General features: G+C 68.8%; 59 protein-coding genes and 1 riboswitch (2 of these 60 only partly in view). Of the genes, 36 read left to right on the forward strand and 23 right to left on the reverse strand.

From position 1 onward, the window contains the following. The 8 genes from ACX80I_RS11825 to ACX80I_RS11860 all read left to right on the forward strand — a co-directional run. A protein-coding gene (locus ACX80I_RS11825) for an SDR family NAD(P)-dependent oxidoreductase (protein ID WP_459345319.1) crosses the window boundary here: on the forward strand, positions 1–83 show its final stretch. 691 nt of this gene lie to the left of the window's left edge; only the last 83 of its 774 coding nucleotides appear in the window; its start codon lies beyond the left edge, outside the window; the stop codon is at positions 81–83. Between the two features lie 161 nt (positions 84–244). After that, the gene (locus ACX80I_RS11830) at positions 245–1,582 is read left to right on the forward strand and encodes an MFS transporter (RefSeq protein ID WP_459345320.1); all 1,338 of its coding nucleotides are present in this window, start codon (positions 245–247) and stop codon (positions 1,580–1,582) included. A gap of 35 nt (positions 1,583–1,617) precedes the next feature. Next, on the forward strand, positions 1,618–2,526 hold the full coding sequence (locus ACX80I_RS11835) for a transketolase (protein ID WP_459345321.1): 909 nt from the start codon (positions 1,618–1,620) through the stop codon (positions 2,524–2,526). Then, complete coding sequence (locus ACX80I_RS11840; protein ID WP_459345322.1) at positions 2,523–3,560, forward strand: transketolase family protein; 1,038 nt, start codon at positions 2,523–2,525, stop codon at positions 3,558–3,560. The genes ACX80I_RS11835 and ACX80I_RS11840 overlap by 4 nt, the downstream gene beginning before the upstream one ends. Before the next feature lie 113 nt (positions 3,561–3,673). Continuing rightward, positions 3,674–4,339 (forward strand): GntR family transcriptional regulator, encoded by a 666-nt coding sequence (locus ACX80I_RS11845; protein ID WP_459345323.1) that lies wholly within the window; start codon positions 3,674–3,676, stop codon positions 4,337–4,339. Between the two features lie 219 nt (positions 4,340–4,558). Further along, positions 4,559–5,068: a hypothetical protein gene (locus ACX80I_RS11850; RefSeq protein WP_459345324.1), complete on the forward strand. Its 510-nt coding sequence runs from the start codon at positions 4,559–4,561 to the stop codon at positions 5,066–5,068. A 59-nt stretch (positions 5,069–5,127) separates the two neighbouring features. After that, positions 5,128–6,249 (forward strand): alcohol dehydrogenase catalytic domain-containing protein, encoded by a 1,122-nt coding sequence (locus ACX80I_RS11855; protein WP_459345432.1) that lies wholly within the window; start codon positions 5,128–5,130, stop codon positions 6,247–6,249. 74 nt (positions 6,250–6,323) lie between these two features. Then, entirely contained in the window at positions 6,324–7,187 is an 864-nt protein-coding gene (locus tag ACX80I_RS11860; protein ID WP_459345325.1) for an aldo/keto reductase, read from the forward strand. Between the two features lie 164 nt (positions 7,188–7,351). Here ACX80I_RS11860 and ACX80I_RS11865 read toward each other — a convergent pair whose 3' ends face one another. Next, positions 7,352–7,762, reverse strand: a complete 411-nt coding sequence (locus ACX80I_RS11865) for a YybH family protein (protein WP_459345326.1) — start codon at positions 7,760–7,762, stop codon at positions 7,352–7,354. Between the two features lie 151 nt (positions 7,763–7,913). On the opposite strand from ACX80I_RS11865, the gene ACX80I_RS11870 reads away from it, so the two are divergent. Beyond that, positions 7,914–8,612, forward strand: coding sequence for an SDR family oxidoreductase (locus tag ACX80I_RS11870; RefSeq protein ID WP_459345327.1), 699 nt, complete (start codon positions 7,914–7,916; stop codon positions 8,610–8,612). Between the two features lie 22 nt (positions 8,613–8,634). Here ACX80I_RS11870 and ACX80I_RS11875 read toward each other — a convergent pair whose 3' ends face one another. The 4 genes from ACX80I_RS11875 to ACX80I_RS11890 form a co-directional block, all read right to left on the reverse strand. Beyond that, positions 8,635–8,991 (reverse strand): VOC family protein, encoded by a 357-nt coding sequence (locus tag ACX80I_RS11875; RefSeq protein WP_459345328.1) that lies wholly within the window; start codon positions 8,989–8,991, stop codon positions 8,635–8,637. A 157-nt stretch (positions 8,992–9,148) separates the two neighbouring features. Further along, on the reverse strand, positions 9,149–9,832 hold the full coding sequence (locus tag ACX80I_RS11880; RefSeq protein ID WP_459345433.1) for a YqjF family protein: 684 nt from the start codon (positions 9,830–9,832) through the stop codon (positions 9,149–9,151). A 78-nt stretch (positions 9,833–9,910) separates the two neighbouring features. Beyond that, positions 9,911–10,978 carry a spore photoproduct lyase family protein gene (locus ACX80I_RS11885; protein ID WP_459345329.1) on the reverse strand — a complete coding sequence of 356 codons (1,068 nt, stop codon included), beginning with the start codon at positions 10,976–10,978 and terminating at the stop codon, positions 9,911–9,913. An 81-nt stretch (positions 10,979–11,059) separates the two neighbouring features. Further along, on the reverse strand, positions 11,060–12,316 hold the full coding sequence (locus ACX80I_RS11890; RefSeq protein ID WP_459345330.1) for an MFS transporter: 1,257 nt from the start codon (positions 12,314–12,316) through the stop codon (positions 11,060–11,062). 149 nt (positions 12,317–12,465) lie between these two features. Between ACX80I_RS11890 and ACX80I_RS11895 the strand changes: the two genes are divergently transcribed. From ACX80I_RS11895 to ACX80I_RS11905, 3 genes are all read left to right on the forward strand, one after another. Next, positions 12,466–12,984 carry a MarR family winged helix-turn-helix transcriptional regulator gene (locus ACX80I_RS11895; RefSeq protein WP_459345331.1) on the forward strand — a complete coding sequence of 173 codons (519 nt, stop codon included), beginning with the start codon at positions 12,466–12,468 and terminating at the stop codon, positions 12,982–12,984. Next, on the forward strand, positions 12,981–13,190 hold the full coding sequence (locus ACX80I_RS11900) for a hypothetical protein (RefSeq protein ID WP_301225212.1): 210 nt from the start codon (positions 12,981–12,983) through the stop codon (positions 13,188–13,190). Before ACX80I_RS11895 ends, ACX80I_RS11900 begins: the two co-directional genes overlap by 4 nt. Positions 13,191–13,413: 223 nt before the next feature. Further along, on the forward strand, positions 13,414–13,776 hold the full coding sequence (locus ACX80I_RS11905) for a hypothetical protein (protein WP_459345332.1): 363 nt from the start codon (positions 13,414–13,416) through the stop codon (positions 13,774–13,776). 145 nt (positions 13,777–13,921) lie between these two features. Here the strand turns inward: ACX80I_RS11905 and ACX80I_RS11910 are convergent, their stop codons facing one another. The 4 genes from ACX80I_RS11910 to ACX80I_RS11925 all read right to left on the reverse strand — a co-directional run bounded on the left by ACX80I_RS11910 (position 13,922) and on the right by ACX80I_RS11925 (position 17,128). Further along, positions 13,922–14,554, reverse strand: a complete 633-nt coding sequence (locus tag ACX80I_RS11910; protein WP_087074068.1) for a uracil-DNA glycosylase family protein — start codon at positions 14,552–14,554, stop codon at positions 13,922–13,924. Between the two features lie 140 nt (positions 14,555–14,694). Then, positions 14,695–15,135, reverse strand: coding sequence for a pyridoxamine 5'-phosphate oxidase family protein (locus ACX80I_RS11915; RefSeq protein ID WP_459345333.1), 441 nt, complete (start codon positions 15,133–15,135; stop codon positions 14,695–14,697). 134 nt (positions 15,136–15,269) lie between these two features. Next, positions 15,270–16,397: a Gfo/Idh/MocA family protein gene (locus tag ACX80I_RS11920; protein ID WP_459345334.1), complete on the reverse strand. Its 1,128-nt coding sequence runs from the start codon at positions 16,395–16,397 to the stop codon at positions 15,270–15,272. Further along, positions 16,394–17,128 (reverse strand): sugar phosphate isomerase/epimerase family protein, encoded by a 735-nt coding sequence (locus ACX80I_RS11925; protein WP_459345335.1) that lies wholly within the window; start codon positions 17,126–17,128, stop codon positions 16,394–16,396. The genes ACX80I_RS11920 and ACX80I_RS11925 overlap by 4 nt, the downstream gene beginning before the upstream one ends. Before the next feature lie 112 nt (positions 17,129–17,240). Between ACX80I_RS11925 and ACX80I_RS11930 the strand changes: the two genes are divergently transcribed. Then, on the forward strand, positions 17,241–18,260 hold the full coding sequence (locus tag ACX80I_RS11930; protein ID WP_459345336.1) for a LacI family DNA-binding transcriptional regulator: 1,020 nt from the start codon (positions 17,241–17,243) through the stop codon (positions 18,258–18,260). 74 nt (positions 18,261–18,334) lie between these two features. Then, positions 18,335–18,811, forward strand: a complete 477-nt coding sequence (locus ACX80I_RS11935; RefSeq protein WP_459345434.1) for an aminoacyl-tRNA deacylase — start codon at positions 18,335–18,337, stop codon at positions 18,809–18,811. On the opposite strand, the gene ACX80I_RS11940 is transcribed toward ACX80I_RS11935, so the two are convergent. Next, positions 18,786–19,457 carry a peroxiredoxin-like family protein gene (locus tag ACX80I_RS11940; protein ID WP_459345337.1) on the reverse strand — a complete coding sequence of 224 codons (672 nt, stop codon included), beginning with the start codon at positions 19,455–19,457 and terminating at the stop codon, positions 18,786–18,788. The genes ACX80I_RS11935 and ACX80I_RS11940 overlap by 26 nt on opposite strands. A 283-nt stretch (positions 19,458–19,740) precedes the next feature. Next, a riboswitch (cyclic di-GMP riboswitch) is annotated at positions 19,741–19,815 on the forward strand. A gap of 16 nt (positions 19,816–19,831) precedes the next feature. Here ACX80I_RS11940 and ACX80I_RS11945 point away from each other — a divergent pair. Then, the gene (locus ACX80I_RS11945) at positions 19,832–21,067 is read left to right on the forward strand and encodes a glycoside hydrolase family 26 protein (RefSeq protein WP_459345338.1); all 1,236 of its coding nucleotides are present in this window, start codon (positions 19,832–19,834) and stop codon (positions 21,065–21,067) included. 18 nt (positions 21,068–21,085) lie between these two features. Here the strand turns inward: ACX80I_RS11945 and ACX80I_RS11950 are convergent, their stop codons facing one another. Continuing rightward, the gene (locus ACX80I_RS11950; RefSeq protein WP_459345339.1) at positions 21,086–21,892 is read right to left on the reverse strand and encodes a DNA-formamidopyrimidine glycosylase family protein; all 807 of its coding nucleotides are present in this window, start codon (positions 21,890–21,892) and stop codon (positions 21,086–21,088) included. A 158-nt stretch (positions 21,893–22,050) separates the two neighbouring features. Here ACX80I_RS11950 and ACX80I_RS11955 point away from each other — a divergent pair, with 158 nt between their 5' ends. Both ACX80I_RS11955 and ACX80I_RS11960 read left to right on the forward strand, forming a co-directional pair. Then, positions 22,051–22,440 carry a hypothetical protein gene (locus ACX80I_RS11955; protein ID WP_459345340.1) on the forward strand — a complete coding sequence of 130 codons (390 nt, stop codon included), beginning with the start codon at positions 22,051–22,053 and terminating at the stop codon, positions 22,438–22,440. Positions 22,441–22,617: 177 nt separating this feature from the next. Next, positions 22,618–23,043 (forward strand): hypothetical protein, encoded by a 426-nt coding sequence (locus tag ACX80I_RS11960; protein WP_459345341.1) that lies wholly within the window; start codon positions 22,618–22,620, stop codon positions 23,041–23,043. Positions 23,044–23,149: 106 nt separating this feature from the next. Here ACX80I_RS11960 and ACX80I_RS11965 read toward each other — a convergent pair whose 3' ends face one another. Next, positions 23,150–24,118 (reverse strand): NAD(P)/FAD-dependent oxidoreductase, encoded by a 969-nt coding sequence (locus ACX80I_RS11965; RefSeq protein WP_459345342.1) that lies wholly within the window; start codon positions 24,116–24,118, stop codon positions 23,150–23,152. A 55-nt stretch (positions 24,119–24,173) separates the two neighbouring features. Then, positions 24,174–26,342, reverse strand: a complete 2,169-nt coding sequence (gene malQ, locus ACX80I_RS11970) for a 4-alpha-glucanotransferase (RefSeq protein ID WP_459345343.1) — start codon at positions 26,340–26,342, stop codon at positions 24,174–24,176. Between the two features lie 172 nt (positions 26,343–26,514). Between malQ and ACX80I_RS11975 the strand changes: the two genes are divergently transcribed. Next, a complete protein-coding gene (locus ACX80I_RS11975) occupies positions 26,515–26,826 on the forward strand; it encodes a hypothetical protein (RefSeq protein WP_459345344.1) in 312 nt (103 codons plus the stop codon). A 4-nt stretch (positions 26,827–26,830) separates the two neighbouring features. Here the strand turns inward: ACX80I_RS11975 and ACX80I_RS11980 are convergent, their stop codons facing one another. Both ACX80I_RS11980 and ACX80I_RS11985 read right to left on the reverse strand, forming a co-directional pair. After that, positions 26,831–27,304, reverse strand: coding sequence for a MarR family winged helix-turn-helix transcriptional regulator (locus ACX80I_RS11980; RefSeq protein WP_459345345.1), 474 nt, complete (start codon positions 27,302–27,304; stop codon positions 26,831–26,833). Between the two features lie 146 nt (positions 27,305–27,450). Beyond that, the gene (locus ACX80I_RS11985; protein ID WP_459345346.1) at positions 27,451–28,470 is read right to left on the reverse strand and encodes a LacI family DNA-binding transcriptional regulator; all 1,020 of its coding nucleotides are present in this window, start codon (positions 28,468–28,470) and stop codon (positions 27,451–27,453) included. Between the two features lie 219 nt (positions 28,471–28,689). Here ACX80I_RS11985 and ACX80I_RS11990 point away from each other — a divergent pair, with 219 nt between their 5' ends. The 4 genes from ACX80I_RS11990 to yjfF all read left to right on the forward strand — a co-directional run bounded on the left by ACX80I_RS11990 (position 28,690) and on the right by yjfF (position 33,336). Next, positions 28,690–29,670, forward strand: coding sequence for an ABC transporter substrate-binding protein (locus ACX80I_RS11990; RefSeq protein ID WP_459345347.1), 981 nt, complete (start codon positions 28,690–28,692; stop codon positions 29,668–29,670). A gap of 101 nt (positions 29,671–29,771) precedes the next feature. Then, complete coding sequence (locus tag ACX80I_RS11995) at positions 29,772–31,295, forward strand: sugar ABC transporter ATP-binding protein (protein ID WP_459345348.1); 1,524 nt, start codon at positions 29,772–29,774, stop codon at positions 31,293–31,295. Beyond that, positions 31,292–32,323, forward strand: a complete 1,032-nt coding sequence (locus ACX80I_RS12000) for an ABC transporter permease (protein ID WP_459345349.1) — start codon at positions 31,292–31,294, stop codon at positions 32,321–32,323. The genes ACX80I_RS11995 and ACX80I_RS12000 overlap by 4 nt, the downstream gene beginning before the upstream one ends. Further along, entirely contained in the window at positions 32,323–33,336 is a 1,014-nt protein-coding gene (gene yjfF / locus ACX80I_RS12005; protein WP_459345350.1) for a galactofuranose ABC transporter, permease protein YjfF, read from the forward strand. Before ACX80I_RS12000 ends, yjfF begins: the two co-directional genes overlap by 1 nt. 24 nt (positions 33,337–33,360) lie before the next feature. Here the strand turns inward: yjfF and ACX80I_RS12010 are convergent, their stop codons facing one another. From ACX80I_RS12010 to ACX80I_RS12020, 3 genes are all read right to left on the reverse strand, one after another. After that, positions 33,361–34,365, reverse strand: a complete 1,005-nt coding sequence (locus ACX80I_RS12010; RefSeq protein WP_459345351.1) for an MBL fold metallo-hydrolase — start codon at positions 34,363–34,365, stop codon at positions 33,361–33,363. A gap of 117 nt (positions 34,366–34,482) precedes the next feature. Then, positions 34,483–34,587, reverse strand: coding sequence for an MFS transporter small subunit (locus tag ACX80I_RS12015; RefSeq protein WP_459345352.1), 105 nt, complete (start codon positions 34,585–34,587; stop codon positions 34,483–34,485). 1 nt (position 34,588) lies between these two features. Further along, entirely contained in the window at positions 34,589–35,977 is a 1,389-nt protein-coding gene (locus tag ACX80I_RS12020; protein WP_459345353.1) for an OFA family MFS transporter, read from the reverse strand. A gap of 176 nt (positions 35,978–36,153) precedes the next feature. Between ACX80I_RS12020 and ACX80I_RS12025 the strand changes: the two genes are divergently transcribed. From ACX80I_RS12025 to ACX80I_RS12035, 3 genes are all read left to right on the forward strand, one after another. Further along, positions 36,154–37,476 (forward strand): APC family permease, encoded by a 1,323-nt coding sequence (locus tag ACX80I_RS12025; protein ID WP_459345354.1) that lies wholly within the window; start codon positions 36,154–36,156, stop codon positions 37,474–37,476. Between the two features lie 506 nt (positions 37,477–37,982). Then, positions 37,983–38,987: an NADP-dependent oxidoreductase gene (locus ACX80I_RS12030; protein WP_459345355.1), complete on the forward strand. Its 1,005-nt coding sequence runs from the start codon at positions 37,983–37,985 to the stop codon at positions 38,985–38,987. 65 nt (positions 38,988–39,052) lie between these two features. Further along, positions 39,053–39,586, forward strand: a complete 534-nt coding sequence (locus ACX80I_RS12035; protein WP_459345356.1) for an SRPBCC family protein — start codon at positions 39,053–39,055, stop codon at positions 39,584–39,586. Here the strand turns inward: ACX80I_RS12035 and ACX80I_RS12040 are convergent. Continuing rightward, positions 39,498–40,130, reverse strand: coding sequence for a GNAT family N-acetyltransferase (locus ACX80I_RS12040; RefSeq protein ID WP_459345357.1), 633 nt, complete (start codon positions 40,128–40,130; stop codon positions 39,498–39,500). The genes ACX80I_RS12035 and ACX80I_RS12040 overlap by 89 nt on opposite strands. 244 nt (positions 40,131–40,374) lie before the next feature. On the opposite strand from ACX80I_RS12040, the gene ACX80I_RS12045 reads away from it, so the two are divergent. The 5 genes from ACX80I_RS12045 to ACX80I_RS12065 all read left to right on the forward strand — a co-directional run bounded on the left by ACX80I_RS12045 (position 40,375) and on the right by ACX80I_RS12065 (position 43,916). Then, positions 40,375–40,677 carry a hypothetical protein gene (locus ACX80I_RS12045; RefSeq protein WP_459345358.1) on the forward strand — a complete coding sequence of 101 codons (303 nt, stop codon included), beginning with the start codon at positions 40,375–40,377 and terminating at the stop codon, positions 40,675–40,677. Positions 40,678–40,806: 129 nt separating this feature from the next. Further along, positions 40,807–41,634 (forward strand): aldo/keto reductase, encoded by an 828-nt coding sequence (locus ACX80I_RS12050; protein ID WP_459345359.1) that lies wholly within the window; start codon positions 40,807–40,809, stop codon positions 41,632–41,634. Positions 41,635–41,742: 108 nt separating this feature from the next. Continuing rightward, complete coding sequence (locus ACX80I_RS12055; protein ID WP_459345360.1) at positions 41,743–41,949, forward strand: hypothetical protein; 207 nt, start codon at positions 41,743–41,745, stop codon at positions 41,947–41,949. Positions 41,950–42,089: 140 nt separating this feature from the next. After that, positions 42,090–42,866 carry a sulfite exporter TauE/SafE family protein gene (locus ACX80I_RS12060; protein WP_459345361.1) on the forward strand — a complete coding sequence of 259 codons (777 nt, stop codon included), beginning with the start codon at positions 42,090–42,092 and terminating at the stop codon, positions 42,864–42,866. 27 nt (positions 42,867–42,893) lie between these two features. Beyond that, positions 42,894–43,916 carry a zinc-binding metallopeptidase family protein gene (locus ACX80I_RS12065; protein WP_459345362.1) on the forward strand — a complete coding sequence of 341 codons (1,023 nt, stop codon included), beginning with the start codon at positions 42,894–42,896 and terminating at the stop codon, positions 43,914–43,916. A gap of 32 nt (positions 43,917–43,948) precedes the next feature. Here the strand turns inward: ACX80I_RS12065 and ACX80I_RS12070 are convergent, their stop codons facing one another. Next, entirely contained in the window at positions 43,949–44,611 is a 663-nt protein-coding gene (locus ACX80I_RS12070; RefSeq protein WP_459345363.1) for a pyridoxine/pyridoxamine 5'-phosphate oxidase, read from the reverse strand. Positions 44,612–44,733: 122 nt separating this feature from the next. Here ACX80I_RS12070 and ACX80I_RS12075 point away from each other — a divergent pair, with 122 nt between their 5' ends. The 5 genes from ACX80I_RS12075 (at position 44,734) to ACX80I_RS12095 (ending at position 49,854) form a co-directional block, all read left to right on the forward strand. Beyond that, a complete protein-coding gene (locus ACX80I_RS12075) occupies positions 44,734–45,528 on the forward strand; it encodes a phosphatase PAP2 family protein (protein WP_459345364.1) in 795 nt (264 codons plus the stop codon). Positions 45,529–45,550: 22 nt separating this feature from the next. Next, entirely contained in the window at positions 45,551–46,135 is a 585-nt protein-coding gene (locus tag ACX80I_RS12080) for a TetR/AcrR family transcriptional regulator (RefSeq protein ID WP_459345365.1), read from the forward strand. A 106-nt stretch (positions 46,136–46,241) separates the two neighbouring features. Further along, on the forward strand, positions 46,242–47,702 hold the full coding sequence (locus ACX80I_RS12085; protein WP_459345366.1) for an amino acid permease: 1,461 nt from the start codon (positions 46,242–46,244) through the stop codon (positions 47,700–47,702). Positions 47,703–47,847: 145 nt separating this feature from the next. Then, on the forward strand, positions 47,848–49,329 hold the full coding sequence (locus ACX80I_RS12090; protein WP_459345367.1) for an APC family permease: 1,482 nt from the start codon (positions 47,848–47,850) through the stop codon (positions 49,327–49,329). Positions 49,330–49,449: 120 nt separating this feature from the next. Continuing rightward, on the forward strand, positions 49,450–49,854 hold the full coding sequence (locus tag ACX80I_RS12095; protein ID WP_459345368.1) for a DUF4190 domain-containing protein: 405 nt from the start codon (positions 49,450–49,452) through the stop codon (positions 49,852–49,854). A gap of 32 nt (positions 49,855–49,886) precedes the next feature. On the opposite strand, the gene ppk2 is transcribed toward ACX80I_RS12095, so the two are convergent. Further along, positions 49,887–50,963, reverse strand: coding sequence for a polyphosphate kinase 2 (ppk2, locus tag ACX80I_RS12100; RefSeq protein WP_459345369.1), 1,077 nt, complete (start codon positions 50,961–50,963; stop codon positions 49,887–49,889). 305 nt (positions 50,964–51,268) lie between these two features. Between ppk2 and ACX80I_RS12105 the strand changes: the two genes are divergently transcribed. After that, the gene (locus ACX80I_RS12105; RefSeq protein ID WP_459345370.1) at positions 51,269–52,096 is read left to right on the forward strand and encodes a DUF1684 domain-containing protein; all 828 of its coding nucleotides are present in this window, start codon (positions 51,269–51,271) and stop codon (positions 52,094–52,096) included. Positions 52,097–52,133: 37 nt separating this feature from the next. Here the strand turns inward: ACX80I_RS12105 and ACX80I_RS12110 are convergent, their stop codons facing one another. Together ACX80I_RS12110 and ACX80I_RS12115 are read right to left on the reverse strand one after the other, a co-directional pair. Then, the gene (locus ACX80I_RS12110) at positions 52,134–52,364 is read right to left on the reverse strand and encodes a hypothetical protein (RefSeq protein WP_459345371.1); all 231 of its coding nucleotides are present in this window, start codon (positions 52,362–52,364) and stop codon (positions 52,134–52,136) included. Between the two features lie 3 nt (positions 52,365–52,367). After that, positions 52,368–53,844, reverse strand: partial view of a glycosyltransferase family 2 protein gene (locus tag ACX80I_RS12115; protein ID WP_459345372.1) — the 3' portion only. It continues 32 nt past the right edge of the window; the window shows 1,477 of its 1,509 coding nt (coding positions 33–1,509); its start codon lies beyond the right edge, outside the window — the gene reads right to left on this strand; its stop codon occupies positions 52,368–52,370.

A 53,844-nucleotide genomic window follows, 5' to 3' on the forward strand; every position in this document is an offset into this window, starting at 1 on the left:
TCATCGCCTTCCTGTCCTCCGACGACTCCTCGTACCTCACCGGCACCACCATCGACATCAACGGCGGCAGCCACATCCACTGACGGCGCGCTGGACCGCAGCCGGCGGGCGCCCGTCCTGCACCACCGGCTCCCTCCTGCGAGATACCCCTTCGTCGACTGTTGACAGTGGATGTGCTTCGCGTCACACTTGAACCAGTCCACTGTTAACAGTCGACAAACCCACTCCCAGCAAAGGATCCATCATGAGCAACGAAGCTCTGCAGATGCGAGGCCACGTCCACGGGACGAAGGACGCCCGCAAGGTCGCCATCGGTTCCGGTGTCGGCGCCGTCATTGAGACGTATGACTTCATCGGCTTCGGCACGGCCGCCGCCCTCTACTTCGGCCCCGCGTTCTTCCCCGGCGCCGATCCCGTCACCGCGACCCTGGCCTCGTTCGCCACCCTCGGAGTCGGCTTCGCGGCCCGCCCCCTGGGCGGCATCATCGGCGGCCACCTGGGAGACAAGGTAGGACGCAAGCCCGTCCTGGTGGCCTCCCTGATCATCATGGGCCTGGCGACCTTCGCCATCGGCCTGCTGCCCACGTACGCCACCGTGGGAATCCTCGCCCCGATTCTGCTGGTCATCGTCCGGATCATCCAGGGCCTCGCGTTCGGCGCCGAATGGGGAGGAGCGATCCTCATGAGCTACGAGCACGCACCATGGAAGTCCAAGGGCAAGTACACCGGCATCGTCCAGGCCGGCTTCCCGGTCGGGCTGCTCCTGGCGAACCTCGTCTTCCTCTCCAGCGCAGGACTCATCGGTGACTGGGCGTGGCGGATCCCCTTCCTGGCGAGCATCCTCCTGGTCATCGTCGGCCTGATCATCCGGTCCAAGGTCCCGGAGTCACCGGTCTTCGAGGACGTCAAGGACCACGGCGATATCGTCAAGAACCCGATCCTGCAGGTCATCCGCCAGGACTGGCGCAGCATCGTGCGGGGCATCTGCCTCCGTGTCGCCGAGACCGCCGGCTACGCCGTGGCCGTGACCTACATGATCTCGTACCTCAAGAGCTCGGAACTGGCGACGCCGACCGAGACACTCACCGCACTGTGCATCGCCTCGGCCATCGGCATCTTCGCCACCATGGGCTGGGCACGGCTGACCGACCGGATCGGCCGCCGGCCGGTCTACATCTGGTCCTGCGCCTTCGCCGTCCTCTTCGGCATCCCCATGTTCCTGCTGGCGAACACGGGCCTGTTCATCTGCGTCATCATCACCATCGTCATCTCCTACGCAGTCTGCCAGAACTCGCTCGCCGGCGCCCAGGGCGCATGGTTCCCGGAACTCTTCCAGGCCAAGACCCGGGCCTCCGGGGCGTCCCTGTCCTATCAGATCTCCGCGATGGTGTCCGGCTTCACCCCGTTCATCACCACGCTCCTGTTCGTCCGTTTCGGCTGGATGGGACCGGCGTTGCTGTTCTGCACCTACGCCCTCATCGGCCTCATTGCGGCACTCGTGACCCGCGAGACCTGGGGCCCCCGGGAACGCCGGCTCGCCGAGGAAGCGGCCAAGTCGACTCCCGTAGCCCAGCACGCCTGACCGACACCTCCCCGGGAACCAGAAAGAGCACCCCCATGACTCCGACATCAACACCCACGACTACGCAGGACCGCGACGCAGAACCGACTGATTTCAGTGCCCGGGTCGAGAAGGTCGCAGCAGCTGCCTATCGAGCCCGCCATTACGCCCTGAACATGGGCGAGGTCCAAGGACAGGGCTACGTCGGCCAGGCACTGGGGTCCGCCGACATGTTCGCGGCCGTCTACGCGGACCAGCTCCGCTACCGGCCCGAGGACCCGCATTGGAACGGCCGTGACAGGTTCCTGCTCTCCACGGGCCATTACGCCATCGGGCACTACGCCGCCCTCGCGGAAGCCGGCATCATCCCCGTCGACGAGCTCGACACCTACGGATCCGACGACTCCCGGCTGCCGATGTCGGGCATGGCGTCCTACACGCCCGGCATGGAGATCTCCGGAGGCTCCCTGGGGCACGGCCTGGGCGTGGCCGTCGGCATGGCCCTGGGGCTCCGCTTGCAGCAGTCCCCGTCCCGGGTCTTCAACTTCCTCTCCGACGGGGAACTCGATGAGGGCTCCACATGGGAAGCGGCCATGGGCGCCCACCATCACCAGCTCGGTACCCTGACCGCCCTGGTGGACATGAACGCACTCCAGGCCGACGGAGCGACCAAGACAGTGCTGGGCATCGAGCCCGCCGCGGACAAGTGGGCGTCGTTCGGCTGGTACACCCAGCGCGTGAATGGAAACGACGCCGCCGCCCTCCTGGAAGCGCTCGACAACATCACCCGCGAGGCCGCCACAACCGGGCGCCCCTCTGTGATCCTGTGCGACACGAAGGTCGGCAAGGGGGTACCCCTGCTCGAAGAGCGGGAAAAGGCCCACTTCATGCGCATCGAGGAACACGAATGGCAGATCTGCAGGGACCAACTGACCGAAGGACACGCGAAAGGCGCCCAGGCATGAGCACCAACACCAGCACCAGCACCACCGCCGAGGCTCCCGACACTGCAACAGCCGTAAAGCCGAAGCTCAAGACGTCGGCGATGATCGCGTCCTTCGCCGATCCCGGGCAGAAGACCTCTCCCGCGCCTTTCGGCCATGCACTGGTCGCAGCAGCGGAACAGGACCCGCGCATCGTGGGCCTGACGGCAGATCTCGGCAAGTACACCGACATGCACATCTTCGCCAAGGCTTTCCCTGAGCGGTTCTTCCAGATGGGGATGGCCGAGCAACTCCTGGTCGGCGCCGCTGCGGGAATGGCCGAAGCCGGACTTGTCCCGTTCGCCTCCACCTACGCCGTGTTTGCAGCCCGACGTGCGTACGACTTCCTCTGCCTGGACATCGCCGAACCCAACCTCAACGTCAATATCGTCGGCGGACTCCCCGGCTTGACGACCGGGTACGGTCCGAGCCACCAGGCGACGGAGGACATCGCCATCTTCCGCGGGATGCCGAACCTCACGATCGTGGATCCGTGCGATTCGGTCGACATCGAGCAGGCCGTGCCCCAGCTGGCCGCGTCGGAGGGACCGACCTACCTCCGGCTCCTCAGGGGCAACGTGCCGACCGTCCTCGACGAGTACGACTACACGTTCGAGCTCGGCAAGGCCAAGGAGCTGCGCCCGGGCCGCGACGTCCTCTTCATCTCCAGCGGCCTGATGACCATGAGGGCGCTCCAGGCGGCCGAAGAACTCGCACGCCACCATGTCGACGTCGCCGTCATCCACTCCCCCACCATCAAGCCCTTCGACAGCGAGACCGTCCTCCGCGAGCTGGGCAAGGACCGCCTGGTCGTCACCCTCGAGAACCACACCGAGGTGGGTGGCCTGTTCGAGACCGTCGCCGGAGTGGCGGTCCGTCACGGTGCCGGCGCCAGGATCGTGCCGATCGCCCTGCCCGACCTGTTCCTCGACGCCGGCGCCCTGCCCACCCTCCACGAGAAGTACGGGCTCTCCCGCGAGCGGATCGTGCAGAAGGTCCTCAGCGAGCTGTCATGACGGACAGCGGGCCGGTCACCACCGGCGCGGGTGACCGGCCCCGCATCCCCTAGGGTTTGTAGCATCATTGTTGACATCGAAATGTCGACACTCGCGATCGGCGGAGGATTCCCATGACGGCAGCACCAGCATCACTTCTCGGCGGGCTGGCCAGGAGCAACCTCCGCGAGCAGGCCCTCACCGCCCTTCGCCGGGCCATCACGACCGGGGAGCTCGCACCCGGCACGCACCTGGTGGAGACGGAGTTGTCCGACAAGCTGCAGATCAGTCGCGGGACGCTGCGGGAAGCCATGCGGCAGCTGCAGCAGGAGGGACTGATCTCGGCGGGGGTGCGGGGGCGGCTCGCCGTTCGCCACCTGGGCGCCAGCGACGTGCGGGACATCTTCCAGGTGCGTGCCGCGCTGGAAGGACTCGCCGCGCGCATGCTGTCGGAGCAGGACGACCGGGACGCGGTGGTGCAGAAGCTCGAGGACGCGATCCAGCGCATGGAGAGCTCGTCCGACGGTGACCTCGATGAGCGCATCGAAGCGGACCTCGACTTCCACCAGGCGCTCTGCTTCCTGACCGGGAACCCGACACTCCTCCACTCCTGGAAGTCCCTCGAAGGATCCATCCGGATGAGCGTCATGTACGCGGGAGTGGAACGGGCGCTCAGCAACATGAGCCCCCACCGCCATGCGGGCATCGTCGAGGCCATCAAGACCGGCGACTCCGTCGGCGCGGCCCGGGCGGTCGAAGAGCACATGCTCGATACCGCGCAGTTCCTCACCGGCAGCTGACACCGGCGCCCGCGGCCTCCCCGCTGAACCTCTTCGTCACTGCTCCCCGGGGACCTGCTGACCGATCCGGTGCGCCCGATCCTATGCATTTCCCGGGGAGGCCTTGAGGCGGAACCCCGCCCTTGCGCCAAAACAGAATCTGATCGACATGTTCAGTTGAAGTGCTTGCGGGAGTATCGGAGAGGCTCAGCAGCGGGCCGCGACGAGGAGTTGAGCGCGATGCAGAACGAGGACACCCTGACGGCGATGGAGTTCGCAGGACTCTCCCCCTACGGAATGTGGATGCACTACTGCAACATGGGTGGCTCCACCGACTACTTCGAGCTCACCGCCTACCTGCACGGCCTGTACGAGCTCGACCCGGACGACGCCGACCTCGTCTCCCAGGCGGTCAACGAACTCATCGACGACACCTGCCCGCCAGAGGATGCACGCATCTGCCGCGCGCCCTACTCCTGGACGTCCACCACTGAATCGCGTTTCGCCGATGTCTGGCAGGACAGCGCGGACAGCGACCGGTTCGCCGGCCCGGTCCGGGTTCCCGTGGACGACCTCGTCGGTCCCCATTCCATCGACACCTTCGGCTCATGCTTCCTTGCAGGAGTGAATGTGAGCGCACTGACCGGCCGTCCCGGGGTTCCCCTCCCGCCCGGTGCCCCGGTGGAACTGCTCGGCGACGTCCTCGACAGCCGCGTGATCGGCAGAATCTTCTCCGCGGGACGCCAGTAGGCCCACCGCCTAGACTGGCGCAGTCCGTACTTCTCCGAGGGGATGCCATGAGCCCGATGATGCGCGCCGCGGTGCTTCGCGCCGCCGAACTGCCCGTTCCCTATGCGGGGAGCAAGCCGCTCTCCCTCGAGCTGGTTCCCGTGCCCGAGCCGAGGCCGGGCGAGGTGCTGGTCCGGATCGCGCGCGCAAGCCTCTGCCACTCCGACCTCTCGGTCATCAACGGTTCGCGTATCCGGCCACTGCCGATGGCCCTCGGGCACGAAGCGACCGGCGTCGTCGAGCGCGTGGGCGAGGGCGTCGCCGACGTCCGCACGGGTGACCATGTGGTCCTGGTGTTCGTCCCGGCGTGCGGATCGTGCCGGGCCTGCTCGGCCGGGCGCCCGGCGCTCTGCTACCGGGGCGCGGAGTCGAACGGAAGCGGCGATCTCCTGCATGGGCCCGCCGTGCTGCACACTCCCGACGGGAACCGTATCAACCACCACCTCGGCGTCTCCGCGTTCGCGGACTACGCCGTCGTCGCCCGCGAGTCCGTGGTGGTGATCGACGACGACGTCCCGTTCGACGTCGCCGCGATGTTCGGCTGCGCGGCGCTGACCGGCATCGGCGCCGTCCTGAACACCGCCGCACTCCGCGAGGGGCAGTCCGTCGTCGTCTTCGGCCTGGGAGCTGTGGGACTGATGGCCGTGATGGCGGCGGCGCAGGTGCCGGGGACCACGGTGATCGCCATCGATCCCCTTCCTGCCAAGCAGGACCTGGGGCGGCGCTGCGGGGCTCAGCACGCCGGAACGCCCGACGACGCCGCCCGCCTGGTGGCCGAGGTGACCGATGGTGGCGCCGACGTCGTCCTCGAGGCCGTGGGCAGTGCCCGGGTTCTGGAAGCGGGCCTGCAACTGCTGGCGCGCGGCGGGGCCCTGGTGTCCGTCGGACTGCCGCACCCCGAGCAGGACCTCACCACGCAGGCCCTGCAGTTCGCGGGCATGGGACGGCGGCTGCTCGGTAGCTATATGGGCGATGCCGTCCCCGAGCGGGACATCCCCGCCTATCTGGACCTGTGGCGGAAGGGCCTTCTCCCCGTGGAACTCCTCCATACGGACACGCGTCCGATCGAAGACCTCAACGAGAGCCTGGACGCTCTCGCCGAGGGACGGGTTGTACGGCGGATCTTTACGCTTGGCCAGTGATTTGTTGTTGATGGCACCAAATCCGGATCCGTGCTTACCATGGCGACTGCACGTCTATTCAGAGGAGAACGACAATGCAGCAACGCCTACTCGGCGGTACTCCGGTCAGCGCACTCGGACTGGGCGGCATGCCCATGTCCATCGAGGGACGCCCCGATGAGGACCGGTCCATCCGCACCATCCACGCAGCGCTGGACGCCGGCGTCACCCTGATCGACACCGCGGACTCGTACCACCGCGACGCCGACGAGGTGGGCCACAACGAGTTGCTCATCGCGAAGGCCCTGGCGACCTACGGCTCGGACAGCTCGTCCGTGCTGGTCGCGACGAAGGGTGGCCACCTGCGTCCGGGCGACGGGTCGTGGACGCTGAACGGCCGTCCCGACTACCTCAAGGAGGCCGCGAAGGCCTCGCTCAAGCGGCTCGGTGTCGACGCGATCGGCCTGTACCAGTTCCACCGACCGGACCCGGAGGTCCCCTACGAGGACTCCGTGGGCGCAGTGAAGGACCTGCTCGACGAGGGCGTGATCCGCATGGCGGGCATCTCGAACGCCACGGTGGACCAGATCAAGCTCTCCAACGAGATCCTCGGCGGACGGCTGGTGTCGGTGCAGAACCAGTTCTCGCCCGCCTTCCGCTCCAGCGAGGACGAGCTCAGGTACTGCGGCGAGAACGGCATCGCCTTCCTGCCGTGGAGTCCGCTCGGAGGCATCAAGAAGGCCGGCGGACTCGGCGAGCAGTTCACGCCGTTCCAGGAGATCGCCGACAGGCACGGGGTCAGCCCCCAGCAGGTGTGCCTGGCCTGGGAACTCTCCCTGGCGCCGACGGTCATCCCCATCCCCGGGGCTTCCCGCCCCGAGAGCATCCGCGACTCGGTCCGGGCCGCGGAGCTCGAACTCTCGGCCGACGAGCTCGCGACGCTGTCCGGCACCCGCTAGCCCGCCCGCTCGAGACACCGGACGCCCGCCCTTCCCCGGAAGGGCGGGCGTCCGCGCTCGAACCTCACGATGTACCGGGCACGGGGGCCGCAGGCGCCGGTGATTCCGCTCCGGAAGGGACCGACAGGCGCCCCGTCATCGGCGGACAGGACGGCGCCCCGCGCTCACTCCCGGCCGTTCCCGGGAACAGGGCTGAGGTGTTCGTGGACCGCCCGGACGGCACCGCCGGAGCGGTGGAAGACGATGGTCTCGCGCTCGTGCGTGGTCTCCGGCACGCCCGCGGTCGAGGTGGTCGTGCGGACGTCGTGGGTGAAGATCGCGACGTCCCCGAGGAGCTGCACCCTGGGGTTGCTGCTCGAGCATGCGGTCACGCGCCAGCCTGCGGCGAGCCACTCGGCCCACAACTGCTCGTAGGCGCCCCGCGAGTCGAGCCTGCGGTCCTCGGTGGAGAAGACGAAGGTGGCATCCTCGGCGAAGCAGTCGAAATACGCGCGGGTGTCGGTGGCCCGGAAGGCATCGACGAGGACGGCTGCCGCCCGCGTCACGTCCTCCTCGGTCAGGTGTGTACCGGTCATGATCGGGCCTTTCGTCGAGACGGGAAGTTTTCCCATAGTGAACATTTGTTGTTCAGAGTGTCCGCGAGCATTTCTGCCGTGTCAACGGCAGCGACCCAAGGGCGGCCTTCCCTGCGCCCGCATGACAGCGGCCCATTGCTAGGGTGAAGCCATGTCTCCGAACCCTGTCGCCCTCATCACCGGCGCATCCCGCGGCATCGGCCGCGCCATCGCCGACGAGCTGGGCTCGACACACCATCTGCTGCTCGGCGGCCGTGACCTGACGGCCCTGGCGCACCTCTCGTCGTCGTTCCCGTCCGCGGAGCCGTTCGCCGCCGAACTGCGCGACGCCGGCCAGGTCGCCGCGGCGGTCGCGGGCATCCCCCGCCTGGACGTCCTGATCCACTCGGCCGGCGTGCTGCGGATGGGCGCGATCGCGGAGCTGTCCGACGACGCGTGGCGCGAGAGCTTCGAGGTCAACGTCTTCGCCGTCGCATCCCTCACACGCGCCCTGCTGCCTGCACTGCGCGCGGCGGGTGGCCAGGTCATCGCCATCAACAGCGGTTCGGGCTACACCTCCGGGGCCGGATCGGCGGTGTACAGCGGCACCAAGTTCGCGCTGCGGGCCTTCACCGACGCGCTGCGGGAGGAGGAGCGGCCGAACGGCGTGAGGGTCAGCTCCATCCACCCCGGCAGGGTGGCCACGGACATGCAGGAGGAACTGCATGCCTGGGAGGGCAGGGACTACCGGCCCGAGGCCTGGATCCGCCCCGACCAGGTGGCGAAGGGCGTGCGGCTCGCCGTCGACGCGACGCGGGAAGCGGCGGTCGAGTCGCTCAGCATCCGCCCTTCGGGCATCGCCTTAGGGTGATACCCCGCGCAGGTTTGCTGCGTCAGTCCGCGCAGAGGCAGAACGGGTGGCCCGCCGGGTCGAGGAACACGCGGAAGGTAGTCCCCGGCTGGAATCCGTGCCGAACCGCGCCGAGGGCGACCACCGCGGCTTCGGCCTCGTCGAGGTCGTCGACCACCACGTCGAGGTGCGCCTGCTGGGGCTTGTCCGTCGACGGCCACTCCGGCGGCGTATAGGGCTCGACCTTCTGAAAGCAGATCGATTGGCCGTAGTCGGCCCGGATCTCGGCCCAGTCCTCCGACACGTCGGCGGTCCAGTCCAGCAGCGCGCCGTAGAACGCTGCGAGGACGGCGGGATCGGGGCAGTCGAGGACGGTGCTGGGGTAACGTGCGATAGCCATGGCACCGACGATAGACCCGCACGAGGACGAGCCGTGTCCGCATCGGCGACGGTTTCCTCGCGTCCGGAGAGGCGCTACCGAACGCCGCGGGGCCGGCGCGCGGTGCGGCCTGACGCCGGACCTCGCGCCGGGACTGAGCGCCGCCCCGGCGCTGCCCTCACGCCCGGTGGACCACGCCCGGCCGCCCGAACTGCGTCTGCACGCCCGGTGAGAACAGGACCGACTCCGGCGGCCCCTCGACCAGGAATCCGGCCGCACCCAGCAACCCGTCGTCGAACTCCGTCAGCGCCGCCGGATGCAAGGGCCAGGGCATGTGGGTGTTGGGAATGTAGAGGGTCCTGCCGGCCAGGGTGCTGTGCAGCCCGAAGCGCGCGGTCAGTTCCAGCGACAGGGCGTCCTCCGCTGTCCGGTCCGTGTCCGGCCGGACGGCGAAGCGGGACGTGGCCTGCTTGCGGTACCGGACGACGTCGTACCCGTACTCCCGCCGCGCACCCTCCCCGCGCTGGATCGGGGAGCACTTCGACCACACGTACGGGATCCCGCCCGCGCGCGCAGCGAGGACGACGGCGAGGCGCGACGCGTCGAGGGTCACGAAGACGACGCCGCGCGTGCCGTCGGGCCCTCGCGAGTAGAGCCGGACGTTGATCTCCGGAAAGGACCCGAAGTAGGGGACGGGCAGGCCCCGGCCCAGCCCGGCTCCGACCATGCGGAACCCGATCAGCCCCACCCAGGACGAACCGTCCACCTCATCGGGCACCACTCCCGGGGGCAGGTAGGGTGCTGCCACCTCGGGGGCGATCCGCCAGTGCAGGAACACCGCGTCCGCCCAGCACTGGTCCATGATCACGGGACGCGGCAGCGCGGGTGCGAGGTACCGGGCGGGGTCCTGCTGGTGGCCGGTCGTCACGCGGACTGCGCCCTAGAACGCATAGCGGATCCGGCAGTAGGGCAGTTCTGCCCCGGCCAGGCGGAGGAACTCATCGAGGTAGCCCCGCTTCTCGTAGGCGATGTACCGCACGTTGGTGAAACCATTCTGCGACCGTTTCGTCTCCTGGAGGTCCGGCCGCCACAGAATCTCCTCGGCTTGCGGGTGCCAGCCCATGTTGACCTCGTGCAACTGCTGGTTGTGCGTCAGGAAGATGACCTCCGCCGCGAGCTGGTGCTTGGCCGCCGGCGAGAGCGAGGCATCCAGGTGCCGGAAGAGCTCGCGCCAGTCCTCCTGCCAGCCGGGCGTGATGATCACCGGCGAGAAGTTGACGTGCACCTCGTAGCCCGCGTCCACGAAGTCGTTGATGGCGGCGATCCGCTCGGCGACGGGAGCAGTGCGCACGTCCACCGTGCGGGCGAGCCTCTCGGGCATGAGCGAGAACCGGATGCGCGTGCGTTCCTGCGGGTCCCACGACAGCATGTCGCGGTTCACGTACTTGGTGGCGAAGGAGAGCTTTGCGGTGGGGAGGTCCCGGTAGAGGTCGACGAGGTCCCGCACGTTGTCGCTGACGAGCGCATCGACGGAGCAGTCGCTGTTCTCTCCGATGTCGTAGACCCACGCGGAGTCGTCGCACTGGTTGGGTTCCAGCTTCATGCCCTGCCGGGCGACGTGCCGTTCGAGGTAGCCGCTGATCTGGTCGATGTTCGCGAAGACCGTGATCGGGTTGCTGTACCCCTTGTGGCGCGGGACGTAGCAGTAGGCACAGGCCATCGCGCAGCCGTTCGCCGTCGAGGGCGCGATGAAGTCGGCCGACCTGCCGTTGGGCTTGGCCGTCAGGGTCTTCTTGACGCCGACGACGAGGGCCTCGGTCTTGATCCGCGCCCATCGGCGGACGTTCGCCTCATCGCCGCTGAGTTCGGGGATCCGCCAGTGGCTCGCGACCTCCACGATGTCGGCCTCCGGCCAGCGCGCGAGAATCTCCTTGCCCCTGGGCAGCTCGGCCGCGGCCGGCTCGACGTAGATACGACTGATCTGGAGCAGCTTGCTGGGCTGGAGCATGCGACCTTCCGAGTGGCGGCTTTGCATCCAAGGTATCGGCCCGCACCGACATTTCCGGGCCCCTGCGCACTCGCCCTCGGGTCAGCTCTCTGTGGGAGATCCCGTCGAGCCGTCCGTGCCGCGTTCCGCGGCATCGATGGTCGTATCGGTCAGGACCAGGAGCCCCACCAGGAGGAACATCGTCAGCACACCCATGAGAACGAAGACCGCCTCGATGCCGAGGACATCCGCCAGCAGGCCCCCGGTTCCTGCACCCAGCGGCATGGTGCCCCAGGCCATCAGCCGGAAGCCACTGTTCACCCGGCCCAGCAGCCGGTCCGAGGTGATGCGCTGGCGCAGGGACACCGAGATGACGTTCCACACCGCGATTGCGAGGCCGCCGAGCACATAGGTGGCCCCGATCAGCACGAGGCTGTCGGTGAGGGCAGGAACCAGGACCAGCACGGCCGAGGCCGGAATGGTCAGGGCGAGGGACCGTGACCGGCCGAGGATCCCCTGGATCCGTTCGGCGACCAGGGCACCGGCCACGCTGCCCACGGCCAGCATGGCGAGCAGGACGGCGTAGCCGACCTCCGACAGCTTCAGGGCCGACGACGGCCCCACGGCGTGGAGGACGAAGATCGCGAACGCCGCGCTGAAGGCGAAGTTGAACACGCCGACCATGAGGGCGAGAACCCGGAGCACCGGGGAGGCCCAGAGGAACCGCAGCCCCTCGGCGACCTCTGCCCGCATGCTCGTGGTGCCGGTTCGGGGCATGCGGTAGGACCCCGGCAGCAGCAGCAGCAGGCCGCCCGCGGCCAGCCAGAGTGCCGCCGCACCCCCTGCGGCGAGCGCCGCTCCTCCGGCGACGAGTGCTCCGCCGAGCGGAGGCCCAATGAACTGGCCGGCCGTCAGTTCGACCGCGAACAGGCGACCGTTGGCCCGCGGAAGCTGGTCCCGATGGATGAGCTGCGGAAGGATCGACTGCGCGGAGGTGTCGTACAGCGTCTCCGCCGTGCCGATGACGAACCCGACCGCGTACAGCAGCCAGATGGACACGCCGCCGCCCAGCGCTGCTCCGGCCAGCAGCAGGAGGGCGCAGGCTCGGACGGCGTTGGCCGAGCCCATCACGCGGCGTCGGTCCAGCCGGTCGGACAGGGCGCCGGAGGGCAGGGCGAACAGGAGCCACGGCAGGCTGAGTGCCACGCCCAGTCCACTGACGAGGACAGGCGACGTGGTCAGGGCGACCGCCATGAGGGGAAGAGCCACCTTGAGGGCACCATCGGCGAGGTTGGACAGCGCGGAGGACCCGAGGAGCGTCCAGAACGGACCCCCGAGGGGCGGCGCAGGCGAAGGCATGACTCAGGATGCCAGACGAATCTCGCCTGCGGGCAGCACCACCTGCGGGGTAGCACCCGTGCCGTGATGACCGGTGGGCCAGGTGCAGGCTCGCGGTGGTAGCCTACTAATAATTAGTACACGAACCTTTCAGCCGCAGAAGGGGCCCCATGGACACCAGGACCGACGACGACCTCCTGCTCGAGCGCCAACTATGCTTCGCACTGTCCGTGGCATCCCGCAGCGTGGTCGGCGCCTACCGGCCGGTCCTCGAGAAACTCAATCTGACCCATCCGCAGTACCTCGTGATGCTCGCCCTGTGGGAGGAGAGCCCGCGCACGGTGCGGAACATCAGCCGGGCGCTCGCCATGGAGTCCGCGACCCTCTCACCGATGCTCAAGCGACTGGAGACGCTGGGACTGGTGACGCGCACCCGGGTCGCCGGCAACGAGCGCGCCCTTGCCGTCGAACTCACCGCAGCGGGCCGGGAGCTGCGCACCGAGGCGCGCCAGGTCCCGGTGACCATGATGGAACGGCTGGGACTGACCCGCGAGGAGGTCGAGACCCTCAACGACGCCATGCACGCCATCATCCGGGCGACGGGAACCGAGCTTCCGTCCTCGAGGTACGCATCAGAACTCCCCCTACCCCGGGGGTACGAACGACACCAGGAGAAGGATTACCCATGAGCAAGAAGGATCCGCTGTCCGCGCGTTTCATGACGGCCACCGGAAAGCTGCGCATGTTCTTCGGCCCCGCCCAGCGGGGCACCACGTCGGGGCCGATCGTCTACCGCGACGACGAGGCACAGCGCCTCCGGCAGGAGGAACTGCAGCAGTGGACGGTGGTGCGCAACCCCGACGGGTCCACCTACCTCAGGCGGAACGGGGAGTAGCGGCCGGCGGGAACCGCGCCGGCCGAAGGGCGTGGCCACGGGCCCGCGGGGGTGCAGCCGGACCTCTCGGGGGCCGCGTCGGTCTACCGAGCGGTAACTTGCGGAATTCTTGCGCCTGGAGCGCCGGAAACAGGCGAAATCAGTGGCAGACTATTGCAGTCAATGTTTTCTGCCCATGGGGACTTTCAGGGCGCCCTTTTGACTTAGAAAAGGTCTCACCTATATGAGCACGCAGCGCCCGTCCGTCAGCACGCCTTCCGCCGCCTCCCGGTCGCCGAGGACCACGCTCCTCGTCATGCCCGGGGGGCGCGATGCGCCGGGCGCCGGAGTGCTGGCCGACCACCTGGCTGCCGAGACGGAGGGATTGCTCGACTCACTCGAGGGAACCGTCGCCCGCCTGGCGCTGGCGCACCGCTCGTGCATCCCCGACCCCTGCGAGCGCGCCCTGGACGACGAGGCTTTCGCCTGGGTACAGCAGTCCCTCGAGGACATCTCGGCGACCCTGCGGGGCCTCACGCTCGGGCGCGCTGCTGATGATGCCGCCCCCGCCGGGGCCTCCTTGCGCACGGTGACCGGCTCGGCCTGAGGCCTCACCGGGCGACATGCAGAACAATGCGCTGAATTCCGCCCGGGCGGAGTTCAGCGCATTGCTGTAAGGGTCGACTTGCCGACTCCTTGACGACCCGTACGTCCGGATCCATCCGGCCGCCGGGTCCAGACGGACTGCGGATCTAGATGGACTGCCGGACCCGGATCCCGGCCCTGCCCATGGCGTCGGTGTAGGCCGACTGGATCTCCTTGAGCCACAGCTCCTGGTTGGCGGGAGTGCCCTTGAAGGCGCGCTCCCCTGGTGAACGGACCTCGTAGATCTTGAACCCGCGCTTGGCGATGGCACGGTTCTCGAGCTTCATGAGCCGGCGCGCGGCCTTGTGGGCATCGGCGCCGTGCGCCACGAGTGCCGAGGCGCGGGGAACCTGCTGCAGGAAGGTCAGGAGGGGCTTCACCCCATCGGTGATCTGCTCCATAGTCAGGGCGCGCTCCTTGCCCTCCGGGAGGTACCAGGGGTGGGCGTTCCACGGCATGAAAGCGTCGGGGCGAAGGCCGATCGCTTCGTAGATCCCGGCCATGCGGATGGAACTGGGGTCGTCGTTTTCGAACGAGACGAACCCCGACGGCAGCGATGCTCCCGGATTCGAGAAGAGGCTGACGATCTTGCAGCCGTCGACGTCGTGGATGGGATCGATGTACGGCACGCCCGACCCCGGCTTGGACTCGGCCAGCGCGTCGCAGAGCCGGTTCACGTCCTCGATCTGTGGATCGTACCGCTGTTCCCATTGCTGGGCCCGATACGTGGGGTCTGCCATGCGCTGTACCAATTCCGCCTCCTCGCGGACGGCGCCTGGGGTGGCGCGAACGTGTCCGCAGACTTCCAGCCTACGCCAGTCGTTCGCGGGCTCCGCTGCAGCGGTGTCAGCAGCGGTATCAGCAGCGGTATGAGGCCGTGCTACCGGGCCGTACCGACGCGGCGCCCGGAAACCGACGTGGGCACCACCTGCACGAGCTGCCGGCGATCCCCGCCGGCCCACGGTTCACTGACCATGCGGCCCCATACCGCCGACAGAAGTGCCTCGTCCGTCACGACGGCGGTCGATCCCTGCACCAGGACGGACCAGCCGGACATCTGCTCCGCGACCACGTGATCGACCTGAAAGGCCACCCGGTCGAGGGACGTGCGGCCCAGGTCACCTGTCGACGAGGTGCGGAAGTAGACACCGCGGTCGTGGACCACGTAGTTCACGGGGAAGATGAAGATGCGCCCATCCCTGAGGAACCCGAGGCGGCCCGTGAGGCCGGTACTGAGGAGGGCCCAGCATTCGTCCGGCTCGATGGCCTCAGAGGAATGCCCTGCCCCCGGCATGTCCCAGACGTCGTGATCGGTGGTCATTGCGCGGTCCTTCCATCGATGAATCCGGACCCCTCCACCCTAGGGGAGCAACGCCCTGGACAGGAGTCCGGCCGGCGACTTCTGTCCAGGGCCCGTGCGGACGTCAGCAGATGCCGGTCTCCGCGCCTCCGGCGTCAGGCGAGAGTCGACACGTAGGGATCCCAGTCCTCGGGCAGCGGCTCGGCCGCGGTTGCCGTGCTCAGCAGCGGGACGAACTCGCCCGTCGCGATGCTTTCGGAGATCGAGACCATGGCATCGAGCACGTGGTACGCCATCTCGCCCTGCGCGCGGTGCGGACGCCCCTCACGGAGTGCGCGCGCCATCTCGAGCACACCGCTGCTGCGCGTCGACGTCGCCCCGACTGCCGCGATCACCTCCGGTTTATCCGCTCCGGGGCGGGTGAGCAGCAGGTCGCCCGTGAAGGTGTTCGGGTCGGGGAAGGCGAGCGTCCCCTCGGTTCCGGCGACCTCGATGAAACCCGCGCGCTTGAGCGGCGAATCGAAGCTGAAGATGCTCTGGGACGACCCGCCGCCGGCGAACTGGGCGATCGCGCTGACATGGGAGGGGACGGTGACGTCGAAGACCTCGCCGGCCTTCGGACCCGATCCGATGGTGCGCTTCTCCCTGGATTTCGAGCCGATGCCGGCTACCTTCGTGATGGCTCCGAAGGTCTGGACGAGGGCCGTCAGGTAGTAGGGACCCATGTCGAACAGCGGCCCTGCGCCCTCCTGGAAGAGGAATGCGGGGTTCGGGTGCCAGGACTCCGGTCCTGGCGACTGCATGAGTGTCAGCGCCGTGAGGGGGACGCCGATGTCTCCCCGCGCCACCAGGCGCAGGGCGGTCTGCAGGCCTGCACCGAGGAAGGTGTCCGGGGCGCACCCGAGCCGGACCCCTGCGGCGTCGGCGGTCTTCAAGAGGCCGATCCCGCTCTCCCGGTCCAGCGAGAAGGGCTTCTCGCTCCACACGTGCTTGCTGGCACCCACGGCGGCAGTCGCGACCTCCACGTGCGCGGCGGGAATGGTCAGGTTCACCACGATCTCCACGTCGGGATGGTCCAGGGCGTCCTGCACACTCCCGGATGCCGGGACGCCGAACTCGGCGGCCCGCGCGGCAGCGAACTCCTCGAACATGTCGGCGACGATGTGCACCGTCACGTCGGGGAAGCTCGTGAGGTTGGTCAGGTACTCCCTGCTGATGACCCCGGCGCCGATGACGGCGACGCCGACCGGGCCCGTGCGGCGGGCCCCCGCATGGATGCTCATTTCTTCCCCTCGTTCAGGTACGCCAGGCTGTCCGCGACGGCGGTGAAGATGTCGCCGTCGAAATCGTCGAGTTCCACGACGGCGGCTTCGAGGCCGGGAGCGGCGCCCAGCACGTCCCAGACGCGCATCCGCCCGGAACCGACGGCCACCTGCTCCTTGTCGTTCTTCGTGAGCGGACCATCCTTGATGTGGATGAAGCGCACGCGGTCACCGAGGCGGCGGAGCAGTTCCACGGGGTCCTCGCCGCCCACGGCCGCCCAGTACGTGTCCACCTCGAGGACCACCCGGGGGTCGAGGTGGCCGGCGAGGACCTCGAGTCCGGAGACACCGTCGATGCGCTCTTCCAGTTCGAATTCGTGGTTGTGGTAGCCGACGGTGATCCCGTACCCGGCGCCCTTCTGCGCTGCCGCGTTGAGCGCCTCGGCCGTGGCCTTGATGTCGGCCTCCGACGTCCAGTGGGACCGCTCCACGTGCGGGTCGATCACGGTGCCGATGCCCAGCGTGCGTGCTGCCTCGAAGATCTCGTCCTGGTCGGCACGGAGGAGCGGCGCGTGGCCGGACGGCGCGGTCAGCCCGTTGGCCGACAGTGCCTCGGCCAGCTCCTCCGCGGTGGCGACGAAGTTGTAGGGCTCGACGGCGGTGTAACCCAACTCGGCGACGCGCTTGATGGTGCCGGGAAGATCCTCGCCTATCGCTGTCCGCAGTGTGTAGAGCTGCAGTGAGTACGTCACGGATTATTCTCCTCGCTGAGAAATCGGGCTTACTGAACCGGTTCAGGTGATGGGTCGAACCTAGGCGATAGTCCCGGGCCGGTCAAGGAATCGCGGGGCTATTGTGTAATCCATGGCCAAGGAAACCATCGCCGGTCTCGCGCAGCGCCTGGGCATCTCGAAGGCATCCGTCTCCTACGCTCTCAACGGCCAGCCGGGAGTGAGCGAGCTGACCCGGCGTCGTGTCCTGGACCTCGCCGATGAACTCGGGTGGTATCCCAGCTCCTCAGCCCGCGCCCTCTCCCGGTCCCGGGCAGGCGCCGTGGGGATGGTGCTGTCCGCGGACCCCCTCCTGATCGGCACTGAACCGTACTACATGGGCCTTCTTACCGGCATCGAGACCGCGCTCGCCGAGGGGGACATGGCCCTGATGCTGCGGATGGTGGGCAAGGATCCGGAACAGGAGCGGGCCACCTACGAGCGCTGGGCCGGTGAGCGCAAGGTGGACGGCGTCATCCTGTTCGACCATCGCCACGCCGACCCCCGGCCCGCCCTGCTCGAGCGGCTGAGGCTTCCCTTCGTGCTGCATGGAGCGCCGGTCACGGAAGGTGCCGCTGTCCGATCGGGAACCACGACCGACCACGCGCTGGACGCCGCCACCATCGTGGACCATCTCCACCGGGCCAATCATCGGCGGATCGCCCACGTCTCCGGCCCCCGCAGCTTCCTGCACGAGGAAGCGCGGATCAGGGGCGTGCAGGACCGCGCCGGCCGGCACGGCATCTCGGTGACCCAGTACGAGGCGGACTATTCGCTCGATTCCGGTCGTGATGCAGCCGGAGCGCTCCTCCGCGCAGGGGAGGGGATCACCGCACTCGTCTTCGGGAACGACCTGATGTCGATGGGTGGGCTGCTGGCGATGCGCGCCGTGGGCCTGCGCTGCCCGGACGACGTCGCCCTGGTGAGTTGGGACGACTCCCTGCACTGCGAGCTGGCCTCACCCTCCGTCACGGCACTGGCCCGCAATCCGGGCCTGCAGGGTCGGATTGCCGCGGAACTGCTCCTGGGGCTGCTGGACACGGGCGCCGTCCAGACGGCCCGCATGCCTGCCGGGAACCTCGTCGCCCGATCGAGCACCGGCGCCCTACCATAGGGCACCATGGACTCTCCCGCCCCCGCCCCCTGCCCTCAGAACGCGATGCCGCGGCCCGTGCACTCGACGTCGTCCTGGTACCCAGGACGGACCACGGCACGTTCGACGACGCGGCGACGGCCCAGGGCCTCTCCGGTGCCGACGGCGTCAAGACGATGGTGGCCAAGGTCAGCGGCGGGACCACGGTCTTCGTGCTCATCCCGGGGACGCGGCGACTGGACTGGGCGAAGCTGCGGTCGCTGCTGGCGGTGAACAAGGCGTCCCTCGTGAAACCGGAGGCGGCACGCGAGATCACGGGATACGAGTCCGGGACCATCACGCCACTGGGCAGCAGCAGTGTCCTTCCGGTCTATGCCGACGAGCGGATCCCAGGACGCCGTATCGGCATGGGCTCGGGCTCCCGGGATTATCTGCTGTTCACGGATGCGGATCCGCTGCTGGCCTCGCTCGGTGCGACCGTCGGTGACATCACGTCGGAGCTCCCCGCGGAGGCCGCTCCGGCGGCATCCGGCCCTGAAGGGGCGGCTACAGTGCCACGAGGGCGTCGATGATGTCGCAGGCCTCCGTGCGCGTCGTGTAGTCCACCCGTGGGTCGATGAGGCGGATGGTGCCCGTGGCGTCGGCCACGACCACCGTGGGGAACGGGATGGCGCCGGTCCCGTCCATATTGAGGCCTGCCACGTCGATGCCCAGGGCTGCCTGCGCCCGCACCACATCGGGACCCGGCACACTCACGATCCCGAGGCGCGCGGCCAGGGCATTGCCCCTGTCCGCATAGAGAGCGAAATGGAGCCCGTCGTCCCGGGCGGCCCGGACCGCGGAATCCGGCTCCTGCGGACTGATCGCGATGAGTCGGGTCCCGAAGGCCTCGACGACGGGACGGAGCTCGCGCTGGTACGTCTTCAGCGCGATGCTGCAGTAGGGACACCAGGAACCGCGGTAGAACACGATGATGGCGGCCGCGGCGCCGAGCACCTCGCTCAGCCGCGTCCGCTGTCCGCCCGCGTCGTACAGGAAGGAGTCGGGTAGCGTGTCGCCCACTCGTGCGACCCCCCGGGGGAGGCCGGCGCGGCGGAGGTCCTGCTGCTCGCGGGCGAACACCTCGGCGAGCACAGGGCCGATCTGCGCCTCGAAGGACGGGGTGAACGCGTCCACCTGCAAGGCGATGGTGTTCGTGAATGCCGGTCCCTGATTCATCCGTCCCCCTCACTAGACCCGCCACGGGAGCCTCGATACCGTGGCAGGACCCATTGTGGTGCACGACACACGGAATTCCCAGCACGGCAGCCCTTCCGGTCCTGCCACCGGGCACGAATCGAGGAGCCCGGCGTGCCGTCGGCGCGGCGCCGGGACGGCCTGCGGAAGACCTGCACGAATCCTTCGGCATACTTCAGGCGCAGAAGACCGTCGCGGGGCAGCGCGCTCGGGACAATGGAGGAGGCTCCCGCCGCGCGGGAGACGCACCGCTCGGGCAGCCGCCCGGCGACAAGGGCAAACCCGGCGCGAGCCGGGGACGCAAAGCCACGGGACCCCTGCGGTCAGCCGGGCTACCGAACACCTAGGTGCCGATCATGCTTCCAGCTTCCCGCGTATCCGCCGGCTCCGCCCGTGGAACCACCTACCGCCTCCTCCTCCTCGTCACAGCGATGGCGGTCCTCACGTTCGGACTGACACCCCCCGCTCAGGCCGCAGCGACGATCACCCTGAGCAGCACGTCCGGGGAAGCCGGCTCCCCCGTCACCGTCACGGGCGCCGGGTTCCCGAAGCGCACAAAGGGCACCGTCGTCGCCGGCACCGCGAAGGTGGCCGTGACGACGACCTCCACGGGCACGTTCCAGGTGTCGATCGGAATGCCCACCGCGCCGGGCACCGTGACCGTCACGGCCACGGCCGGCAGCGCCGTCGCAAGTGCCTCGTTCACCGTCGTCGACCCTGTTCCCGCGCCCCCCGGCACCAGGACCATCCGGTTCGGTGTGGGCACGAACGGCGGAGCTGCCGCCGGCGGTGAACTGGACGAGGTTGCTGCCCTCGCCGGCGAGGCTCCCTCGATCGTGCTGTCCTACAAGGACTTCAACCAGGCGGCGCCACTCGCCGAACTCGACGCCGTGCGGGCCCGGGGCGCCGAGACACTCCTGACCTGGGAACCCTGGACGTGGGGCGGCGGCACGGAGCAGCCCGCCTACTCCCTCGACCGCATCGCGGCGGGAGACTTCGACACCTACCTCCGGGAGTGGGGTACGGCGCTCGGCCAGTGGGGCCAACCCGTCTACCTCCGGTTCGCGCACGAGATGAACGGCAACTGGTATCCGTGGGCCGAGGGCGTCAACGGCAATGGCGCGGGCGACTACATCGCCGCCTACCGGCACGTGCACGACGTCGTCGCGTCGACGGGCGCGACCAACATCAGCTGGGTCTGGAACCCGAACGTGCCCTACTGGGGCTCGACGCCCCTGGATCAGCTCTACCCGGGCGGGGACTACGTCGACGTCGTGGCGCTGGACGGCTACAACTGGGGCACCTCGCAGTCGTGGAGCGCGTGGCAGGAACCCGAGGTGCTGTTCGGGGAGGGCATCACGCAGCTGCGGCAGCTCGCCCCCGGCACTCCGATCATGATCGCGGAGACGGCTTCCTCCGAGGTGGGCGGGTCGAAGCCCCAGTGGATCACCACCCTGTTCCGCTATGTGTCCGCGCAGCAGGACGTCGTCGCCCTCGTCTGGTTCCACATCAACAAGGAAGCGGACTGGCGGATCAACAGCACCTCCGCCTCCGCCGACGCGTTCAGGGCGGGCCTCGCAGCACGCCGCTGACGGGGACGGAGCGCAGCGTCAGGCGGAGGAGCGCGGGGACTGGCAGCGCGGACACCACCAGGTACGACGGCGGCCCGGGTCGCCGGGCACCTCGGCCCGAACACGTATGGCCGTCCCGCAGCGCAGGCACGGCCTGCCGGCCCGGCCCACCACCCAGTGCCGCTCACCCCTGCGGAGGGTGCCCGTGGTGACCTGGTGCGCTCCGGGCCGGGTGGCGGAGAAGCGCAGGCACCGCGCCCCGAGTGCCACCAGGGCGGGGACGTCGACGTCGGCCATGACCGTGTCCGGGTGGAGGCCCCTGAGGAAGCAGAGCTCGTTGACCCAGAGGTTGCCGAAACCGGCGACGTTGCGCTGGTCGAGGAGGGCAGCGGCGACGCGCACGGCGGGATCCCGGCCGAGCCTGCGGACCGCTTCGTCCGCGGACCAGTCATCGCGCAGCGGGTCCGGGCCGAGGTACCCCACGACGTCACCCTCCGCACGGGTGGGCAGCAGGTCGACGACGGGCAGGTCCAGGCCGTACGCCGTCGGCCCGTCCTCCACCTCGAGGATCACGCGGGCATCGGGCAGGAGCCTGCGGGGCAGCGTCCGTCCTGCGGCCGTCACCGTCCACGACCCCTGCATCAGCAGGTGCGTGTGGAGGGTGAGGCCGCCGTCGAACCGCGTCAGCAGGTGCTTTCCATGGGTCACATGCTCCGTCACGCGCATGCCGTCCAGTGTGGTGGTGGCATGGGCGGGGACACGGAGGTCCCCGCGCTTCAGGGTGCGGCCGTCGAGGGATTTCCTCAGCCTCGCCGCGAGCCGGAAGACGCTGTCCCCCTCGGGCATGATCCCTCCCCTGCTCCGTCCGTGGTCCCGGGCACAGAGTAGCCTCCGCCGCCGACACGAGCCGCGGGCACCGGGGCGAGCCGTCGCGGGCTTGTCAACAGCTGCGGAGTGCCGGTTATCCGTTGTGGCAGGGTTCCGGTGTTCCTAGCGTTGGCGGCATGACAAAGCCCATCACTCCCCGGCAGCACGGACTCATCGACTACGGCTTCTCCGCGTCGATGCTCACCCTTCCGTCGCTCTTCGGCATGAGTTGTAAGGCACGGCTTTTCTTCGCGATGTTCGGTGCCACCCAGGGTGCCGTCAACGCGATCACCGACCAGCCCTTCGCCATCGCGCCGCTGATCAGCTTCCGCGCCCACCGCACGGCGGACCTGGGCAGCACGCCCCTCTACGCCCTGGCTCCGCTGCTCACCGGCGTGGCTCGGGAGGGCCGGGCCCGTGCCTTCTGGCTGCTCATGGGCGGCGTCCTGGTGGCGGTGTACAACCTCACGGACTGGCAGGCGACCACCAGCTCGAAGAAGAGCGGTGGCCGCTTCCGTCTGCGGTAGGCGGCCGCTACTCCTCCTGAACGCGCTGCTCCCCCAGGTGCCCTGCGCGTCGAGCAGCAGGGGCCGATCGGCTGTCTTCCGGAGAGCCCGGGCGCCGCGCGCCGAAAATGCCCCTCGCCCCCCTTGGTGCAGTGGTCTAGATTCGGAAGCACGGCAATCCACCGAAGGGAGAACAGCGTGAAGAACAGACTGGTTTTCGGGGCGGGCATGGGTGTTGGCTACGTCCTCGGCACCCGGGCAGGCCGGGGCGCCTACGAGCAGCTGCGGACGAGGGCCCAGAAGGTGTGGAACAGCCCCACGGTGCAGGACAGGGTCAGCTCCACCACCGACACGATCAAGAGCAAGGCACCGGCGCTGCAGGACTCCCTGAAGGGCAAGCTGAAGAAGGGCGGATCGTCGTCGGACGACGGCGCCACAGCACCCCAGAACCCGGGCAAGGACGTGGGCGCGAGCGGTGACCTCCCCCTGGACGTTCCGCCGGTCGTCACCGCCATGGACACGGGAAGTGCCGGCCTCGGCCCGAGCGGCGGGGATCCCCTCCTCACCGAGGACGCCCCCTTCCAGGGCCAGGACGGGCAGACGCGCCCCGACCTCGACAGGTAGTCGCAGCAGCGAGGTAGCCGCAGTCGCGAGGTAGCCGCAGTCGCGCGAAGGCCCCGGTCCGACCGGGGCCTTCGCCGTGTCCGCGCCCCGGTCCGCCCGGCGGGTCTCAGACGCCCTCGCTGACCGCTTCCTCGGCCTCCATGCAGGTCTCGCAGTCCTCCTCGACCAGCATGGCGTTGATGGCGACCGCCATCCGGTAGGCGTCCCCCGCGGCCGGCACCAGCTGGGCGGCGGGATCCGCGGCATTGCCGACGGCCCAGACCCGGTCGATGGAGGTACGCCCGATGTCGTCGGTCGACACGCAGCCGTCGTCGCGCATCTCGCAGCCGAGGTCGGCCAGCAGGGGCAGGCCCGCATCGGCACCGGGCTCGCAGAAGATCGCGGAGCAGGGAACCAGCGAACCGTCCTCGAGGCCGACGCCCTGCAGCGGACGCGGCCCGCCGTCATCCGGCCCCAGGGCCAGGTGCCGGACGCGCGCCTCCGCGATCCGGACACCACGATTGCGCAGGCGTCGCTCGTCGTCCTCCGACAGCGCGCCGAGGAGGTGGGGGAAGAAGGTCACGTCCTCGGACCACTGGCGGACGAGCAGCGCCTGATGGATGGAGGTCGGGGCCGAGCCCAGGACGCCGAGAGCCTGGTCGCGGACCTCCCAGCCGTGGCAGTAGGGGCACTGCAGGAGGCCGCGACCCCACGCCTCCCGGGCGCCCGGCAGGACGGGGAGGACGTCGCGGAGGCCCGTCGCCAGCAGCAGCTGGCGCCCCTGCACGGCCACCCCGTCCGCCGTACTGACGGTCCAGCTGCTCGGCGCCTGTTCGGCGCGCTCCGCGGAGCCGTCGAGGAACCGCACCCCGTACGGTTCCAGATCCTGGCGCGCGAGCGAGACGAGGCTCCCGGGCGGGGTCCCGTCCCTGGTGATGAACCCGTAGGCCGCATCCGCCGGAGCGTTCCGGGGCGTTCCCGCATCGATCACGGCGACGCGTCGCCGCGCCCGCCCGAGGACGAGCGCGGCGCTCAGCCCCGACAGCCCACCGCCGATGATGACGACGTCGTACGTCTGGTCTTCCGGGCTGTCCATTCCTCCATCCGACCACGAAGGGACGATCCGGTGCGGTCCCAGATTCTTGTTGCGGTCAGGCGATGGGCCCGGTGGCGCCCTCCGTGGCAGGAATCCCCAGGGCTGCGATGAGCGATGCGAAGCGCTGGTTCCCGGCGAGATCCTCGACGAGGACGGCCTTCCCCTCGGCGTCGGCGAGGGGGATCCGCCAGTTCGGGTACTCGTCGTTGGTGCCCGGCTGGTTCTGCGTGCGGCGCTCCCCGACGGCGTCGGCGAGCGCGACGCCCAGCAGCACCGACGGGGTCTGCGCGATGAGGGCGTGCAGCGCCTCGACGGTCTCCTGGACGACCGGCGCCTCGCCCTCGAGCAGGCCGCGCTGCCGCAGGAGCGCGAGGAACTTCTCCTGGGTGGCGCGGTCCTCGGCCTGCTCCTCCTCCACGGGGCGGCTGAGCAGGCCGAGCTTCTCGCGCAGCAGCACGTGCTCGCCCGCCAGGTAGCCCGCACTCGGTGGGAGGTCGTGCACCGTGACGGTGGTCAGGCATCCCTTGCGGTAGGACTCGGGAGGCAGGGGCCCGTCCTCGTCCTGCTCGAACCAGAGGATCGAGGTGCCGAAGATCCCACGCTCCGCCAGGTACTCCTGCACCCCGGGTTCGAACACGCCGAGGTCCTCGCCGACGACGATCGCCCCGGCGCGCTCCGCCTCGAGGGCGAGGATGCCGATCAGCGCCTTGTGGTCGTAGTAGACGTAGGCTCCTCCCCCGGGCTGGGCACCCTGGGGGATCCACCACAGCCGGAACAGGCCGAGGATGTGGTCCACCCGGATACCGCCCGCATGGCGGAGGATGTTCCGGAGCATGTCGCGGAAGGCCGCATACCCGGACTCGGCGAGCCGCTCCGGGTGCCACGGCGGCTGGCTCCAGTCCTGGCCGTGCTGGTTGAACATGTCCGGCGGGGCGCCGACGCTGATGCCGGCGGCGAGCACGTCCTGCAGCGCCCACGCATCCGCGCCACTGGGATGCACTCCGACCGCGAGGTCGTGCACCACGCCGATGGACATGCCGGCACCGGTGGCTTCGAGCTGTGCCTCCTGCAGCTGCTCATCGACGAGCCACTGCAGCCACTCGTGGAACTCGATCCGGGCGGCATGGCGCTCCGCGAACTCGCGGGCGCCCGGCGAGCCGGGGCGTCCGACGTCGTGCCATTCAGGTGCCCCGGGGGCGAGCGTCTCGGCGAGCGCCGACCACAGCGCGAAGTCGGCGAGCCCCTGGCCCTGGTGGGCCCGGTAGGCGTCGAAGTCGTGCTGGCGCTGTGCGGGACGCTCGACGGCGAACACGAGCTCGAGGGCTTCGAGCTTGGCGGCGTAGGACGAGTCCCGGTCGAGGAGATCGGTGGCCGTGTTGGCTCCGGTGAACCGGGCGGCGAGGTCACCGATCCTGGCGCGAGCGGCGTCGTCGAGTCGCGCGTACTCCGGGATGTCCTCGATCCTCAGGTACAGGGGGTGGAAGTAGCGCCGGGTGGTCGGCAGGTACGGGGACGGCTCCACGGGTGGTACGGGCTCGGCGGCGTGCAGCGGGTTCACCAGCACGAACCCGCCTCCCTGGGCGGCGGCGGCCTGCGCCAGCCCGCCCAGGTCCGCGAGGTCGCCGATGCCCCAGGACGCCGACGACCGGACCGAATAGAGCTGGGCCATGAGCCCCCAGGTGCGGTGGTCCATCAGGGCCGCCGTCGTGCTCAGCCGGTCGGGCGTGACCACGAAGGTGCACGACGACTGCTGCCCGTCGACGACCGCGTGCAGCGTGTGCCAGCCGAGGGGCAGGGCGTGGGGCAGCGTGCCGTGCCGCCGTTCGAGGTCCTGCCCGTCGACGGTCCGCGTCTCCGTGGCCTCGGCGACTGTCCCGGTGTAGTGGATGCCGTCCTCGTCGACGGCCCAGAACTCGACCTCGGCCCCGGCGGGCACGTGGAGCAGCACCGGGTCCCTGTCGCGCTGGCGCACCACGACGACGGCGGGCAGGACCGAGCTCCACGGTCCGGCGTCCACGTCCTCCAGGGCCCGGGCGATGGCCGCGTCCGATCCGGCGTCCACGCCGAGGGCCGCGAGGACCGTGATGAGGGTCTCCGGGGCGACCCGGGCGGGCTTGCCGTCCCACCCCTTGAAGGTGGTCCCCACCCGGTGCGCCTCGGCGAGCTGCTCGAGCGGCGAGGGGATGGTCGGGGTTGCTTCTTCGTGCTGTGTCGTGTCGGCCATGCCTCCAATCTAGGGGTGGATCAGCAGGCTGCGCATCCGGGCGGGCGGAGCTCCCGCGATTTGACGGGCGCTCCCCCGCCCGGCGGCCTAGCAGTCCGTGTACGGACGGACAAGCTGCCGCGGAGCACACCCCGTGCTGGCCGGAGCCCGTCCGGCGGTGACAGGGTGGAGCATGGCCTACTTCCTCGAGTACCTTGTCCCCGCAGAAAGCGGCGGAGCGGACCTGCCGGTCGATGACGCCGATGACGGCTCCGTCCCCGTCAGCGAGACCGCCGGGCGGGTGGTCCACGTCGACGCCCTGCCTGCCCGCAGCCGGATCGCCGCCGACAGCCTGGAGGCCGCGCGGACCGAAGCGGAGCAGCTCCTCCAGCACAGCAAGGCCGACACCGGCGAGCTCTTCGAGGACTCCGGGGATTCCCTGGAGTCGGGAGCGGGCCGGAGGGTGGGGCGGTTCCGCGAGGGTTCCGGGTGGAGCGAGGACTGACCGGCTACCAGGTGTCCTTCGTGTAGGCCGCGTTGAGCCGGGCGATCAACGCACCGAGGTTCTTCACGTCCTCGGGCTTCCAGGTGCGCATCAGTGCGGTGAAGGCGATGCGCCGCCCGCTCTGCGCGGCCGCGAGCTGCTGCTCGCCGAGCGCGGTGAGCAGGACGCGCTGGGAGCGGGCGTCGTAGGGGTCGAGCTGTCGGACGACCAGGCCCAGCCGTTCCAGCCCTGCGAGCTGTCTGCTCACCGAGGGCTTTCCCACGCCGATGCTCGCGGCGATGTCCGTCGCCCGCAGGGATCCCTCCCGCTGAAGGAGCGTCAGGATCCCGTAGGCAGCCGGCTCCATGTCGGGGTGCACGTTCTTCGCGAGGGCATGGGAGGTGGTCCGCTCGCGGCGCCACAGCACACTCGTCTGCTCCTCCAGCACCTCGATCGCTCGATCGAACGCCTCTCCGTCGGGCCCCTTCACTGCGTCCATGGAGGAAGCGTATAGAGGCCGGAGGCAGGCAGGGGCAGATTCGCCGGAAAAGTTGAAAGATTTCAGTGGAGGGGCGCCGCGCAGGGCGGTCACCGGCGGTCGCCTCGCGCGCAGCACTGCAGCGGGGCGGTTCCGGGACCGGTGGCTCAGGGCCGGTGGCCGCCGGCGGGAGCCGTGCTCGAGCGGACCACCAACCGGGGGCGGAAGGAGTCGCCCTGCATCGACGCTCCACCGGGGCGGGCGATCAGGGCCTCGATGCAGGACCGGCCCAGGTCCTGGAACTCCTGGCGCACGGTGGTCAGCGACGGCTCGTAGAATTCGGCCTCCGGCACATCGTCGAAGCCGATGACGCTGACATCCCGGGGTACGCGGCAGCCCCGCTCGCGCAGGGCTTTCAGCAGCCCGAGCGCCATCTGGTCGTTGCTCGCGAAAATGGCGGTGGGTCCGCCGTCGAGGTCGACGGCACGACCGGCCTCGTACCCCGACCGCGCACTCCAGTCCCCCTGGTACACGGGCCCTTCGGCCAGATGGTGCTTTCCGAGGGCGGACCGCCAGCCCCCCAGCCGCCGCTGCGCGTCGACCCAGTCCAGCGGGCCGGCGAGGTGGGCGATCCTGGTGTGCCCGAGCTCCACCAGATGCTCGACAGCAGCGATGGCCCCGCTCTCCTGGTCGAGTGCGACGTCCCGTCCGAGGCCATGGCCTCCGCCCACGGTGACCATCGGGGTGCTGCCCTGCACCTCCGCGAGCACCTCGAGGGCCGAGACGTGCGGCGTGACCGCGATGACCCCCTCCACCCCGTGGCCGAGGAGATCGCTGAGCGCTTCGTTCACCGCCCTCTCGGAGTAGTCCCGGAGGGTCACCACGGTCAGGAAGTATCCCGCGGCGCGCGCGGCGTCCTGGATCCCCATGAGGACGCTCGACGGTCCGTACTGCGCCAGCTCGCCGGCGAGGATCCCGATCGAGTGGGTCCTCCCGGTCGCGAGTGACCGGGCGGCGGCATTGGGGCGGTAGTCGAGCTCGGAGATGGCCGCCCGGACTTTCCTGCGCGTGGCCTCGCTGACATTAGGGTGCCGGTTCACGACCCGGGAGACCGTCTGATGGGAGACGCCTGCCAGGGTCGCGACGTCCGTGAGACTCGGCCCCCGCGGTGCTGTCACTTCGGTCATTGAGCATCGCCTAACTCCCCATATGGTCCCAGTATGCACGACGTGCGGCACCACTCGTCAGCCGGCCCTGGCGAGCCGTGCGGCTGCTGCCAGGACGGCGGATGTATCTCTTGACGGCCCCGATGTTAGCGTTCACAATGGCTCGCAGGGCACGAAGCCCGGCGCAGCAACGACGGTGCACCTGCTCCTTGCTGTGGTCCCGAAATCCAGGAGGCAGCAGTGTTCAAGAAATCTCTCGTGGCGGTCGCAGCCGCAACCCTGGCCCTCACGGCATGCGGCGGAGGGTCCGGTGCCGGCGGTGAATCCAGCGGCGGTTCCGACGACGGCATCACGATGGGCTTCGCCCAGGTCGGCGCGGAGAGCGGCTGGCGCACCGCCAACACGAAGTCGGTCCAGGACTCGGCGAAGGAAGCGGGTATCGACCTCAAGTTCTCCGACGCCCAGCAGAAGCAGGAGAACCAGATCAAGGCGATCCGGTCCTACATCCAGCAGCAGGTGGACGTCATCGCCTTCTCCCCGGTGGTGGAGTCGGGCTGGGATACCGTCCTGAAGGAGGCCAAGGACGCCGACATCCCCGTCATCCTGACGGACCGTTCCGTCGACTCGTCCGACACCTCGCTGTACAAGACCTTCCTCGGGTCGGACTTCGTGGAGGAGGGCAAGAAGGCCGGCGACTGGCTCGTGCAGGACTCCGCCTCGACCGACGGGCCGATCAACATCGTGGAACTGCAGGGAACCACGGGGGCCGCTCCGGCGATCGACCGGAAGGAAGGCTTCGAAGCGGCGATCGCCGCGGATCCGGACCTGAAGATCGTCCAGTCCCAGACCGGCGACTTCACGCGCAGTGGCGGCAAGCAGGTCATGGAGGCGTTCCTCAAGAACACTCCTGACATCGACGTCGTCTACGCCCACAATGACGACATGGGCCTCGGTGCCATCGAAGCCATCGAGGCCGCCGGCAAGGTCCCCGGCAAGGACATCAAGATCATCACCGTCGACGCCGTCAAGGACGGCATGACGGCGCTCTCCGAGGGCAAGATCAACTACATCGTCGAGTGCAACCCGCTCCTCGGCGATCAGCTCATGGACTTGGCGGAAAAGGTCGTCGCCGGTGAGGAGGTTCCGGCCCGCGTCGTCACCGAGGAGTCGGCCTTCACCCCCGAGCAGGCCAAGGAAGTCCTCGCCAGCCGCGAATACTAGGCCGGCAACGGCATCGGCCGGCCTGCGGGCAGGCCGACCGGGCGCCATCCCCGGGATGCGGTGGGCACGCCCACCGCATCCCGCGAGAGGAATGACAGCACATGAACGAGATCGTCCCCGTGGTGGACATGAGCGGCATCTCCATCGAGTTCCCGGGCGTGAAAGCGCTGGACGGTGTGGACCTGCGTCTGTTCCAGGGTGAAGTCCATGCCCTGATGGGAGAGAACGGCGCCGGAAAATCGACGCTCATCAAGGCGCTGACCGGCGTCTATCCGATCGACAGCGGGACGATCACCGTGATGGGCGCGACGCACCGCTTCTCGGGCCCGGCCGAGGCGCAGGCCGCAGGCATCAGCACGGTATACCAGGAAGTGAACCTCTGCCCCAACCTGTCCGTCGAGGAGAACATCCTGTTGGGGCGCGAACCCCGGCGGCGCGGCGGCATCCACTGGAAGGAGGTCCGGAGGAAGGCGAGGGAGGTCCTCGACCAGCTGCAGCTCGGGCACATCGACCCCGGCTCCGTGCTCTCCACGCACTCCATCGCCATCCAGCAGCTCATCGCGATCGCCCGTTCGGTCCAGGTCGATGCCAAGGTGCTCATCCTCGACGAACCGACGTCGAGCCTCGACACCGATGAGGTCCAGCAGCTCTTCACCGTCATCCGGACGCTCCGGGACCGGGGCGTGGCCATCCTGTTCGTCTCGCACTTCATCGAGCAGGTGTACGAGATCTCGGACCGCATGACCGTCCTGCGGAACGGCAGGCTCGTAGGCGAGTACCGGACGCGGGAACTGCCGCGGATGGGACTCATCTCGAAGATGATCGGCAAGGAGATGGACGCCCTCGCAGAACTGGAACGGGCGGAAAGCCGCCGCCAGCCGGGCCGGCAGGACGAGGCGCCGGTGCTGCAGGCACAGGACCTGGGGCGGAAGGGATCGGTCGGGGACGTGACGGTCGCCCTCCATCCAGGAGAGATCCTGGGCCTCGCCGGGCTTCTCGGCTCCGGCCGCACGGAGACGGCTCGGCTGCTGTTCGGTGCGGACCGGGCGGACCAGGGACACCTGAGCATCGACGGCGCGGCGCAGACCTTCCGCAGTCCCCGAGCAGCGATCGCCAGGGGGATCGCCTTCTCCTCGGAGAACAGGAAGGAGGAGGGACTGATCGGCGATCTGTCCGTCCGGGACAACCTCGTCCTGGCGATGCAGGCGAGCAAGGGCTGGTTGAGAAGGGTTCCCCGCTCCACCCAGGACCAGCTGGCCGACAAGTTCATCCGGGCCCTGGACATCCGACCCGCCAACAAGGACGCGCTGATCCGGAACCTCAGCGGCGGCAACCAGCAGAAGGTGCTCCTTGCACGCTGGCTGATCACCAACCCCCGGCTGCTCATCCTCGACGAGCCCACCCGGGGCATCGACATCGGCGCGAAGACCCAGATCCAGAGGCTCATCAGCAGCCTCGCGGCGGACGGGATGTCGATCATCTTCATCTCGGCCGAGCTCGAGGAAGTGCTGCGCCTGAGTGATTCCATCGCCATCCTCAAGGACCGCCAGATGGTCGGCCACATACCGAACGACGGAGTCACCATGGAAGACGTCATGACGATCATCGCGGGAACGCACGCATGAATGCCCTGCTGAAGCACCGCCTCACCTGGCCGGTACTCGCCCTGGTCCTGTTGCTCGTGCTCAACCAGCTGTTCCGCTCGGATTTCCTGTCCGTCCGCGTCCAGGACGGCCACCTGTACGGCAGCCTGATCGACATCCTCCGGAACGGGGCCCCGACGATCCTCATCGCCCTCGGCATGACCCTCGTCATCGCCTCCCGCGGTATCGACCTGTCCGTGGGAGCGGTGGCCGCCATCGCCGGAGCCGTCTCCTGCACCTATATCTACAATTCACCCGACCCCTCGTCCCTCCGCACGGCGACTGGAGGTGTGGCCATCGCCGTGGTCGCGGGGCTGGTGCTCGGACTGTGGAACGGCTTCCTCGTCTCGGTGATCGGTATCCAGCCGATCATCGCCACCCTCGTCCTCATGACCGCCGGCCGCGGCCTGGCGCAACTGGTGACGGACGGCCAGATCATCTCCGTCTCGAACGACTCCTACCAGGCGATCGGAGCAGGCTTCTTCCTCGGCCTCCCGATCTCGATCCTCATCGCGGCAGCCGCCTTCGGCGTCGCCGGCCTGCTGACCCGCCGGACGGCGCTCGGAACCCTCATCGAAGCGGTCGGCATCAATCCGGTGGCCAGCCGCCTCGCCGGACTCAGCGCGCGCAGCATCATCTGGACCGTCTACGTCTTCAGCGGCCTGTGTGCCGCCATCGCGGGCCTCATGATCAGCTCCAACGTGACCGCGGCGGATGCGAACAACGCAGGTCTCTACATCGAGATGGACGCGATCCTCGCCGTCGTCATCGGTGGCACCTCGCTGGCCGGCGGGCGGTACAGTCTGGTCGGGACCCTGGTGGGGGCCCTGATCATCCAGACCCTCACGACCACCGTCTACACGCTGGGGATCCCGCCCGAAGTCACCCTCGTCTTCAAGGCACTGGTCGTCATCGTCGTCTGCCTCCTGCAGTCCAGCACGGCGCGGGACCTCCTCCGGCGACGCAGACGTCCCGCTGTTCCGCAGTCCGGCGTAAAGGTGGCCGTCTGATGTCCGTCCTCACCCGCACCCCGGCCAGCCCGGGCCGCACCCGCATCGGCCGTCTCCAGGGCAAGGCCCGCTATGCGCCCACCCTGGCGACCGTCGGGCTGTTCCTCGCGATGTTCGCCATCGGGGCCGGCATGTACCCGGGCTTCCTGTCCGGGCAGGTCTTCCTCAACCTCCTCATCGACAACACCTTCCTGATCGTGCTCGCAGTCGGCATGACCTTCGTCATCCTCACCGGCGGGATCGACCTCTCGGTCGGGTCCGTCGTCGCCCTCTCGATGATGATCGCGGCAGCGCTCCTGCAGGCCGGGTGGAACCCCTTCGTCGTGATAGCCCTCGTGCTGCTGACCGGCGCGACCTTCGGCCTGCTCATGGGCCTGGTCATCCAGGTCTTCGAGATCCAGCCGTTCATCGTCACCCTCGCCGGGCTCTTCCTGGCGCGCGGCCTCTGCTACGTGATCAGCGTGGATTCCATCACCGTGACCGACCCGTTCTTCACCGCCATGGCGCAGGCACGCATCCCGCTGGCCGAGAAGCTGTTCGTCTCTCCCGGAGTCGTGATCGCGCTGGTCGTCGTCGCTGTCGCCTTCTACGTCCTGCACCAGACCCGGTTCGGGCGCACCGTGTACGCCATCGGCGGTGGGGAGTCCTCCGCGCTCCTCATGGGACTCGCCGTCCCGCGGACCAAGGTGCTCGTGTACGGGATCAGCGGCCTGTGCTCAGCGATCGGCGGGATCCTCTTCTCCTTCTACAGCCTCTCCGGGTACAGCCTGGCGGCGACCGGCATGGAACTGGATGCGATCGCCGCCGTGGTGGTGGGCGGCACGCTGCTCACCGGCGGGTACGGCTACGTCCTCGGATCCCTCGCCGGAGTGCTCGTCCTCGGTATCGTCCAGACGTTCATCTCCTACGAGGGGACCCTGAGCTCCTGGTGGACGCGCATCGTGATCGGCGCCCTCCTGCTCGCCTTCATCCTGCTGCAGAAGCTCTTCTCCCGGAAGGCGAAGCTCACCTAGCGCTTCTCCGGGGACCTACAGGCATCACCAGGTGGTGCGGACGAAGTCCCGGTGCATCTCCGTCTGGGTCAGCGCCGAGAGCAGCTGGAAGCCTTCCAGCCCCTCCCAGCCGGCGGTCCAGGTCAGCCGTGCGGCGATGTCCCAGATGCTCGGCCCGCCGGATCGCGCATCCGCCAGGACTGCGGCCACTTCCCGGGCGCGCTTCAGGTGGTGCTCCGCGCACTCCTCCGCCCTCCCGGCCAGTCCCCTGAACCGGTAGCCGTGTCCCGGCAGGGCTTCGTGGTCCGGGTAGCGGCGCACGCGGTCGATCGACGCGAGGTAGTCGGCAAGCGGGTTCGACGCCGCCGGGCCGCCGAGTCCGAGGCCGGCGAACACGGTCGGCAGCACGTGGTCGCCCGTGAAGAGCAGGCCGCGGTCGTCGTCGCGGAGGCAGATGTGCCCGGCCGTGTGGCCGGGTGTCGCCATGGCCTCGAGCCGGAACCCCGGGACGGGCAGGACGTCGCCGTCGGACAGCACGCCGTCCACGGCCAGGACGAGTCCTGCGGGCGACCGGTCGACGTACTGGGCGAGTTCGCCTCGCCGCTCCTCGGGGACGCCCCACCCCTCCAGCCTCCCCATCACCTCGTCGATGTCGAGGACCCGCGTGCTGTGCCCTTCGAGTGCGTGACGCTCGGTGCCGTGCATCGCGAGCTGCGCCCCCGATGCGTCCCGCAGGCGGGCCGCCATGCCCACGTGGTCGGGGTGCAGATGCGTCCCGGTGATGCCGGTGACGGCCCCGGCGCCGGGCGTCCCCGGGACGATCTCCGTGAGCGCCGCGGTGAGCCGGTCCCAGTTCGCATCGGAGTCCCAGCCCGGGTCGACGACGTGGACACCTCCGTCAGCACCCCGCAACAGATAGGTGTAGGAGTAGGCGAGGTGGCCGCCGGGCATGGGTTGCGCGAGGGCCCAGACGTCGTCGCGCACCCGGTCGAGGGGCGGGAGCTCACCGCGCCCGGCGGCGTCCGCCTGGCGCTTGCTGGTGCTGTCCATGGATCCTCCCGGGTGGCCTGGTCCCATTCAACCAGCCCGGCGCTCCAGACCGGCGTCCTGCCGGCACCCTGAACGCCCGCCCCCGCAGTGCGGGGGCGGGCGTTCAGGGCCTCCGCGTCAGCCGCCGAACAGGGCTGCGGCGCGCGTGAGTGTCTGGAAGACACCGTAGGCGAGGGGCACTCCCACGAGGGCCCAGACGGCGGCGATGCGCGCTCCGGTCATGTCAGGCCTCCTTCGCGAATTGTCGGGATGCGTCACCGGTAGGTTCGTGGAAGCGGGAGTCCACGGGCCGGACGAGCAGGTTGGCGATGAAGCCCACGATCAGCAGCCCCACCATGGTGAGCAGCGCGGGCTGGTAGGCGGCGGCTGTCAGCTCGCCGGGCGTCCCCTGCGAGTCGAGGATCCCGTTCACGATCAGTGGCCCCGCGATGCCCGCAGCGGACCACGCGGTGAGCAGGCGTCCGTGGATCGCGCCGACCTGGTAGGTGCCGAACAGGTCGCGGAGGTACGCCGGTACGGTGGCGAATCCGCCGCCGTAGAAGGAGATGATCACGAAGGCCAGCACGACGAACAGCAGGGTGGTGGACGATCCGGCCAGGGCCAGCACCACATAGAGGACCGCTCCGACGCCGAGGTAGATCATGTAGTTGCGCTTGCGTCCGAGGATGTCCGACGTCGTGGACCACACGAACCGTCCGCCCATGTTGCCGATCGAGAGCAGGCCCACGAAGCCGCCGGCGACGGCGACCGACACCGCCGTCGTGCCGTCCGCGCCGCGGAAGAAATCCTGGATCATCGGGGATGCCTGTTCGAGGATCCCGATGCCGGCGGTCACGTTGCAGAACAGGACGATCCAGACGAGCCAGAACTGGCGCGTCTTGATCGCGTTGGCCGCGGACACGTTGTCGGTGGTGACCAGCGGCTTCGATTTCAGCTGGGAGGGATCGAAGCCGTCGGGCTTCCAGCCCTCGGCCGGCACCTTGATGGTGAAGGCGCCGAACATCATGTAGACGAGATAGATGGCTGCGAGGGTCAGGAACAGCTTTCCGACGGCATCGCCGCTGGCTACCCAGCCCTCGGCTCCCGAGTTCGGATCGTACGCGCGGAGCAGCTGCGTGGACAGCGGGCTCGCGATCAGCGCGCCGCCGCCGAACCCCATGATGGCCATGCCGGTGGCGAGGCCCGGGCGGTCGGGGAACCACTTGATCAGGGTGGACACCGGCGAGATGTACCCGATGCCGAGGCCGATGCCGCCGATGATCCCGTACCCCAGGTAGACGAGCCACAGCTGGTGGGTGAAGATGCCGAGCGCTCCCACCAGGAAGCCGGAGGTCCAGAACAGGGCCGAGGTGAACATCGCCTTGCGCGGCCCGTTGCGGTCCACCCAGGTGCCGAGGACCGCGGCGGACAGGCCGAGCATCACGATCGCGATCGAGAAGATGATGCCGATCTGCGTCAGGCTGGCGCCGAAGTGGGCCGTCAGCGCCGTCTTGTAGACGCTGGTCGCGTACGCCTGCCCGATGCACAGGTGGACGGCCAGCGCGGCGGGTGGGATGAGCCAGCGGTTGAACCCCGGTGGCGCGATGCTGTGGTCACGGTCGAGCCAACTCATCGAAAACCTCTCTGTCGGCATGAGTGGCCGCCCCCGGCCCTCGTGGATGAGGGTAAGTATGCTGTGGATACCGCCGAGGAGGGGGCGGGAAGCGGCGGGCGGTATCTCTTGCGCGCCGAACGGCGCTACCCGCATAATCGCCTTGCGTGCTGCGTAGTCCCCCTAGACTTGAGCTCGTGGCTACGACAGAACTGGTTCCGGACACCCGATTGAAGCGCGGCATCTCGGGGCCGCTCCTGTACCTCTTCATACTCGGCGACGTTTTGGGAGCCGGTGTGTATGCCCTGGTCGGCGTGATCTCGGCCGAAGTGGGCGGTGCCATCTGGATGCCTCTCATGGTGGCTCTGGCCCTGGCCCTCCTGACCGCGGGATCTTACGCCGAACTCGTGACGAAATACCCCAAGGCAGGCGGCGCCGCGGTGTTCGCCGAACGTGCCTTCCGAAAGCCGTTCATCTCCTTCCTCGTGGGCTTCTGCATGCTCGCGGCCGGTGTGACGAGCGCCGCAGGGCTCGCACAGGCCTTCGCCGGCGGCTACCTCACCACGTTCATCGACGTACCCGCGGTTCCCGCAGCCCTGGTGTTCCTCGCCCTGCTGGCCGTGCTGAACATGCGCGGGATCAAGGAGTCCGTGCGCAGCAACGTGGTTATGACTGTCATCGAAGTGTCCGGGCTCGTCCTGGTCATCGTCGTCGTCGGCATCTTCGTCGCCGGAGGCAACGGGGACATCTCCCGCGTCAACGAGTTCCCGCCTGGGGTGAGCGCCGCATCCGCCGTCCTTGGCGCATCCCTGATCGCGTATTACTCCTTCGTCGGGTTCGAGGTCTCCGCGAACGTCGCCGAGGAGGTCCGGGACGTCAGCCGCGTGTACCCCAGGGCCATCTTCGGTGCCCTGCTGACGGCCGGCGTCGTCTACCTCCTGATCGGTCTCGCGGCTTCCGCAGCGCTCGCCCCTGATCAGCTCGCCGGGTCGAGTTCGCCCCTGCTCGACGTCGTGGCGGCTACTGGCGCGGGCATTCCGGACGGGCTCTTCAGCCTGGTGGCCCTCATCGCTGTGGCCAATGGCGCCCTGTTGACCATGATCATGTCCAGCCGGCTGACCTATGGGATGGCGGAACAGGGACTCTTCCCGTCGGTCTTCGACCGCGTCCTGCCCCATCGCCGCACACCGTGGGTCGCCATCGTAGCGACGACGCTCGTGGCCATGGCCCTGACCATGACGGGCGGGCTCGAATCGCTCTCCCAGACGGTCGTCCTGCTGCTCCTGTTCGTGTTCCTGAGCACCAACATCGCCGTCATCGTACTCCGGAAGGACGAGGTGCAGCACCAGCACTTCCGCATCCCGGCGGTGTTCCCCTACCTCGCGATCGCATCATGTCTCCTGCTCCTCACGCAGCAGACCGGCGAGATCTGGCTCCGAGCCGGTATCCTCCTCGCGCTGGGGCTCGCGCTGTACGGCGTCCAGCGGTTCGTGCGGGGGCGGGCAGGCATTGGCAGGTAGTCCCGCCGCCCGGAACGGGAGGCGAGGCGCGTGGCGATGAAGGCCCTCGTGTAGATCTCTGCGTCGCCTATATTACTCAGCGGTAATATAGCGCGGCCACGGCTGCGCGCACCTACACTCGGTGCACGGAACAGCCGTCCCCTCACGCCCTTCCGTTCGGCCGATATCGGGAACTGCTGGACCGCGAATACCGCGCCCTCTCCGACCTCGTCGGGCCCACCCTCCACCGGCAGTCCGTCTCGAAGCGGGAGGGCACGCATGGGATGTCCTCCTCGGGACCGAACAGGCCGCCGTCGTCCGGGGCGCGGCCGCGGACGGGCAGCCGACCGTTCACAGCGGGGTGGAACCACTGCTTCTGTGACTGTGGGGACGCGCACCCCAGCCGGTTGCGGCGCCCGAACCGGCAGGCGAACTGCGGGCCCGGCTGTCCCGCGCCCTCTAACCGGAATAATTCCTCCGGATACGAGGTTGCCGCCTGCAGGAAGCAACCCAGCACGAGGAGCAGCATGACCAGCAGCAGCACCCAGATCCAGCTCGTCCGCCGTCCGGTCGGCGCCCCCTCTCCAACGGATTTCCGGACGGTCGCCGTGGACCTCCCGGAGCTCAGCGAGGACGAAGTGCGCGTCCGCAACGAGTACGTCTCCGTCGATCCCTACATGCGGGGTCGCATGAACGACGCCAGGTCCTACGTCCAGCCCTTCGGCCTCGACGAGACCATGACCGGCGGTGCGGTGGGCAGGGTCATCGAGTCGAGGAGCGACACCCTGCCCGTCGGGACCGCGGTTCTCCACGGCTTCGGCTGGCGGGACGTCACCCAGGGCCCTGCGCAGCAGTTCTCACCCCTGCCGGAGACGGGACTGCCCCTGTCAGCCTTCCTCGGCGCGGCCGGCATGACCGGTCTCACGGCGTACGCCGGACTCAAGCGCGTCGCGGCCCTCCGGGAGGGTGACATCGTCTTCATCTCCGGCGCCGCCGGCGCGGTCGGCTCCATCGCCGGACAGATCGCCCGCAAGCTCGGGGCCTCGCGCGTCCTCGGCTCGGCCGGGTCGGCGGCCAAGGTGTCCCTGCTCAAGGACAGGTACGGATACGACGAGGCGTTCAACTACAAGGACGCTCCCGTGCGGCAGCAGCTGCGCACCCTCACGCCGGACGGCATCGACGTCTACTTCGACAACGTGGGCGGCGACCACCTGGAGGCCGCCCTCGACCGCCTCAACACCGGCGGCCGCGCAGCGCTCTGCGGAGCGATCTCGCAGTACAACGACACCGAGCGGACACCCGGCCCGGACAATCTGGCCAATCTCGTCACGCGGTCGCTGAAGCTGGAGGGCTTCATCGTGGGGCAGCACCAGGACCTGCAGCCGGAGTTCGCGAAAAAGATGACGCACTGGCTGACCGAGGGCAGCGTGGTCTTCGACGAGACCGTGGTGGACGGCATCGGGAACGCCGTCGACGCCTTCCTCGCCATGATGAACGGCGCCAACACGGGGAAGATGCTCGTCCGCCCCTGACCGCCTCCATCGCCGCCGCGCCCCGGACCGACTGCGATACCGGGGCAGGCTGCGATACTGGCGGCATGACCGTCGCCTTCACCTGCACCACGACCACGCCCATGGGGCAGGCAGAACTGTTCGAGCGCTCCCGCAGCATCGACGCGCACACCGGATCCATGCGCTTCTCGCGTGAACGCGCCGTCGGCGGCGTCACGAGCGGACTGATCGACCTGGGCGAGCAGGTCACCTGGCGCGCCTGGCACTTCGGTCTCCCCATCCGGATGACGAGCATCATCACGGAGTTCGACGCCCCTCACCGGTTCGTCGACGAGCAGCTCCGGGGCCCGTTCCGCGCCTTCCGGCACGTCCACGAGTTCAGCACGGCCGACGGCACCACGACGATGATCGACAGGATCGAGTTCACGGCACCGTTCGGGGTGATCGGCACGGCGGTGGAGCGCATCCTGCTCCGCCCGTACGTGCGCCACCTCATCGTGGTGCGCAACAGGTTCCTGACGACAGCGCCCGCTAGTCCTCCCCGGCCGCCCGCAGGGTCGCCTCGAGCCGTACCCGCTGGTCCGCAGGCAGGAGTGCGCGGTACTGGGGGAACTCCGTGAGGAACTCGCGGACCCTCGGGCAGTAGGGGACGACGGCGATGCGCCGCTTGTGCGCATTGAGGAGCACCTGGCGGATGAGCGCCGGTTCGACGTCGACGGCGTCGAACCGCGGATCGACGACGGCCTGGATCAGGACGGCGTGGGATCCCTTCATCTCGTACTTCACATGGCCCACCATGGTGCCGTCACTGAAGAGCTCGAACCGCGAGAACAGGGAGTTGTCGCGGAAGCCGCTGCGTGACCTGACGGGAGTGGTCCGGGCCTCGGCCTGCACCTCACGCCGCTCGATCTCCTCGACCAGCACTTCGTAGCGGTGCAGCGCGTCCAATGGCGGGAAGTCCCGCTCGAGCAGGCGGTACACCTGGTTGCACAGGACCCGGAGTTGACGGGTGGACACGGTCGTGAGGTCGTCGGGGAACTCCGACTCCTCCACCCGGGGGGCAGTACTGGGAGATACCCGTGGAACCGCACCCCACCCGAGCTGCTCCGGCTCAGCCAGCTGAGCGGCCTGCGGACGGTAATCGACAAAAGAGGAAGTTTCCATGGTCAGCTCCACGATGGTGGTTCGATGGCCCGCTGCTAGGCCCTGCCGAAACTATAAGCCCATTCCTGCTCGAAATGAAATTAAGTAGCCTTACTATTCTTTCGGCGGTTCGCCTCCGGCGCGCGAAACCCCTTGAGTCAAAGTTGAGCTTTCCTGCGGGAGCCCTTGAGACGGCGGGGGCTACGGTGGGCGGGATCGCCGCGCCGTCCGGGTGCGAGGACACCGTGCACCAGAGGAGCCCGCCTTGCAGTTCCAGACCGCCTCCACGGCCATGACGGCGTCATCCCTGACACTGCGTGACGTGCACCTGCACTACCTCAATTCCGGCGGTTGCTTCGATGAGCTGGAGGTCGACGCCTATCTCCACGGCCTCACCCCGCTCCCCCGCGAGGAGCGGGATTGCATCGCCCAGGCCGTCAACGAACTGATCGACGACGTGCTCGCCACGGACTCGTGCCGGTCCCTGCCGCGCGCCTCCTACAGCGGCGCACCGGCACCGCGCGGCACCTCCTCCACGCGCGCCCGGCAGCAGTGGCTGGTCGGTTAGCGGTACCGCCCGCGGACGTGCCGCACCCGGCGGAGGCGTCGCCCGGCAGGTCCTGCTCCCTGTTGACGGGGTGGTGGCCTGCGGGAAAAGCTGGGGGCTGACACCGCCCCCTCGAGCAGGAGCCCCACCATGGCACTCGCCCCCACCGTCCAGCTGCGCAGCGGCGCCCGCCTCCCCCTCCTCGGCCTCGGCACCTGGCCGCTGAACGACGACGAGGCGGCGGAGACCGTCAGCCTCGCCATCGAGACCGGGTACCGGCTCATCGACACGGCGGAGAACTACCGCAACGAGAAGGGTGTGGGCGAGGGGATCCGCCGGTCCGGAGTTCCCCGCGAGGAGCTGTTCGTCACCACCAAGTTCAACAGCGAGCACCACAGCCTCGACGGCGTGCGCCGGGCCTTCCAGGCCAGCACCGAGCTGCTGGGCCTCGACTACGTCGACCTGCTGCTCGTGCACTGGCCGAACCCGGACCAGGGTCGCCATGTCGAAGCGGTAGAGGGCATTGCGAAACTGATGGAGGAGGGACTCGTGCGCGCCGTCGGAACGTCGAACTACAAGCCCGCCCACCTGCAGCAGGTTCTCGACGCCGGCATCGTGCCCGACGTGAACCAGATCCAGCTCGACCCGCAACGCCCCCGGATCGAGGAGCGCGCGTTCCACAACGAGCACGGGATCGTGACGGAGTCCTGGAGCCCACTGGGCCCGGGCAGCGGCCTGCTGGAGGATCCCGGCATCGTCGCCATCGCGGAGGCCCACGGCAGGACGCCCGCACAGGTGGTGCTGCGCTGGCACGTGCAGCAGGGCATGGTCGCGATCCCGAAGTCGTCGAACCCCCAGCGGCTCGCGCAGAACCTCGGCATCTTCGACTTCGAACTCTCGGGCGCCGAACTGGCCAGCATCTACCTGCTCGACACGGGAAGTGCCGAGATCGTGGATTCGGACGCCTTCGGCCACTGATGCCGGCGCAGCTCCCGCCGGAATCCCTCGACACACCACCTGGCCCCCACGACGCACCACGAGGTCATCAAGCAGTGGGCCGAGGCGCGGAACGCCCGGCCGGCCACCGTGGAAGGAACGGAACACGGGGACGATCTCGGGGTGCTGCGCTTCGACTTCAACGAGGACACGGACAAGCTGCGCCACGTGAGCTGGGAGGAATGGTTCCGGACCTTCGACGAACGCCGGCTGAACTTCATCTACCAGGAGCAGCGCAAGGACGGGAACCAGTCCAACTTCTTCATCCTCGAGAGCCCCAACCGCGAGGACACCTGAGCGCCCGGGCCGTCCGGGCGGGAGGACCGCACGGCATATCCTTGGCAGGGCGCCCTTCCCGCCCGGCGGCCCAGCATTCCTGACGGCGCTGCTGCGGGACGGCCGGACGCCCGCGCCCACAACCGAGAGGACACCCACGCTTGCTCGAGATCGCCGTGATCCTCGCTGCCGGTTTCTGGGCGGGCATGATCAACGTCGTCGTCGGTTCCGGCACCCTGGTGACGTTCCCGGCCCTCCTGCTCTTCGGCTACCCGCCGATCGTCGCCAACATCTCGAACAATATCGGCCTCGTGGGCGGCGGACTGTCCGGCTCGTGGGGCTACCGCCGGGAGATCGCCGCGAACCGGGGCCTCCTGCTGCGGCTCCTGCCCCTCTCCGTCCTCGGCGGGGTCGCGGGAGCGCTGCTGCTGCTCGTCCTGCCGGCGGAGGCCTTCCAGGCGATCGTGCCCATCCTCATCCTCGTGGGCCTCGCCATGGTGGCTCTTGCTCCGCGCGTCCAGCGGGCCGCGGCGGCGAAGGCCGGGGAGAGCGCACCCGATGCAGGGCCGTCCCGCCGTCGGTCCCTGCTCCTGCTCGCCGGCATCGGCGTGCTGGGCGTGTACGGGGGTTACTTCGGCGCCGCCCAGGGCATCCTGATCGTCGGCCTCATGAGCATGGTCACGATCGAGAGCCTCCAGCGCATCAACGCCATCAAGAACGTGCTGACCACAGCCGTCAACGGGGTCGCTGCCATCACCTTCATGGTGTTCGCCTGGGAGTCCATCAACTGGTCCCTCGTGCTCCTCATCGCCGTCGGCGCCACCCTGGGAGGCCTTCTCGGCGCCCGCGTGGGCCGCAGGCTCTCCCCCGTCGCGTTGCGTGCCACGATCCTCGTCATCGGCACCGCAGCACTGATCCGCATCGTCTTCTTCGCCTGACCAACCGCCCCCGAACCCAGGAATCCCATGCAACGCTTCACCTGCGCCGTCTGCGACGCGCCCCTGTTCTTCGAGAACTCCCAGTGCCTCGCCTGTGGCACGCAGCTCGGCTTCCACCGTGGGGAGCGCGCCATCACGCCCCTGGACCGCGACGGCGCGTACCGCGACCTCGAAGGCCAGCTCCTCCGGCGCTGCACCAACCTCAAGCTGTCGGGGTGCACCTGGCTCGTACGGGAGGAGGGCGACGAATGCTTCAGCTGCAACCTCACCCGGTCCCGGCCCGAGGACCACGACACCACCGGGCTCGCCCAGTTCCTCGACGCGGAACGCTCGAAGCGCCACCTGATCTACGAACTCGACGTGCTCGGTCTGCCCATCGAGGACAGGATCCAGAACCCGGAGCGGGGACTCGCCTTCGACCTGCTCTCGAGCGTGGAGGAGAAAGTGGTGATCGGGCACCAGAACGGCCTCATCACCATCGACCTGGCCGAGACCGTCGACTCCCACCGCGAGAAGATGCGGGCCAAGCTCGAGGAGCCCTACCGCACCATGCTGGGACACTTCCGGCACGAGACCGGCCACTACTTCGAGGGCGCGCTCATCTTCTCCGATCCCGCACTGACCGAAAGTGCCCGCAGCATCTTCGGCGACGACCGCGCCAGCTACAAGGACGCCATCAAGCGGCACTACGACGAGGGAGCTCCCGAGGGCTGGAAGAAGGAGCACATCTCCCAGTACGCGACGATGCACCCGTACGAGGACTTCGCCGAGACGTTCGCGCACTACCTGCACATCTGTGACACGGTGGACACCGCCCTGCAGTACGGGCTCGCCTCCGGTCCCGGCCCGAACAGCTCCGAGGACTTCGGTGACGTGGTCCGGGAGACCTGGATCCCGCTCTCCGTCGCGCTCAACCAGGTGAACCGCAGCATGGGCGCCAACGACCTCTACCCGTTCGTGCTGCCGCCGGCCGTCATCGCCAAGCTCGACTTCGTGCACAAGCTCCGCGTGCGGGTCGGAGAACCGGCCGCGGGATCGGTCGCAGCGTAGGTCGCCGGGACCCCGGGCGCACGGCAGGGGGCTCAGGGCCAGAGCAGCTCCCGCCGCCAGCCCTCCCCGAACCGCGTGTAGAGCAGGCGGATGTGCCTGCGTTCCTGGTCCGCCTGCCAGAATTCGACGGCGTCCGGCGCCACGGTGAAGACCGTCCAGGTGGTCGAGGCGAGACCGCCCGCGGCCTCGATCCGATGCACCTGCTCCTCGACAGCCGCCTCGAGGTCCTCCCGGCTGCGCAGCACCGCGCTCTGGCTGCCGGCGAGGACCAGCGCACGGGCCACGGGATGGCGGCGCTGGAAATCGGCGTCGTTCTCCTCCGTGGTGCCGGTCGAGACGGACCCCCGGATCCTCACCTGACGGCCGGCCGCCGGCCAGAAGAAGGTCAGCGCCGCCGCCGGGTGCTTCCTCAGTTGCCGGCCCTTCGGGCTGTCCATGCTGGACGCCACCTGCCACCCGGCCGAGGTCACGTCCTTGAGGATCACAACGCGCGCGTCCGGCCCGCCGTCCTCGCCTGTTGTCGCGAGGTTGACCGCGTGGGGCGCGGCGATGCCGTCCTGCACGGCGCGTTTCAGCCACTCGACGAAGAGGTCGACCGGCGAGGCCGGCGCGGCCCCGGGGTCGAAGGGCGGCATCTCCTCGGGGAAGACGGGGACGCTCCGGATGACATCGCGGATCAGGCCTGGCTCACTCATGCGGCCAGCCTAACCGGGCCGCCTGCCGGCATGGGCAGATCCACCGAATCCGACCCGTCAAGCCGCGCCCGGGAGGGCCGGCCCCGACCTGCCCACCGGGACCCACGGCATAGAGTCAGGGGATGCCAGCCCACCAGGACCAGTACGTAGGACCACGAGACCTCACGCGGTGGTCGTCGCCGATCGGCCGCCTGCTCGTCCGGTGCGTCCGCCCCCTCGCGCGGTGGGTCGGACCCCATACGGCCCTCCTGCTCATCATCACCATCGGCGGAGGGGTCGCGGCGGCGCTGACGGCAGCGTCTGCGGAGGTGTACGAGTCCGTCGTGGATGCCGACGGGGTCGCCGCCCTCGACCACCCGGCCCTCGACCTCGCCGTGTCCCTGCGCCAGGACTGGCTCAACGCCTTCATCACTGGGTATACGAACATCGGCGGGCCGATCGGGATGCCCATCCTGGCGGTGTCGATCATGGTGCTGCTCGCGGTCAGCCGCAGGTCCTGGACTCCCGTGATCCTCCTGCCGGCAGCGGCCTTCGGCTCCCTGCTGATGACCATTGCGGGCAAGGACGCGATCGGGCGCCTGCGGCCCCCGATCGAACTCGCCGTCCCACCCTATGAATCCTCGCCGTCGTTCCCCAGCGGACACTCGCTGAACGCCGTCGTCATCGCGGGTATCGTGGCCTACCTCCTCGTACTGCGGCAGCACCGCAAGCGCACCCGGGCCCTCACCATCGTGCTCGCCGTCCTGTTCGCGGTGACCATGGGGCTCAGCCGCGTCTACCTCGGCCACCACTGGCTCACGGACGTGCTGGTGGCCTGGACGCTCGGCGTCGCATGGCTCGCCGTCGTCATCACCGCCCACCGGCTCTTCCTGACGTTCCGCCTGCGCAAGTCGGCCCTCCGTGACGCTTCCGCCTGAATCGCCCCCGGCAGGGGCCGCCGTGCGCCCGCTACGGCGGGACGCCCGACGCAATCGTGCGGCGGTCCTCACCGCGGCGCGGCGCATGTTCGCCGTGCATGGAGCGGAGTGCGGCTTCGAGGACATCGCACGGGAGGCAGGGGTGGGGGTGGGCACCGTCTACCGCCGCTTCCCGGACCGCCGGGCACTCATCGAAGCGATCCTCGAACAGCGCGTGGACGACGTCGACGCGGTGGCGACGGAGGCGCTCGCGACTCCCGATCCGTGGGGTGCGGTGCGGTCCTTCGTCGGCGCCATCGCCCGGATGCAGCTGGAGGACCGCGGCCTGCGAGAGCTGCTGCACGACTCCGGATTCGTATCGGCCGGGCTCGCGGTGCTCCGCCAACGCATCGCCCCGGCCGCCGAGGAGCTGGCCCTCCGACTCAGGACCGAGGGGGCGGCGAGGCCGGACCTCACCGGGAGGGACCTGCTCGTCCTCATCCGGATGCTCGGCTCCCTCGCACCCGACCGTCCCGCGCCCGGGGTCGGTGCAGCGGACGGGGAGTTCGAACGGTACCTCGGCCTCGTCCTGACCGGGCTCCGCCGCCCGACGCCGGGGGATGGTTAAGCAGAACCGACGGTTTCCCTTCGATAATGCCGACTTCCGCTGATGGTCAGCCCCCTCCATACTTGGCAGGTGCGGAACGCACTCTCCCTCCTATGAATGGATCCCGATGTCGGACAGCTCAGGCGTGCAGGGCTCGCAATCGCTCCTGCGGCGCAAACCCATTGACAATGTCGAGGACGAGTCGGGCCGCACCGGCCTCTTCAAGAGCCTCGGCCTGTGGCAATTGACGGCGATCGGTGTCGGCGGCATCATCGGCGTCGGCATCTTCACGCTCGCGGGACTCGTCGCGAACGGCGGGGAGGACGGTGCGCCCGTCGGCCCGGCCGTCCTCATCTCGTTCCTGGTCGCGGGACTCGCCAGCGCCGCGGCCGCCCTGTCCTACGCGGAGTTCGCGGGCATGATCCCCCGCGCGGGCTCCGCGTACACCTACGGCTACGTGGCCCTGGGTGAGATCATCGGGTGGTTCATCGGGTGGGACCTGCTGCTCGAGTACACCGCGATCGTGGCCGTCGTCGCCATCGGCATCTCGGGATACTTCACGGAGTTCATGTCGGGCATCGGCGTCACGGTGCCGACGTGGATGCAGGGAACGCCGGACACCATCGAGGGCGGCGTGGTCAACATCCCCGCGATCGTCGTGTGCCTGCTCATCACGTTCATCCTGAGCCGCGGCACCAAGACCTTCGGCAAGTTCGAGCTCGTCGCGGTTGGGCTCAAGATCCTGCTCATCCTCGGCATCGTCGGCCTCGGCTTCTTCTACGTCAACGCCGAGAACTACTCGCCGTTCCTGCCCTCGGGCTTCGGCGCCGTGTTCACGGGTGCGGCCACCGTCTTCTTCGCGGTCTTCGGCTACGACGCCATGAGCACCGCCGCCGAGGAGGCCACCGATGGCAAGAAGCACATGCCGAAGGCCATCCTCCTGTCCCTGCTGATCGCCATGGTGCTGTACGTCCTCGCGACCCTCGTCCTCACCGGCATGCAGAACTACAAGGACATCAGCCCCACGGCAGGCTTCGCGTCCGCCTTCCAGTCCGTGGGCCTTCCGGTCATCGCCACGATCATCTCGGCCTTCGCCGTGATCTCCATCCTCACCGTCATGCTGACCTTCCTCCTCGGCGTGACGCGCGTCTGGTTCTCGATGAGCCGCGACGGGCTCCTTCCGGCCTGGTTCTCGACGACGGACCGGCACGGAACGCCCCAGCGCGTCACCTGGATCGCAGGCGTGGCCTCGGCCCTGCTTGCCGGCGTCTTCCCCATCCGCGCCGTCGCGGACCTCACCAACATCGGCATCCTCGCGGCGTTCATCGTCGTCTGCATCGCGGTCATCGTGCTGCGCCGCACGCGGCCCGAGGTGCCCCGCACCTTCCGGCTGCCGCTGATGCCGGTCGTCCCCGCCTTCGGCGTCGTCGCGTCGCTGTTCCTGATCCTCCAGCTGCACTGGGAGACCTGGCTGCGCTTCTTCGTGTGGCTCCTGATCGGCCTGGCCGTCTACTTCTTCTACAGCCGGAAGCACTCGCTGATGAACCCGGACAGCCCCCGCCACGCCCTCCTCAGGCGCGAGCCCTAACCCTCCCCGTCCGGACGGACGGCTCCCCCCGCACGGTCACGAATGTGCGGCGGGACCCGCCACCTCCTATCCTCTATGAGGGCCTCCCGCGCACCAGCGGGAGGCCCTCACCACGCCCCCCACAAGTGAAGGACCAGCACCCCCAATGGACCTCTTCCGGACCAAGTCCATCGAGCAGTCGATCAAGGACTCCGACGAAAAGGGACACGGCCTCAAGCGTTCCCTGAATACCTGGGACCTCATGATCATGGGCGTCGCCGTCGCCGTCGGCGCCGGGATCTTCTCGGTTGGTGCCCAGGCGGCCGCCTTCAACGCCGGACCCGCCGTGACCATCTCCTTCGTGCTCGCCGCGATCACCTGCGCGCTCGCCATCATGTGCTACGCGGAATTCGCGACGGCGCTCCCGGTCGCCGGCAGCGCCTACGTCTTCACCTACGCCACGATGGGTGAGCTCCTCGCCTGGATCATCGGCTGGAACCTGATCCTCGAACTGCTGATGGCGGCGGCCGTCATCGCGAAGTTCTGGGGCGTCTACCTCAGCGACCTCTTCAGCGTCCTGGACCTCGACATCCCCGCCGAGATCAGCGTCCTGGGCCTCGACCTCACCTGGGGTCCGCTGCTGATCGTCGCCATCTTCACGGCCGTCCTCATCTACGGCACCAAGCTCTCCGCCCGGGTCAACAGCGTCTTCACCGTCATCAAGATCGGCATCGTGCTGTTCGTGATCGTCGTCGGCTTCTTCTACGTCAGCCCCGAGAACTACGCCCCCTTCGTGCCCGCCGCAGAGCCTGCCGCCGAGAGCGGGGCCAGCTGGGCCGACCAGCCTTTCCTCTCCTTCCTGAGTGGCGCCTCCCCGGCGGCCTTCGGCTTCACCGGCATCATCTCGGGAGCCGCCCTCGTCTTCTTCGCATTCATCGGGTTCGACGTCGTCGCCACGTCGGCCGAGGAAGTGAAGAACCCGAGCCGCACGCTTCCCCGCGGGATCTTCGCCGGGCTGATCGTGGTCAGCATCCTGTACATCCTCGTGACCCTCGTGGTGACCGGCATGGTGTCCTACAAGGAGCTCGGGGCGTCCGGAGCACCGTCACTGGCCACCGCCTTCCAGCTCGTCGGCGCCGACTGGGCTGCCGGCATCATCTCGCTGGGCAGCCTCATCGGGCTGACCACGGTGATCATGGTGCTGCTCATGGGACTCGCCCGTGTGATCTTCGCGCTCAGCCGGGACGGCCTCCTCCCCCGCGACCTGAGCCGCACCTCGGACAAGCACGCCACGCCCGCCCGCACGCAGATCCTGTGCGGCGTCGTCGTCGCCCTGCTCGCAGGCTTCACGCAGGTGGAGGTGCTCGCGGAGATGATCAACATCGGCACGCTCTCGGCCTTCATCACGGTCAGCCTCGGGATCCTCGTGCTGCGCCGGAAGCGCCCGGACCTCGAGCCGGCGTTCCGCGTCCCGTTCGGCAAGGTCATCCCGATCGCTTCCGCCGCCCTGTGCCTCTACCTCATGTTCAATCTGGCCACCATCACGTGGCTGTTCTTCGCCGTCTGGCTGGTCATCGGCTTCGCCGTCTACTTCGCCTACGGCAACCGCCACTCGCGCCTCCGCGTGCGGCAGCACGAGCACGTCTGACCCCTTCGCCGCGCCTCTTCCCGGCGAACGTGCGCCGGCGGCCGCTGCGCGAGACAATGGTGCCCTCTGGAACCGCGGTTCCAGGGGGCACCATCCGTCTCTGCCAGCAGAAGGAACCCCATGTCCCAGGAGCCCTACCCCAGCGAGCGCCCGTTCTCCGGCAGCCATGCGAAGCCGTACGACGGGGGTGCGTACGAAAGCCAGGGCGGCTACCCCCCGTACCAGGCCGGGCAGCCGGGCGCCTATCAGCCGGGGTACTTCCCCTCCTACCGGTCCATCGAGGGAGAGAAGGCCGCCCAGACCTCCCTCATCCTCGGGATCGTCGGACTCTTCGTGGCCGGGATCATCCTGGGACCGCTGGCGATCTGGCAGGCGAAGAAGGCCGAGCGCCTGGGCGTCCCGGCAACGGCCGGAAAAGTGCTCGGCTGGATCAACGTCGCGCTCTACGGCATCGCCATCCTGTTCGGGATCCTCCTGATCGTTCTCATGTTCGCGGGATTCTCGGCCTCCACCTACAGCAGCTGACGCGGAGGGCCCGGCCGGCTACAGCGTGGGGACTACAGCGTGGGGAACAGGCGCGTGGACTGCTCGTCCGCTTCGAAGACGCGCGAGTGCGGCCCCGTCCCCACGATCAGCGGGTCCGGTGTGCCGACCACGTCGGGGTCCTTCTCGTCATAGTCGAGTACGGACAGGACATAGCGCAGGGCCTCGATCCTGGCCCGCTTCTTGTCGTTGCTCTTGATCACCGTCCACGGAGCATCGGCCGTATTGGTGTAGAAGAACATGGCCTCCTTGGCTTCCGTGTACTCGTCCCACTTGTCGAGTGACTGGAGGTCCATGGGGCTCAGCTTCCAGCGGCGGACGGGGTCGGTGTGGCGCTGGGCGAAACGGCGCCGCTGTTCCTCGCGGGACACCGAGAACCAGAACTTGATGAGGTGGGTGTCGCTGCGCACCAGCATGCGCTCCAGCTCCGGGGCCTGCCGCATGAACTCCAGGTACTCGGTGGGCGTGCAGAAGCCCATGACGCGTTCCACCCCGGCCCGGTTGTACCAGGACCTGTCGAACAGGACGATCTCACCGCCCGAGGGCAGCACGGACATGTAGCGCTGGAAGTACCACTGGGTCTGTTCCTTCTCGCTCGGCTTGTCCAGGGCGACCACCCGGGCACCGCGAGGATTGAGGTTCTCGGTGAACCGCTTGATCGTGCCGCCCTTGCCCGCCGCATCGCGTCCCTCGAACAGGACGGCGACCTTGGTGCGGTTGGCCTTGACCCAGCCCTGCATCTTGAGCAGCTCGATCTGCAGCGCCCTCTTGGCCTTCTGGTACTCGCGCTCCGTCATCCGGGTGTCGTAGGGGTAGTCCTCGCGCCAGGTGGGCTGGTCGGGATGGGGCAGGAGCACGTGCTCCTCGCCGTCGCCGTCGGGGGTCGGAACGGGGACCGGGGGCTGCTCCTCGCCCTCGACGGAGGGCGTATCCGCCGGGGAGTCCGTCGGCTCGTCGGTCAGCTCATCGGTCGGCTCATCGGTCGGTTCCGCAGCCCCGGTCCCGCCGGCAGCCTCCCCGACGGCGTCGCTCGTGTCATCGCTCGTGTCGTCGTCGTCCACTACCGCCGCAACTCCTGGTCCATCGCTCATCCTGCCTCCTCCTGTTCAAGCCACCCAGGCGATACCCCACGTCCGGCACCCGGAGTGGACCCGCACACCGGGATCCCCCTCCGGAGCCCCACCGCCCGTTCGCATCGTCCCAGAGGAAGCGCCGCGGAAGCATCAGAAGGCGGAGACCCCTCCAGGGTGGACGGTTTCCTCCCGCCTTGCTAGGGCAGACCGGGGACGTCCGCGCGCGACGTTCCGGCAGGATGTTTGGAGCGGCCGGGGCGGGGAATGCCGACGGCTCCCTCCGGGTTCTACGCGGTGCAGGCAGCCGAGCCAAGGAGGACACGATGACCACGACCACCGCCACCACCCGGACCGCCGAGGAACGGTGGCTGCATTTCCGGCAGGCGCGCAACAAGGCCCTTGCGGAACCGCATGGCTGGCTGACGCTCACGTCCTTCCAGTGGCTCGGCGACGAACCTGCAGCCCTCGAGCTCGTTCCCGGTCTCTGGTCGGCTGCGGGCGACACCGCCAGCCTGACCGCGCACTCCGCGGACGCCCTCACCGAACCGGCGAGCGGCCGGCTCGTGGAGGGCACGCTCACAGCGGTCCTGGCCGATGAGGAGTCACTGATGTGGGTCGCCCACGGGGGTGCGGACGGCCGCCGGGTCGTGGTGGAGCTGGCACGCCGCGCAGGCCGCTACGCGATCCGGACGAGGGACGCCGAGTCGCCGGCGCTGACCGCGTTCACCGGGGTGCCCGTCTTCGACTACAACCCCGACCTCGTGGTCACGGGACGCTTCGAACCGTATGACGCACCGCGCGAGGAGAGTATCCGGACGGCACATCCCGACGTCCCCGGGACCTCTTCGACAGTGGGCGACGTCGTCTTCTCCCTTCCGGGAGAGAACAGGGAGTTCCGGCTCCACGCCTCCCAGGAGGACGCCGGTTCGCTCGCGATTCCATTCCACGACCGGACCAACGGGACGGCCACCGCTCCCTGGCGGAAGGTGGCCGCCCGCCGTCCGCGCCCGGATGGGACGGTGCTCCTCGACTTCAACCGGGCGATCAACTATCCCAGCGCCTTCACCCCGTACGGCACCTGCCCCATGCCGGTCAGTGCCAACGTCGTCGACGCGCCCATCGAGGCCGGGGAGAAGGACCCGCTGCGCTGAGGGACGGGTGCGGGACCGGGCGATCCCGGTTCTGAGCTCAGACCTGCGAGTCCGGATAGATACTGCGGGTCTCGGTCCGGCGGTTGCGGCTGGTCACCCAGTCCGAGGGATAGATCCTGGGCAGGATGTTGGCCAGCGCCAGTGAGGCGTAGACGACCGTGTTGATGGCCACGAACGCCGCGAGGACGGCGAACTCGCTGCTGCTCAGTACCGATTCCGGCAGGAGGATGCCGGCAGGGATGATGGGTCCGGCTGCTGTAGGGAACACGGGTCAGGCCTCCTGGAGGAAGGGTTCGGCCGCCGGAGCGGCATGGGGAAGATGCTTCCAGCTGGCCTGGCGGCCGAAGGAGATGTCGATGATGCCCTTGATGTAGACGAGGTTCAGGAACATATCGAAGATCAGTTCCGGGAACAGCGTGACGGCGAGCAGCCGCGCCTTCCAGCCGCCGTTCCACACCGTGAGGACCCGCTCGACGGTGAAGAGGAGGCCGAGCCCGAGCCAGAACGGGAACCAGATCCAGGTCTCGAGCGAGACGACGGTGAGCGTGATGAGCGCGAGGTAGGCGCCCAGGGCGATCACTCCGTACCCGATGCCGAGCTGCTGCGCCCAGTACCGCATCGTGGGAGCGGTGACCCCGTAGGCGCCGATGTTCTCGAGGGCACCCCGCTGCCAGCGCAGGCGCTGGTTCCACAGCGTGCGCCAGGAGGGCATCAGCTCGGTCACGACGGTGCACTCCTGCGGTGAGATCATGAGCCCGCCAAGTGACTTGATGGCGATGGTGAGTTCGTTGTCCTCGGTCAGGGCTGCGGTGTCGTAGACGTCACCGGCCGCTCCCGGGATCGACGTACCGCGGCTCTCGGCGATCGTGCGCAGCGCCACGGGACGGAACAGCGAGGCGGTGCCGGTGAGGACGAAGACACGTCCACGGCGACGGCGCATTTGGCGTGAGTAGCGGATGTACTCGTTGCGCTGGAACTGGCCGATCAGGCCGTGGCCCCGCTCGCCGTAGAAGAGCCCGCCCACGGCCATGAGCGCACGGTCACCGACGAAGCGTGCCACAGCGCCGGCCAGGAAGCCGTCGTCGAGTTGGGTATCGGCGTCCATGACCATGACGACGTCGTTGTCACCCTGCTGCGGCAGGATCGCCTTCAGCGCCTGGTTGAGGGCGCCGGCTTTCTTCTTCGTATTGGCCACCGACTCGATGACCTCGACGCCTGCCTCCCGGGCCAGGCGGACCGTGGCGTCCGTGCAGTTATCGGCGACGACGATGATGCGCTCGGGCCGGTGCGACTGGCTCTTGAGGGAAGCGATCGTCTGCGGGAGCGAGGCCTCCTCGTTGTGCGCGGGGATGAGGACCGTCACCGTGACCTCGCCCGCGAACCGGCCGCGGTTGGCCGCCATGATCACCTTCGGAGCAAGCGGTTGGTGTCCCGGATTCATCGACCGCCTCGACGTGGTGGCGATGCGCCGCTCCACCAGTGCGAGCCCGGCACCCGCCAGCAGGGCGAGCGCGATGGCGGTCAGGATGGTGTTCGTCCCGGGCGCATCGGAGTTGTAGAGGATGCGCCAGATGCCGATCACGGCGTCCTGCGACGACGCGATCGTCGTCTCGGGGTGCTTGGCCGCCACGGCGAACCACAGCAGCGCCGCGGCTGCCGTCACGATGGCTGCGATGACCAGGCCGACGGCGCGGTCGAGCCGGCCCCCCGACGCGTAGGCCTGTGGCTCGTCCGCCGCGGCCGGATGG

This window comes from Arthrobacter rhamnosi, assembly GCF_054510855.1.

Bases quoted from the DNA above. Each gene is read 5' to 3' on its own strand.
- ACX80I_RS11835 (WP_459345321.1), top strand. From the start codon at position 1,618: ATGACTCCGACATCAACACCCACGACTACGCAGGACCGCGACGCAGAA.
- ACX80I_RS11965 (WP_459345342.1), bottom strand. From the start codon at position 24,118: ATGGACAGCCCGGAAGACCAGACGTACGACGTCGTCATCATCGGCGGT.
- ACX80I_RS11955 (WP_459345340.1), top strand. From the start codon at position 22,051: ATGACAAAGCCCATCACTCCCCGGCAGCACGGACTCATCGACTACGGC.
- ACX80I_RS12010 (WP_459345351.1), bottom strand. From the start codon at position 34,365: ATGGACAGCACCAGCAAGCGCCAGGCGGACGCCGCCGGGCGCGGTGAG.
- ACX80I_RS11870 (WP_459345327.1), top strand. From the start codon at position 7,914: ATGTCTCCGAACCCTGTCGCCCTCATCACCGGCGCATCCCGCGGCATC.
- ACX80I_RS11830 (WP_459345320.1), top strand. From the start codon at position 245: ATGAGCAACGAAGCTCTGCAGATGCGAGGCCACGTCCACGGGACGAAG.
- ACX80I_RS12105 (WP_459345370.1), top strand. From the start codon at position 51,269: ATGACCACGACCACCGCCACCACCCGGACCGCCGAGGAACGGTGGCTG.
- ACX80I_RS12015 (WP_459345352.1), bottom strand. From the start codon at position 34,587: ATGACCGGAGCGCGCATCGCCGCCGTCTGGGCCCTCGTGGGAGTGCCC.
- ACX80I_RS11975 (WP_459345344.1), top strand. From the start codon at position 26,515: ATGGCCTACTTCCTCGAGTACCTTGTCCCCGCAGAAAGCGGCGGAGCG.
- ACX80I_RS11950 (WP_459345339.1), bottom strand. From the start codon at position 21,892: ATGCCCGAGGGGGACAGCGTCTTCCGGCTCGCGGCGAGGCTGAGGAAA.
- ACX80I_RS11860 (WP_459345325.1), top strand. From the start codon at position 6,324: ATGCAGCAACGCCTACTCGGCGGTACTCCGGTCAGCGCACTCGGACTG.
- ACX80I_RS12095 (WP_459345368.1), top strand. From the start codon at position 49,450: ATGTCCCAGGAGCCCTACCCCAGCGAGCGCCCGTTCTCCGGCAGCCAT.
- ACX80I_RS12065 (WP_459345362.1), top strand. From the start codon at position 42,894: ATGCAACGCTTCACCTGCGCCGTCTGCGACGCGCCCCTGTTCTTCGAG.
- ACX80I_RS12030 (WP_459345355.1), top strand. From the start codon at position 37,983: ATGACCAGCAGCAGCACCCAGATCCAGCTCGTCCGCCGTCCGGTCGGC.
- ACX80I_RS11895 (WP_459345331.1), top strand. From the start codon at position 12,466: ATGGACACCAGGACCGACGACGACCTCCTGCTCGAGCGCCAACTATGC.
- yjfF (WP_459345350.1), top strand. From the start codon at position 32,323: ATGTCCGTCCTCACCCGCACCCCGGCCAGCCCGGGCCGCACCCGCATC.
- ACX80I_RS12070 (WP_459345363.1), bottom strand. From the start codon at position 44,611: ATGAGTGAGCCAGGCCTGATCCGCGATGTCATCCGGAGCGTCCCCGTC.
- ACX80I_RS11865 (WP_459345326.1), bottom strand. From the start codon at position 7,762: ATGACCGGTACACACCTGACCGAGGAGGACGTGACGCGGGCGGCAGCC.
- ACX80I_RS12075 (WP_459345364.1), top strand. From the start codon at position 44,734: ATGCCAGCCCACCAGGACCAGTACGTAGGACCACGAGACCTCACGCGG.
- ACX80I_RS12035 (WP_459345356.1), top strand. From the start codon at position 39,053: ATGACCGTCGCCTTCACCTGCACCACGACCACGCCCATGGGGCAGGCA.
- ACX80I_RS11945 (WP_459345338.1), top strand. From the start codon at position 19,832: ATGCTTCCAGCTTCCCGCGTATCCGCCGGCTCCGCCCGTGGAACCACC.
- ACX80I_RS12020 (WP_459345353.1), bottom strand. From the start codon at position 35,977: ATGAGTTGGCTCGACCGTGACCACAGCATCGCGCCACCGGGGTTCAAC.
- malQ (WP_459345343.1), bottom strand. From the start codon at position 26,342: ATGGCCGACACGACACAGCACGAAGAAGCAACCCCGACCATCCCCTCG.
- ACX80I_RS11900 (WP_301225212.1), top strand. From the start codon at position 12,981: ATGAGCAAGAAGGATCCGCTGTCCGCGCGTTTCATGACGGCCACCGGA.
- ACX80I_RS11985 (WP_459345346.1), bottom strand. From the start codon at position 28,470: ATGACCGAAGTGACAGCACCGCGGGGGCCGAGTCTCACGGACGTCGCG.
- ACX80I_RS11840 (WP_459345322.1), top strand. From the start codon at position 2,523: ATGAGCACCAACACCAGCACCAGCACCACCGCCGAGGCTCCCGACACT.
- ACX80I_RS11915 (WP_459345333.1), bottom strand. From the start codon at position 15,135: ATGACCACCGATCACGACGTCTGGGACATGCCGGGGGCAGGGCATTCC.
- ACX80I_RS12000 (WP_459345349.1), top strand. From the start codon at position 31,292: ATGAATGCCCTGCTGAAGCACCGCCTCACCTGGCCGGTACTCGCCCTG.
- ACX80I_RS11855 (WP_459345432.1), top strand. From the start codon at position 5,128: ATGCGCGCCGCGGTGCTTCGCGCCGCCGAACTGCCCGTTCCCTATGCG.
- ppk2 (WP_459345369.1), bottom strand. From the start codon at position 50,963: ATGAGCGATGGACCAGGAGTTGCGGCGGTAGTGGACGACGACGACACG.
- ACX80I_RS11905 (WP_459345332.1), top strand. From the start codon at position 13,414: ATGAGCACGCAGCGCCCGTCCGTCAGCACGCCTTCCGCCGCCTCCCGG.
- ACX80I_RS11875 (WP_459345328.1), bottom strand. From the start codon at position 8,991: ATGGCTATCGCACGTTACCCCAGCACCGTCCTCGACTGCCCCGATCCC.
- ACX80I_RS11940 (WP_459345337.1), bottom strand. From the start codon at position 19,457: ATGAATCAGGGACCGGCATTCACGAACACCATCGCCTTGCAGGTGGAC.
- ACX80I_RS11920 (WP_459345334.1), bottom strand. From the start codon at position 16,397: ATGAGCATCCATGCGGGGGCCCGCCGCACGGGCCCGGTCGGCGTCGCC.
- ACX80I_RS11910 (WP_087074068.1), bottom strand. From the start codon at position 14,554: ATGGCAGACCCCACGTATCGGGCCCAGCAATGGGAACAGCGGTACGAT.
- ACX80I_RS12050 (WP_459345359.1), top strand. From the start codon at position 40,807: ATGGCACTCGCCCCCACCGTCCAGCTGCGCAGCGGCGCCCGCCTCCCC.
- ACX80I_RS11980 (WP_459345345.1), bottom strand. From the start codon at position 27,304: ATGGACGCAGTGAAGGGGCCCGACGGAGAGGCGTTCGATCGAGCGATC.
- ACX80I_RS12040 (WP_459345357.1), bottom strand. From the start codon at position 40,130: ATGGAAACTTCCTCTTTTGTCGATTACCGTCCGCAGGCCGCTCAGCTG.
- ACX80I_RS12085 (WP_459345366.1), top strand. From the start codon at position 46,242: ATGTCGGACAGCTCAGGCGTGCAGGGCTCGCAATCGCTCCTGCGGCGC.
- ACX80I_RS11930 (WP_459345336.1), top strand. From the start codon at position 17,241: ATGGCCAAGGAAACCATCGCCGGTCTCGCGCAGCGCCTGGGCATCTCG.
- ACX80I_RS11880 (WP_459345433.1), bottom strand. From the start codon at position 9,832: ATGGACCAGTGCTGGGCGGACGCGGTGTTCCTGCACTGGCGGATCGCC.
- ACX80I_RS11845 (WP_459345323.1), top strand. From the start codon at position 3,674: ATGACGGCAGCACCAGCATCACTTCTCGGCGGGCTGGCCAGGAGCAAC.
- ACX80I_RS11850 (WP_459345324.1), top strand. From the start codon at position 4,559: ATGCAGAACGAGGACACCCTGACGGCGATGGAGTTCGCAGGACTCTCC.
- ACX80I_RS12090 (WP_459345367.1), top strand. From the start codon at position 47,848: ATGGACCTCTTCCGGACCAAGTCCATCGAGCAGTCGATCAAGGACTCC.
- ACX80I_RS11885 (WP_459345329.1), bottom strand. From the start codon at position 10,978: ATGCTCCAGCCCAGCAAGCTGCTCCAGATCAGTCGTATCTACGTCGAG.
- ACX80I_RS11890 (WP_459345330.1), bottom strand. From the start codon at position 12,316: ATGCCTTCGCCTGCGCCGCCCCTCGGGGGTCCGTTCTGGACGCTCCTC.
- ACX80I_RS11995 (WP_459345348.1), top strand. From the start codon at position 29,772: ATGAACGAGATCGTCCCCGTGGTGGACATGAGCGGCATCTCCATCGAG.